Here is a 56,175-nt window from a genome sequence, read left to right on the forward strand (position 1 = left end):
GTTAGTACGTAGCAGCATAATTGAAGAAGATTCAATTATTATTGATGCGAAATCAGGAGTATCTGGAGCAGGCAAAACGCCAACAACGATGACTCACTTTCCTGAGTTATACGATAACTTGCGTATTTATAAAGTAAATGAGCATCAACACGTTCCTGAGATTGAGCAAATGCTTGCAGAGTGGAATAGGGAAACGAAGCCAATCACGTTTAGTACACATTTAATACCGATATCACGAGGGATTATGGTTACATTGTATGCGAAAGTAAAACGAGAAATGGAAATAGAACAACTTCAAAAGTTATATGAAGAAACGTATGAACAATCGGCTTTTATTCGAATTCGCACGCAAGGAGAATTTCCAAGTCCGAAAGAAGTGAGGGGCTCAAATTATTGTGATATGGGGATAGCTTACGATGAAAGAACAGGAAGAGTGACAGTCGTTTCTGTTATAGACAATATGATGAAAGGTGCGGCTGGGCAAGCGATTCAAAATGCAAATATAGTAGCGGGACTAGAAGAAACAACAGGTTTACAACATATGCCGCTTTATTTATAAGGGGGGACGTGATGATTAAAATAGCGTCTATTACAAAAGTAGAAAATGGTTCGATTGTAACGCCGAAAGGTTTCTCGGCCATCGGTACTGCAATTGGTCTGAAAAAGGAGAAAAAGGATTTAGGGGCAATCGTTTGTGATGTACCGGCATCATGTGCTGCTGTTTATACAACAAATCAAATACAAGCAGCCCCGTTGCAAGTAACAAAGGATAGTATAACGACTGAGGGGAAATTACAAGCTATTATCGTTAATAGTGGAAATGCAAATGCTTGTACAGGAATGAAAGGATTGCAAGATGCTTACGAGATGCGCGCATTAGGGGCGGAACATTTTGGAGTGAAAGAAAAGTATGTTGCAGTAGCTTCAACAGGTGTAATTGGTGTTCCTTTACCGATGGATATAATCCGAAAGGGAATTGTAACTCTTATTCCGGCGAAGGAAGAAAGGGAAGCTCATTCTTTTTCTGAAGCAATCTTAACGACGGATCTTATAACGAAAGAAACTTGCTATGAAATGATTATTGATGGGAAAAAAGTGACGATTGCTGGTGTTGCTAAAGGTTCAGGGATGATTCATCCGAATATGGCAACGATGCTGAGCTTTATTACGACAGACGCTCATATAGAGCATGACGTATTGCAAACAGCATTATCACAAATAACGAATCATACATTTAATCAAATTACGGTGGATGGAGATACTTCTACGAATGATATGGTCATCGTTATGGCAAGTGGATTATCAGAAACGAAACCAATCGATATGGAACATGCAGATTGGGAAACTTTCGTATTTGCTTTACAGAAGGTATGTGAAGATTTAGCCAAAAAAATTGCACAAGATGGTGAAGGCGCTACGAAGTTAATAGAAGTAAATGTGCTAGGAGCGAAAGCGAGTGAAGAGGCAAAGAAAATTGCAAAGCAAATAATTGGTTCAAGTCTTGTGAAAACCGCAATACACGGTGAAGACCCAAATTGGGGGCGAATTATTAGCAGCATTGGACAAAGTGAAGTAGCGATTAATCCAAATACAATTGATATTACTCTTCAATCTATCGTTGTGTTAAAAAATAGTGAACCTCAAATGTTTTCTGAAGAGGAAATGAAAAAGAGATTACAAGAACATGAAATTATGATTGATGTGTATTTACATTTAGGAGAAGAGACCGGATCAGCTTGGGGCTGTGACTTAAGCTATGAATATGTGAAAATAAACGCTTGTTATCGTACATAAGGAGAGGAAAGATGAGCGATTATATTGTAGTGAAATGCGGCGGTAGTATGTTGGAGCAATTAAATGATGTGTTTTTTGATTGTATAAAGAAATTGCAGCAGAAGTATAAAGTAGTGATTGTTCATGGTGGTGGCCCGGAAATTGATGCCAAATTAAAAGATTGTAATATCAACGTAGAAAAAAAAGATGGATTACGGGTAACACCAAAAGAAGTTATGGATGTTGTTCAAATGGTGCTATGCGGAAGTACGAATAAAAAACTCGTAATGAATTTACAAAAGCATAATTTACTTGCAGTAGGTTGTTCAGGATGTGACGGCAAATTAATTCAAGTTCAACCTGTCAGCGAGGAGATAGGATATGTGGGAGAAGTAAGCTATGTAGAAACAGCCTTATTAAAAGGGTTAATAAATATGAATTATATTCCTGTTATTGCTCCGGTCGGGATTCATGATAATGAGATTTATAACATAAATGCGGATACCGCTGCAGCTGGGATTGCGGCCGCACTATCCGCAAAAGAACTCATTTTTATTACGGATGTAGATGGGATATTACATGAAGGGAAATTGATAAAGAAAACAGATGAGTCTGAAATTGCAACTCTTATAGAAAAAGGAGTTATTACAGGCGGGATGATTCCGAAAGTACAGGCGGCACTAGCTTCATTAAAAATGGGAGTACAAAAGATAAGTATCGTAAATGGTACAAAAGATTTTACTGAAGATACAGGTGAGTGTATCGGAACGACGGTAACGAGGGGCGTGAGTATTGTATGACAAGTCATCTTTTTCAAACGTATGGAAGAAGAAATATTGAGTTTGTAAAGGGAAAGGGAACGAAAGTTATTGATAAAAATGGTAAGCAATATTTAGATTTTACATCGGGAATTGGCGTATGTAATTTAGGACATTGTCATCCTACTGTTATGAAAGCTATACAAGAGCAACTTAATGATATATGGCATATATCTAACCTATTTACGAACCGCTTACAAGAAGAAGTCGCTTCATTATTAATAGAAAATATAGCATTAGATTATGTGTTCTTCTGTAATAGCGGGGCAGAGGCGAATGAAGCAGCTTTGAAGCTAGCCCGTAAGCATACTGGAAAATCTCTCGTCGTAACATGTGAGCAGTCTTTTCACGGTAGAACATTCGGAACGATGAGTGCGACGGGGCAAAATAAAGTGAAAGAAGGATTTGGTCCGCTCCTTCCGTCTTTTTTACATACCCCATTTAACGATATAAAGGCGCTCAAGGAGGTAATGAATGAAGAAGTTGCGGCAGTAATGGTAGAAGTTGTTCAAGGAGAGGGAGGAGTCATACCTGCTGATCTATCTTTTTTGAAAGCGATTGAAACATTATGCAATAAGTTCGGTTCCTTATTTATTATAGACGAAGTACAAACAGGGATCGGAAGAACAGGGACATTATTTGCTTACGAACAAATGGGAATAAATCCTCATATCGTTACTACCGCTAAGGCGCTTGGAAATGGCATTCCAGTTGGAGCGATGATTGGTAGGAAAGAACTTGGAACATCGTTTACTGCAGGATCACACGGCTCAACGTTTGGCGGAAATTATGTTGCAATGGCTGCAGCGAAAGAAGTATTGCAAGTAAGTAAAAGACCATCGTTTTTAAAAGAAGTACAAGAAAAGGGCGAGTACGTATTACAGAAGTTGCAAGAGGAATTACAACATGTCGAATGTATTCAAAATATACGTGGTAAGGGGCTTATGATTGGAATTGAATGTACACATGAAGTTGCAAGTTTTATAGAACAACTAGAAAAAGAGGGACTTCTCGTATTACAAGCAGGGCTTAATGTTATAAGACTATTACCGCCACTCATTGTAACGAATGAAGAACTAGAACAGGCAGTATATATGATAAAAAAAGTAGTTTGTACAAAAAACGTATCAATCATATAAGGGGGAGATTTCATGTCAACTGTACAAGTACCAAAATTAAATACGAAAGACCTTTTAACTTTAGAAGAATTGACGCAAGAAGAAATCATTTCATTAATTGAGTTCGCCATATATTTAAAAAAGAATAAGCAGGAGCCTTTATTACAAGGCAAAATATTAGGGCTTATTTTTGATAAACATTCAACTCGTACTCGTGTATCTTTTGAAGCGGGAATGGTACAGCTCGGAGGACATGGTATGTTTTTAAGTGGGAAAGAGATGCAAATGGGAAGAGGAGAGACAGTTGCAGATACTGCGAAAGTATTATCGCAGTATATTGATGGGATTATGATACGTACATTCTCACATGCAGATGTAGAAGAGCTTGCAAAAGAATCGAGTATTCCTGTTATTAACGGTTTAACGGATGACCATCATCCTTGTCAAGCATTAGCAGACCTAATGACAATATATGAAGAAGTAAATACATTTAAAGGAATAAAATTGGCTTACGTAGGTGACGGAAATAATGTATGTCATTCATTGTTGTTAGCGAGTGCGAAAGTCGGAATGCATATGACTGTTGCAACGCCTGTAGGGTATGAACCGAACGAGGAGATTGTAAAAAAAGCGTTAGCGATTGCTGAAGAAACAGGAGCTGAAATTGAAATTTTGCATAATCCTGAATTAGCAGTGAGTGAAGCAGATTTCATTTATACTGACGTTTGGATGAGCATGGGGCAAGAGGGAGAAGAAGAGAAATATACTTTATTTCAACCATACCAAATTAATAAAGAACTTGTTAAGCATGCGAAGCAAACATATCGTTTCTTACACTGTTTACCTGCCCATCGTGAAGAAGAAGTAACAGGCGAAATTATAGATGGACCAAAGTCTATCGTATTTGAGCAAGCCGGTAATCGATTGCATGCGCAAAAAGCATTATTAGTAAGTTTATTTAAAAATGTAGAAGAGCTTTCCTAAATAATGTACACCTCCAGTTGTTAGACACGAATAACAATTGGAGGTGTATTTTTTATAGTGAAATGTCATATGTATATTTAGTTAACCATTTCGATATCATCTATAATAAAAGGGAAAATGAAATTTGTTTTTCGGAGTGTGTAAGGGCATACTAGGTATAAAAATATAGTTAAAGAGATGATGAGAGTGAAAACAACTAAGAAAACATGTTCGTTTTTTCAGCGGATGTGGAGAATATTAAAATTTCAATATTATAAGTTGCTTCGATCACCAGAAGGAGCAAAGAAAGTATCATTAGGTTTTGCGATTGGTTTTGGTTTAGAGATGTTGGTTATATATACGGCATCGCTCGTCTATTTAATATTTTATCCAATTGTTCGATTAGCAAAGGGATCTTTTCCTGCTGCGGTTATTGGCAATATTATTGGGAAGATATCATTTCTACCGGTATTTTTATTTCCGTTTGCTTATGCGCTAGGAAAAATGATATATCCATTTCATGTACAAAAAATACATCATGAACCATTTACGATATCGGACTTGTTTTCGAGTCATATTTTTACGATATTGAAGGGTTTATTGCAGAGTGAAGTGTATGTATTAATTGGAATGACGATTTTAGGAGTTGTGTTTGGTGTAGTTTCATATTTCGTTGTGCATTATTTGTATGAAAAGAACCGTAAGTTACGTTTGAAGAATAGAAAGAAACGAGTGAGAGAACCACTCATGCAAATATAAAGAGTGTCACATTCATTTTTTCCTTTGAATATGTTTAAGAAAAAGGGGGAGAGAATGAATGTATTATTATTACGTACCTCAAGTATATCCATATGTAAATCATTATCCGGTTTATGATACGAGTAGACAATACGAATTATATCGACAACAACAAGTACAGCAATTACCGCAAATACCATCACAACAACCTACGCAAGATCAAAAACCATATTTAACGACATGGCCATATTCAAATGTATATTATGGTAATTATTACGAATCATAAAGCTGCTTCTATTTAGAAGCAGCTTTATGCGTTGGTTTTCAAAATTAAATTTTGAATGGTTTGAAGAGAATGGATGAGCTTCTCACGCTCTTCCTCAGATAATGTTTGGAAATTTTCTTTTAGTTTGTCTAAAATGAATTGCTGATACTGATTTACTAACAATTTCCCTTCACCTGTTAGGGAAATTAAAATGACCCGTCGATCTTTTTCGCTATAATGACGCTCTATTAGTTCTTCTTGAATCAGTTTGTTTAATAGAGGTGTCATGTTAGGCCGTGAAATCGCTAGCCGCTTGCCGATTTCGGAAACTGCTAATGTGCCATTTTCATGCAGAAGCAGTAATACTTGTGTATGTGATGGCGGCATATGTCTTTGAGAAGAAAATTCTCCAGGAAGCATAAATTTGCGATAAAAAAGAGGCACTAGCGAAAGAAGATGATCAACAATACGTTCCCACTCGCGTGATTCCATATAAAGGCCCCCTTCCACTCTCATTGTAACAAAAAAGACATGTTATAAAAATAGAATTGTTTCATGGGAATTTTAATATTTGTAGGCCAACACTTTTTTTGTAAATGAATCGGCAATAATCGTATAGCCTTTATCATTTGGGTGTACTTGGTCAAAGAGTAATTCTTTTTTATCATTCGATATTAATTTACGAATGGGTAAAACGATAGATGGTTGATTTGCTTTTGAAATGGAATAAACGGATTCATTCCAGCCGTCTAAAAACATATCTGCATAACTTGCGATGGAGTCATCGAGTTGTAACGGGTTATAGAGTTCAGAAAGAATGAGTAAAGCATCCGGATTTTGATCTCTAACTGTCTTTACAATATTTTTTACATCCGCTTCAAAATGAGCTTTTTCCTTATTTAACATTTTAATACCATCTATAACACCGACATCACGATTTAAGCGAAATAAATTATTTCCCCCAATATTAATCGTAATGATATTTGCTGCTCTAATTTTTTGCTTTACATCTTCTGATTGAACTTTTTTAGCGAGACGATCTGTTGTAAGACCGTTTATACCAAGGTTTTCTACTGTAATTGGTTTATGAACTTGTGCTTCTATTTGTTTAGAAGCTAATTCAGCAAATCCCCCTTGTGTCGATCCATATCCTTTGGCGAGCGAATCACCTAGTACGAGATGATAAAAGGAACCGTTTGTTTGCTTATCAATCCAACTTGGAGTAGATGTTTTTTCTGTGTTTTTTTCTGGTTCATTTTGTTTTGTCTCATCGTTCTTTTCAAAGTAAGAATAAGAAATGATTAGAAGGAGGAGACAAACAATTGTTAAGATGACTTTTTTCATAAATTCATCCTCCTTGTAATTGGTAATTGTATCATATTCAGCAGTATTAACAATGTAAGGGCATATTATATGTTTATGAAAAGTTTACAATAACTTTACAGAAAATTTGTAGAAGTATGTCAAAAAATATTGACGATATGAAAGGACATTATATATGATAATGTCAGATAAGGTAAAATTCTACATAGTGGGAGCTTTATCTCCCGTTAATTGCTAGTCTTCATCAAATGATCGTTTAAGGGGACTACTCGTTAGCGTAGGGTGGAATGAAAATTGTGTATCTAATAGAAGAAAAAAGGTATGTGGTTAGAGACTCATAGAAATTCATTTCATTATTCTTTGGTAATTGTATAAGGGGGATTTTTTGTGAAAAAGTCAAAAAAAATGCTAGCTGGAGCAACTCTTGCTATAGGTGTGATAGCGCCGCAAGTATTGCCAACAACAGCTCATGCGGATGAGAAAGCTGGGGAGAGTACAGTTAATTTACGAATTCTAGAAACATCAGATATTCACGTTAACTTAATGAATTACGATTATTATCAAACGAAAACAGATAATAAAGTAGGTCTCGTGCAAACTGCAACACTTGTTAATAAAGCACGTGAAGAAGCGAAGAACTCTGTCCTATTTGATGATGGGGATGCATTACAAGGGACACCGCTTGGAGATTATGTAGCGAATAAAATAAATGATCCGAAGAAGCCTGTGGATCCTAGTTATACACATCCATTATATCGTTTAATGAATTTAATGAAGTATGACGTCATCTCTCTTGGGAATCATGAATTTAACTACGGTTTAGACTATTTAAACAAAGTAATTAGTAAAACAGAGTTCCCGGTTATTAACTCGAACGTCTATAAAGATGATAAAGATAATAATGAAGAGAACGACCAAAACTACTTTAAACCATATCATGTTTTTGAAAAAGAAGTAGAAGATGAATCAGGGCAAAAACAAAAAGTGAAAATTGGCGTAATGGGATTTGTTCCACCTCAAGTTATGAACTGGGATAAAGCAAATTTAGAAGGAAAAGTTAAAGCGAAAGATATAGTTGAAACAGCGAAGAAAATGGTGCCAAAAATGAAAGCAGAAGGTGCAGATGTTATCGTTGCACTAGCGCATTCCGGTGTTGATAAGAGTGGATACAACGTTGGCATGGAAAACGCGTCGTATTATTTAACAGAAGTTCCTGATGTAGATGCAGTATTAATGGGACATTCACATACTGAAGTGAAGGACGTATTTAATGGTGTTCCAGTTGTAATGCCTGGTGTCTTTGGAAGTAACTTAGGTATTATTGATATGCAATTGAAAAAGGTAAACGGAAAATGGGAAGTACAAAAAGAGCAATCGAAGCCGCAACTTCGTCCGATTGCTGATAGTAAAGGGAACCCATTAGTAAAATCTGATGAAAAATTAGTTAATGAAATTAAAGATGATCATCAAGCGACAATTGATTATGTGAATACAGCTGTAGGAAAAACGACAGCGCCAATTAATAGTTATTTTTCATTAGTACAAGATGATCCTTCTGTACAACTTGTAACAAATGCACAGAAATGGTATGTAGAAAAGCTATTTGCTGAAAATGGACAGTATAGCAAATATAAAGGAATTCCAGTTTTATCTGCAGGAGCACCATTTAAAGCAGGTGGCCGAAACGGTGCTACATATTATACGGATATTCCAGCTGGAACGTTAGCAATTAAAAATGTTGCAGATTTATACGTATATCCAAATACGTTATATGCTGTAAAAGTAAATGGGGCACAAGTGAAAGAATGGCTTGAAATGTCTGCAGGTCAGTTTAATCAAATCGATCCAAAGAAAACAGAAGAACAGCCATTAGTAAATATAGGCTATCCTACATATAACTTCGATATTTTAGATGGCTTAAAATACGAAATTGATGTAACACAACCGGCGAAATACGATAAAGATGGAAAAGTTGTAAATGCAAATACGAATCGTATTATAAATATGACATATGAAGGTAAGCCAGTAGCTGACAATCAAGAGTTCATCGTCGCTACAAATAACTATCGTGGAAGTAGCCAAACGTTCCCAGGTGTAAGTAAAGGAGAAGTTGTATACCAATCACAAGATGAAACACGTCAAATCATTGTGAAGTATATGCAAGAAACACCAGTTATTGATCCAGCAGCAGATAAAAATTGGACGTTTAAACCGATTGTTGCAGATAAATTAAATACAACGTTTGATTCTTCACCAAATGCACAAAAGTATATAAAGAAAGATGGGAACATATCATATGTTGGACCATCTGAAAATGAATTTGCTAAATATGCAATTGATATAACGAAGAAGAACGATGATAATAAGGAAACTGGTGGAGAGAACCCAACACCACCACCAACAGGTGAGGGCAGTAATGGAGGAAATCCAACGACACCACCAACAGGTGAGGGCAGTAATGGAGGAAATCCAACGACACCGCCAACAGATGAAGGTAATAATGGAAATAATGCAGGATCTGGACAAACAACAACGGATAATGAAAACGCAAAAGAAACAACAACTGTGAGTGAAAAGAAAGAAGAACGTGATTTACCGAAAACAGGTACAAGTGTTGTTTCTACAATTGGAGCAGGTTTGGCATTTGTTGGAGCGGGGTTACTTCTGTTATTTAGAAGAAAGAAAGCAAATAGATAGTCGAGAAATACAAAAAGGATTACCGATTAAGGTAATCCTTTTTAGTATATTATGAAATTGTTACTGCTTTTTCTTTCTTCCATGAAAGGCCAAATCCAGTGAAGCCAACAATAATTGTTAAGACTGGGCAAGCTAAACAGAAAATTGCGAATGGAAGGTAATCAAATGTCGGAACGCCAAGGACGTTTGTTAAGAATACGCCACTTACTCCCCATGGTACGAGCGGGTTAATAACTGTACCTGCATCTTCTAGTACTCGTGATAAATTACGACGTTCTAAACCAACTTCATCGTATTTATTAGCAAATGCTTGTCCTGTTAAAACGATGGATAAGTACTGCTCACCAAGTAAGAAGTTTACACCAATTGCAGTTGAAGCAGTAGAAATAATTAAGCGTGTGCTATTTTTTACGAAGCTAGAGATGATATTCATCAGCTGCGTGATAATACCCATTCCTTGTAATAATCCTCCCATACAAAGAGCTAGGAAAATAAGTGCAATCGACATCATCATACTTTGCAGGCCACCGCGAGATAGTAAGCTATCAATGTCTTTTATACCAGTTTTAGAAACGTAGCCGTCTTGCATAATTTTCATTAAATCAGCTAAAGAAGTGCTAGGTTTAAAAATAAAGAGAATAATAATTCCTACCACTATTCCTGCAAGCAATGTTGGAACTGCTGGAACCTTTTTAAATGCGAATAGGAACAGTAATAAAATTGGAATCAGTGTAACGATAGAAATCGTTGCATTTTTCTCTAACGTGCTAATAAAGTTTGTGAAGTCAACGTCTCCACTAGTTCCGTTTCCTAAAATGAAAAATGCGATAAAAGCAATAATGAAAGCTGGAACTGTTGTCCAAAGCATGTTACGAATATGCTCGAATAAATCTACACCCGTTACAGCAGGAGCTAAATTTGTTGTATCAGATAAAGGAGACATTTTATCTCCAAAGAATGCACCAGAAATAATTGCACCAGCGATTAGAGCCGGGTCGTATCCAAGAGCACTACCCATTCCCATAAAGGCAAGTCCTACAGTTGCGGCTGTTGTAAAGGCACTACCGATACTTGTTCCAACAATTGCACAAACAACAAAAACAGTAGGAACGAAAATTTTAGGAGATACAAGCTGGAAGCCGTATACCATTAAAGTTGGAATTGTTCCAGCAGCGATCCAAACACTAATTAATACGCCTACAAGTAAGAAAATAAAAATAGATGGAATACCAGCTGAAATACTACTGATCATCCCTTTTTCCATAGTAGACCAAGAGATTTTTTTCGTAAATCCAAATGCTAATAAAAGAACGATACCAAATAAAATTGGGATGTGTGGTGAAACTTCTAATTGAATAACACTAAAGCCAATACAGAAAAAGATAAATAATGTTAAAAGAACAGATTCAATTTTTGAAACCATTGTTTTTCCCTCCTAAGTAATCTAAAATAGCTCTTTTTTATATAAAATTCGCCAATATTGTTTATTTCCTTCTAAAATTTAGAATTTTGTGACAAATTACCGGTAATTGTCCATATCTCAATATGATGCGGAAATGATTGGATAAAAAAACGTCCCTGCATATAATTATGCAGGGACGAAGAAATCGCGGTACCACCCTAGCTTGTGAAATGAATGTATCACAAAATAAAGGGTCGTATGATATGCGTTAATAAAATAAAAACGCCCCTGCAATATATGCAGGGACGAAAAATTCGCGGTACCACCCTAAATTGTGAAACAGTTTCGTTTCACCACTCTTTAGACATAACGGTCTATAACCGTCTTTCACTACTCCTTACGTTTCGTAAAAGAAGCTCCAGGGGGTAATTCATAATTCGCTCTGTACTGGTTCGCACCGACCACCAGCTCTCTGAAATCAGAAATCGAAATACTACTAAATCCTATCAACGCCGATTCATATGATGTTAGTTAAATTTTTATCACATATTCATCATAAATGTCAATAAAAATGTGTGATATTTTTTTAGGGAAATAAAGGAAATAGGTTTTAACACTGAAAAATGTGCGTTATAATGAATTTGAAAGGGGAGGAAAGAGTGAAGAAAAAAATAATTCTTTTTACCACCTTACTAGTCATTGGCGGAAGTGCTGGAATTTACACAGCTTTTGCAGCTGAATCAGAGCAGGCGAAGCAAAAGCAAATACAGCAGTCAGAAGTGAAGAAAGCGAAAGAAGCTGAAGAGAAGAAGTCGATGGAAAAAGCAGCTGAGAAACTAGGAGTTTCTACGGAAGGGAAAACAAAAGAAGAGGTTACGAAAGAAGTAAATACCGCTAGATTTGAGAAGCGCCATGATCTATTGATTGAACATGCAAAGCAACTTGGCATTAATACAGAAGGAAAAAAAGATGAAGAGATTATTTTAGAAATTGGAAAGATACAACATGGAAAGTAGAACAACTTATCGTATGATAAGTTGTTCTTTTTTAAGAACTTCTTGATTTAAAAATAATTGACAGTCATTTAGATTTAATGTTAACTATATTTATAAACTAGTTAACATTAGGGGTGACAATTGTGACTTTTAGTAAGAGTACGACTGACAAACCATCTTATACATATGAAGAGTTATCGGAAAAAAATAAAGCCTATGTATGGCACCCATTTACACAAATGAAGGATTATTTAGAAGAAGATCCTGTCATTATTGAACGTGGAGAGGGAAGAAAGCTATACGATGTAAATGGAAATGAATATTGGGACGGTGTTTCGTCTATTTGGTTAAATGTTCATGGACATCAAGTACCGGAACTAGATGAGGCAATTCGTGAGCAATTAAATAAAATTGCCCATTCTACTATGTTAGGGCTTGCTAACGTTCCATCTATTTTATTAGCAGAAAAAATAATTGAAGTTGTACCAGAAGGTTTGAAAAAAGTATTCTATTCAGACTCCGGTTCTAGCGCTGTTGAAATTGCAATTAAGATGGCCTTTCAATATTGGCAGCATAAAGGAAAACCGAAGAAACAAAGATTTGTTACATTAAAAGAAGCGTATCATGGTGATACAATTGGAGCTGTTTCAGTAGGAGCAATAGACTTGTTTCACCAAGTGTATAGTTCACTTTTATTTGAGGCAATTAAAATGCCTTATCCATATACATATCGTTCTCCTTATGGAAATGATAAGGCGGAAATTGTAAAAAGACATTTAGAAGAAATGGAAGAGCTGCTGAAAGATAAACATGAAGAAATTGCGGCGATTATTGTAGAACCTTTAATGCAAGGTGCTGGCGGTATGATTACAATGCCAAAAGGATACTTAAGGGGGCTACGTAATTTATGTACAAAATATAATGTTTTATTTATTACAGATGAGGTAGCGACTGGGTTTGGGCGTACTGGGAAAATGTTTGCATGTGAACATGAAAATGTAACGCCGGATATTTTGACAGCCGGAAAAGGTTTAACGGGCGGATATTTACCAGTTGCAATCACCGTAACGACAGATGAAATTTATAATGCCTTTTTAGGAGGCTATGAAGAACAAAAAACGTTTTTCCACGGACATAGTTATACAGGAAATCCGTTAGGGTGTGCGGTAGCAATTGCGAATCTAGAACTATATGAGAAAACAAATTTAATAGAAGAAGTGGCACGTAAAACAGAATATGTGGCGACGCAATTAGAAGAGCTCTTTGCACTTAAACATGTAGGGGATATTCGTCAGTGTGGGTTAATGGTTGGAATTGAACTTGTGAAAAATAAGGAAACGAAAGAAGCGTTTGAATGGACAGAGAGAGCCGGTGTTCAAGTATGTAAACGCTCAAGAGAGCTGGGTATGATTTTGCGCCCGCTCGGCAACACGATTGTATTTATGCCTCCTCTTGCTTCTACAATTGAAGAGATTGACGATATGTTACGTATTTTATATAAAGCAATCTTGGATGTTACGGAGGGAGAATAATGAGCGGTTTTTTTATAACAGCAACGGATACTGAAGTGGGAAAAACTGTAGTTGCAGGTGCATTAGCAGGTGTATTTAGAGAACTTGGGTATAACGTAGGGGTATATAAACCGTTGCAAAGTGGACATGTTGCATCAAATCCAGAGGGAGATGCAGCAAGGCTAAAAGTATTATCAGGTGTATCGACAAAAGAAGATGAAATATGCCCTTATTCGATTGAAGAACCGCTTGCTCCGAGGCTTGCCATGAAAAGAGCTGGAAGGACAGTAACGTTAAAAGACATTATTCACCACTATAATGAACGATTGAAAGAGTTTAATAGCCTACTTGTAGAAGGTGCAGGTGGACTAGCTGTTCCATATACAGAAGACGCTTTAGTAATTGATTTCGCAAAAGAATTACAGCTTCCTCTTATTGTAGTAGCACGTCCTACATTAGGAACAGTAAATCATACAGTTTTAACGATTGCTTATGCAAAGGCACATGGCTTAACAGTAGCAGGTGTCATTTTATCTGGCTGCAAAGAATGCGAAATGGAAAGGATACAAGAAAATAAAGTAATGATTGAAGAGCTGAGCGGGGTACCGGTTTTAGGCTTATTACCGTTCTTTGAAGGTGAGTTTACAAAAGAAGAAGTCTTGGAATCTGCTAAAGAATATATAATGATTTCAAAATTAGAGGAGTTCATCTGAAATGAATCAACCGTGGCGCACACATCTTCAAACTAAATTACAACAATTAAATGAGCAAGGGCAGTATCGCAATTTGCATGTAACAGAACAAGCAGAAGAGACATGGCTTATTCGAGATGAGAAAAGGATGCTAAATTTAGCGTCAAATAATTATTTAGGGTTAGCCGGAGATGAAAGGTTAAAAGAAGCTGCTGTTGCATGCACAAGAAAATATGGAACTGGGGCGACAGCATCAAGGCTCGTGGTAGGGAACTATTCACTGTATGAAGAGGTTGAGAGAAGTATATGCGATTGGAAAGGCACTGAAAAAGCCTTAGTTGTAAATAGTGGATATACCGCAAATGTTGGAGTAATTTCTTCATTAGCCTGTCGTCACGATATTGTGTTTAGTGACAAATTAAATCACGCAAGCATCGTTGATGGAATTATATTAAGCGGGGCAGAGCATAAAAGATATCACCATAATGATTTGGATCATTTAGAGAAGCTGTTGCAAGTAGCACCGCCAAAAAAGAAGAAATTAATCGTAACCGATACTGTTTTTAGTATGGATGGTGATACTGCATATTTAAGAGAGTTAGTGCACATTAAAGAGAAATATGGGGCAATTATTATAGTTGATGAAGCACATGCGAGTGGAATATATGGAATCGGCGGAGCTGGGTTATCTCATATAGAAAAAGAACTGGCTCAAAAAATAGATATACATATGGGGACGTTTAGTAAGGCCCTAGGGTGTTATGGTGCGTATTTGACAGGCGATGCAATTTATATAGAGTATTTACAAAATATGATGAGAAGCTTTATTTTTACTACTGCTTTACCACCAGGAACGTTAGGAGCGGTACAAAAAGCAATTGAAATTGTGAAAGAAGATAATGAAAGAAGAGAGAGACTTATAGAGAATGGAGCATATTTCAGAAACCATTTACGAGAAGCTGGTTTTGATATTGGGAATAGTTCAACTCATATTGTACCGATTGTAGTCGGTTCAAATGAAACAGCTTTACGGTTTAGTAAAAGGTTGCAAGAGGTAGGAATTGCAGCAATTGCAATTCGTCCACCAACGGTTCCAGTTAATAGTTCAAGGGTCCGTTTTGCAGTTACGTCCCAACATACAATAGCTGATTTAAAATGGGCTATTCACCATATTATACGCATTGGTAAAGAAGAGGGGTTTTTCGTATGAAAGAGCTAAAGATTATTTTTATTCCTGGGTGGGGAATGGAAGAAGGTGTTTGGACTTTAGTTCTGCCGTATTTTAAAGGATATTCTGTTCAATGTATCAATTGGCGTAACGTGAAAGAACAAAGTGAATTTGCGGGTCGAATAATAGATGTAGCAAAGGATGAAAATGTAATTTTAGTTGGATGGTCACTAGGAGCGTTAGCGGCAGTTCAAGCTCATAAAAAGATTCAGGCAAAAGGTATTGTACTAATTGGTGGTACTGCCAAATTTACAAATACGAGCGACTATACGAGTGGATGGAATGCTTTGCATGTAGAACGGCTGAAAAAGAATGTGGCGAGAAAGAAAGAAGATACGCTCAAGCGGTTTTATGAAAATATGTTTACGAAAAATGAGCTGAAAGAGAATAAAAGGTTTGAAGATATGATAAAACGTTTTAAAGGTGATTCTATTCAGTCTTTACAATTAGGTTTGGATTATTTAATAGAAACAGATATGAGAGAAGAATTGAAAGAAAGTAACGTCCCTATACTACTTATTCACGGAGAACAGGATGTAATATGCCCATTGTCTGCGGCACGTAGTATGGCTGAGAATGAGACTACCACGCTCAAGGTAGTAAGTGAGGCTGGACACGCATTATGCGTAACGGATTTTGAATATTGCGCAAATGAGATAATTCAATTTGTAGAGGGGATACGACATGATCAACAAAACGTTACTACAAAAACGGTTTAACGTGGCAGCTGTATCCTACGATCAATATGCAAATGTACAAAAAAAGATGGCACATTCATTACTTTCTACATTAAATCGACGATATAGTGCAAATTCATCGATACGTATTTTAGAGCTTGGATGCGGGACAGGATATGTTACAGAGCAATTATCCAACTTATTTCCGAAAGCGCATATTACAGCTATTGATTTTGCTGAAAGTATGATTGCAGTTGCTAAAACTAGACAAAATGTGAAAAATGTAATGTTTTACTGTGAGGATATCGAAAGGTTACGTCTAGAGGAAACATATGATGTCATTATTTCGAATGCCACATTTCAATGGTTAAATGATTTAAAACAAGTGATAAGAAATTTATTTCATCATTTGTCTATAGATGGGATACTACTCTTTTCAACGTTTGGACAGGAAACATTTCAAGAATTGCATGCTTCGTTCCAGCGAGCGAAAGAAGAAAAAAATATACAAAATGAAACATCGATTGGGCAACGTTTTTATTCGAAAAATCAGTTGCGCCATATATGTGAGATAGAAACAGGGGATGTGCATGTTTCTGAAACATGTTACATAGAGAGATTTACAGAAGTTAAGGAGTTTCTACATTCTATTCGAAAAGTAGGAGCGACCAATAGTAATGAAGAATCATATTGTCAAAGTCCCTCACTCTTTCGTACGATGCTTCGCATATACGAAAGAGACTTCACGGAAAATGAAGGGATAATGGCGACATATCACGCTTTATTTATGCATATAACAAAAGAGGGGAAGAGATGAAATGAAACAAGTACAAACAAAAAGGGATTGGAAAAAAATTGCATATGACGTAGTAGAAGAGAAAATGATTACGAAAAAGGATGCAATAGCGATATTAGAAGCTGATGATACAGAAGTTTTAGAAATTATGAATGCTGCTTACATTATTCGCCATCATTACTTTGGTAAGAAAGTAAAATTAAATATGATTATTAATACGAAATCTGGCTTATGTCCTGAAGATTGCGGATATTGTTCACAGTCGATTATTTCAGAAGCACCAATCGATAAATATGCATGGCTAACGCAGGAAAAGATTGTAGAAGGAGCACACGAAGCAATACGCCGTAAAGCTGGTACATATTGTATTGTAGCATCTGGTCGTCGCCCGACGGATAAAGAGGTGAATCACGTAATTGGAGCAGTTAAGGAGATTCGTGAAACGACAGATTTGAAGATTTGTTGTTGTTTAGGTTTCTTAAACGAAGATCAAGCAGGACGTTTAGCTGAAGCTGGTGTACATCGTTATAACCACAACTTAAATACACATGTGAATAATTACGAAAGCATTTGCTCCACTCATACGTATGATGATCGTGTTGATACAGTTCAAAAAGCGAAACAAGCGGGTATTTCACCATGTTCTGGGGCAATCTTTGGAATGGGAGAGACAATAGAAGAGCGCGCTGAAATTGCATTCGAATTACAACGTATAGATGCAGATTCAATTCCATGTAATTTCCTTGTTGCTGTAAAGGGTACGCCGCTTGAAGGACAAAAGGAGTTAACGCCAGTAGAATGTTTAAAAGTGCTGGCAATGATGCGCTTTGTAAACCCAACGAAAGAAATTCGTATTTCAGGAGGGCGTGAAATCAATTTACGTTCTGTACAGCCAATCGGTTTATTTGCAGCAAACTCTATTTTTGTTGGAGACTACTTAACGACAGCTGGACAAGAACCGACTGCAGACTGGGGTATGATTGAAGATTTAGGATTTGAGATTGAAGAATGTGCACTTTAAGATAGAAAAAAGCAAACTTGTAAAAGAGTTTGCTTTTTTTGTAAATAAAATGTAATAAATAGTTGTGAACGCTTGATACTAGTGGCTTTTGAGCGAAAAAAAGAATTTTGGTGGACGAATTTTCCAACTACCAATTGTACATAGTAAATATGTAATTTATATTGGGTTGGAGGATTTTACATGCACAAATATATATTAGCGATTATGACTTGTCTCATTTTACTAAAAGCAATAAGTGCTGATCCAGTTAAGGCCGCCGAAAATCCTGAACAAAAAGAGATGCAACAACGAATTGAACAACATTTTCGAACGAAAGCTGAACATTTTGGATTGAAAACAGAAGGGAAAGATTTAAAGGAAGTACGAAAAGAAATTACTATTATAGAAGAAGCGAAGAAAAGAGAGAATGTATGGAGAACAGCACAGACGCTTCGTATACAAACAGAAGGAAAAACAATGGATGAATTAATAAAAGATGTACGGAAAAAAGTGAAGAAATAAAAAAAGAGGCTGCAGCCTCTTTTTTTATGCCCATTGTTTTGATAAGTGAGCCATTTCAATCGCAGCAACGGCGGATTCATAGCCTTTATTACCAGCTTTCGTGCCCGCGCGTTCAATCGCTTGCTCGATCGTTTCTGTCGTCAATACACCGAAAATAACTGGGATGTCTGTTTGTAGTGATAAAGATGCAACACCTTTTGCTACTTCATTACAAACGTAATCGTAATGTGTTGTAGCACCGCGAATTACAGTACCTAACGTAATAACAGCATCATACTTCCCGCTATTAGCCATCTTTTTAGCGATTAAAGGAATTTCAAATGCGCCAGGAACCCAAGCAACATCGATATCAGTTTCTTCTACACCGTGACGCTTTAATCCGTCTAAAGCGCCGCCAAGTAATTTACTTGTAATAAATTCATTAAAACGTCCAACAACAACCCCAACTTTTAATCCTGTACCAACTAAATGACCTTCGAATACCATAATAAATCTCTCCCTTAATTATAAGTTTAATAAATGTCCTAATTTGTTTACTTTCGTTTGTAAATACGTTTTATTCTCTTCTTTTGCTGGCATTTGCAACGGTACACGCTCGATTACTTCTAAAGCGTAACCTTGTAAGCCAGCAATTTTTCGCGGGTTATTCGTTAATAATCGTAAATGTTGTAAACCTAAATCTTTTAATATTTGAGCACCGATACCGTAATCACGAAGATCAGCAGGGAAGCCAAGCTTTTCATTTGCTTCTACAGTATCGAAGCCTTCTTCTTGTAACTTATAAGCGCGAAGTTTATTAAGAAGGCCAATGCCTCGTCCTTCTTGTCTCATATAAAGAAGAACGCCTTTTCCTTCACGCTCAATTTGAGCAAGTGCAGCATGGAGTTGTGGTCCGCAATCACAGCGGCACGAGCCAAATACATCTCCTGTTAAGCACTCTGAATGAACGCGTACAAGTACAGGCTCACCTGTTGAAATATCACCTTTTATGAGTGCAATATGTTCTTTCGTATCTAATGTGTTAGAATAGCCAATTGCTTGAAAAGTACCGAAATCTGTAGGTAATGTAATTTCCACTTCTCTCGTCACAAGTGTTTCATGATGGCGGCGATAAGCAATTAAATCTTCTATTGTAATCATTTTTATATCAAATTGTTTTGCGCACTGTATTAAATCAGGTACACGTGCCATCGTACCGTCCTCATTAATAATTTCGCAAATGACGCCAGCTGGTTCTGCCCCGCAGAGCTGTGCTAAATCGACAGCAGCTTCTGTATGACCAGCACGACGCAGGACACCGCCTTCTTTCGCAATTAATGGAAAGATATGTCCAGGACGATTGAAATCAGTACCTTTTGATGCAGGGTTTAACAATTCTTGTATCGTAGTTGCACGTTCGTGAGCGCTAATCCCTGTTGTTGTAGAAACATGATCAATGCTCACTGTAAATGCGGTATGATGCGAATCTGTATTATGAGATACCATTGGTTCTAATTGTAGACGTTCTGCGTATCCTTCGGTAATCGGTACACAAACGAGACCACGCCCATGTGTAATCATAAAGTTAATTGTTTCTGGCGTAATATACTCTGCTAAAGCGATAAAATCGCCTTCGTTTTCACGGTTTTCATCGTCACATACGATAACGACTTTTCCTTGTTTTAAATCTTCTAGAGCTTCTTCAATACGATGAAACATCATGCTTCCCCCTTATAGAAATCCGTTTTCTTGTAAAAAGCTTTCGGTCATTGAACCTGTGCGTTTTACAGGTTTAGAAATAAAGCGTTCGATATATTTACCAATCATGTCACACTCAATGTTTACGATGTCACCGGCATTCTTTTCTCCGATAACAGATTCACTTACTGTGTGCGGGATGAGTGAGATTGTAATGGAAGATTCGTCTATATCAAATATTGTTAAACTCGTTCCATCAACAGCAACGGACCCTTTATGCAAACAATAGCGTAGCAATTCATCAGCGATAGCTATTTTGTAATAGACGGCATTATAGTGCTGTTTTTTGTTTAATATCGTTCCGATTCCATCAATATGTCCTGAAACGAAATGTCCACCGAATCGTCCGTTTGCAGCCATTGCACGCTCTAAATTTACTTTACAGTGCGGTTTAAGCACGCGGAGTGATGTTGATTGCATTGTTTCGGGCATTGCATCCACTGTGAATGAAGTTGTTGTGAAACTCGTTACAGTTAAGCAAATACCGTTAACCGCGATGCTATCACCTAAGTGAACATCTGATAAAATTTTATTGGCATGAATCGTTAACTTCATCGCTTCGCCGCTTTGTTGCATGTTTGCAATCGTTCCTAATTCTTCTACAATTCCTGTAAACATTCCGTCACCTCGTTTCGGGCATTCGCAACGATTTTTATATCATCGCCAATTTGTTTCATCTCTTGAATTTCCAAGGAAAGTGCATCTTGTAATGTTGAAAAACCATTTCCGCCAAATAAAGTAGGGGCATTACTTCCACCAATTAATTTGGGGCTTATATAAGTTACAATTTCATTGAAATACTTTGTTTGTAAGAAGCTTGCATGAACTGTTTGCCCCCCTTCAACGAAAAGAGAAAGAATTTGTTTTTCGCCGAGTAGGTGTAAAACATTCTGTATTTCAATCTGCTTCGTTTTCATTTGGAATATAGTTATATTTTTAGATTCATAAAAAGCTATTTTCTCTGGATTTACATCCTTACTAACTATAATCCATGTCGGTGCTAAACCATCTGTTATGACATGAGAAGATGGTGGCGTTCGTAAATGGGTATCTAAAATAACGCGTATAGGATTTTGCCCCCCGTTAGGAATTCTTGTTGTCAAATGTGGGTTGTCAGCTATAACTGTATTTACTCCAACAAGAATCGCATCATGCGTATGGCGATATTGATGAACGTCAGCTCGTGCATTTTTACCTGTAATCCACTTACTTTCACCAGTTACGGTTGCTGTTTTTCCATCTAAGCTCATCGCGGTCTTTATTGTTACAAATGGACGTTTCGTTTTCATGTAGTGAAAAAAGTAGCGATTTAATAAAATTGCTTCTGCTTCAAGAACACCGGTAGTTACTTCAATTCCAGCTTCCTCTAATTTTCTTTTTCCATTACCAGAAACGAGCGGATTGCAATCGAGAGTAGCAATTACAACACGCTTAACTCCTTTTTCGATGAGCAATTCACAACAAGGTGGTGTTTTTCCAAAATGGCTACATGGTTCAAGTGTTACATACACGGTAGCTCCTTTTGCTTTTTCACCAGCCATATGAAGAGCATGAACTTCTGCGTGTTCTTCACCAGCACGTAAGTGAGCTCCCATACCGACGATGTTTCCACCTTTTACAACAACAGCACCAACCATAGGATTTGGACTTGTTTGTCCGGATGTTCCTTCTGCTAGCCGCAGGGCAATCCTCATATATTCTTGATCTGTCATTCTCTTCACCTCTCCTGAAAAAAATCAAAAAACCCCAAGGATTTTATATCCTTGGGGTTTGGGAGACGTGATTTCTAGAAATATAGTTCGAATACGAAAGTATAGGAAAGAAACCTAACGATGATTGATATTTTTGCATAAGGAAAAAGCCTAGCAAAATATCGAATTTTTCAAACGCTAGTCGTATCTTTTTATTCCAGTATAGAAACATAAGTATACAAAATAAAACATATATAAAGATTCAAAATGAAACTTTAAAAATATGCATACTGAAATAAAAGTGTATTCGCTATATAAAATTACTAGAAAACATATCCTTCTCCCATCCAGACTATACTGTCGGCCCTAGAGTTTCACTAGATCCACCGTTTTCGAGTTGAAAACGGGTCACGGACTTAGAAGATTGCACTTCATCACCGCCGGTTGGGAATTTCACCCGACCCCGAAGGATGTTGTTTGCTCAAATTATAGCACAAAAAAAATAAAAGGCTAGAAAAAAATATTCGAATGTGAAGAATTGTGTGAAAATATATGTAGGCTGGAATGGAGACAAAAGTATTAGAAATGTTGTAAGGAGAAGTGATATAACGGAGTTGCTAAAAAGAAAAAACATGCACAAAAAAATGTGCATGTCACATGTAAAATTATTCTGCCTCTGGTGCTCTAACAACAGATTCGAATTTACCTTTATGCGAAGCATCGCAATAAGGCATATTTTTTGATAAACCACAACGACATAAAGAAAATGCCGGTTTTGCCGGGAATACATTCCCTTGAGAATCAACTAATTCCACGTCCCCTGTAACGCGAAAAGAGCCATTATCATTTACTTTAATTTGTACTTTAGCCAACGCTATCCCTCCTTCCCAAACGCTTACTTTCATCATATAATCAAGAGAAGTACTTGACAATATAAAAAGAGCACTTTCTTTGGGAGAGAAGAGAGTGTTATAATGTTTTTTATAACTGACTAGAGTAAGGTGACGAAAGATGGATAAACAATTACGTACATTACGAAATATTGCAAATGAGCGCACGTGGGCATCATTTTTGAATGATAATCATCCATATAGTTTGTTACACTGGTCCATTGCTGGTGTGGGACAAGAATCGAAGGATGTTTGGTTACTGCAAGATGAGGTAACATTTCAAACGACAGAATTTCCAACGTTAGATGATGCAATGCAATGGATTTCTGAAAATATGGAACAAGTTACAGATGTTTTAGCGCAATAAAAAAACAGGCTTATGCAAGCCTGTTTTTTGTTTCTTTTACATATGAGTTTAAAAATTGATCAACGGCTGCTTCATACTCTTCTTTATTTTCGTTATAAGAGCAAGCGTGTGCGCCGTGTTCTGCAATATAAAGTTGTTTATTGTTTTCCTTCGCTTCATAGAGTGCTTTCGTCATATCAGCTAAAATATAATCATCATCTTTACTATGAATAAAGAGGACGGGATTGTTAATGTTTTTTATACAATCGATTGGTGAAACTTCACGAATCGTATAACCGTCACGCACTTTTAAGAAAGCATTTGCTAAAGGTAATAAAGGCCATTTAGGTAAATGGAATTCAACCTTTAAACGGTGTTGTAATTGTCCGTAGAAATCAGAAAAAGGACAATCTGCAATATAGAAATCAGCACCATCTTCTACAAGTCCGGCGTACTGAAGAAGTGTTGCAGCTCCCATAGATTCACCATGAATACCGAGTGTTATATTTGTTCCAAAACGATTTTTTAACCAGTCAACTACAGATTTTAAATCATGTTTTTCATAGTATCCATAGCTTGTTGTTTTTCCGCCAGTTTTACCATGACGACGATGATCGTAAATAACGACATTATATCCTCTGTTTAAAAATAACCTTGCATATTTTACAGAGTTCATTTTATTTACAGTTACGCCGTGACAAAAAATCATAAACTTATTGGAATGACCAGCTGGAATGTAATATCCGTGAAGATCATATCCGAATTGCGAAGGAATATGAATTTCTTCTTTATGAAGAGCATCAAAATCCTCTATACGAAAATGTTTTTTCGTTTCTCTTTCGAGTACTTCTTCCTCTGTTTTTTTCTTTAAGTACATCACTTTATTTGTAAAGAAAATCCCAAGGGCAGTTATCGCACCTAGTATAGTAAACAATGCTGCAAAAAAACGTTTCATACTTTACCTCATCCTCCAAATACCGTTACATGTGATACACTTATATTGTATCACAATGATAGAAAAGGGGAGAAATAGGAAATGGTGCATATACAAAAAATTACGCCAGCGATGAAAGAAACAATCCGAATGTTCATGTGTGAGAACTGGGGGAGTTCATTGATGGTTTCACGTGGTAAGGGGCATCAATTAGAAGAGTTGCCAGGATTTATTGCCCTCTCAGAAGACAGAATAATCGGAATTATAACGTATGAAGTGATCAGAAAAACGTGTGAAATTGTATCGTTAGATAGCTTTGAAGAAAGAAAAGGAATAGGGACAAAACTTGTGGATTGTGTATTACAAGTTGCAGAAGAAGAACAGTGCAAGCAGGTTTGGCTTATAACAACAAATGATAATACGAATGCGTTACGTTTTTATCAAAAACGTAATTTTGTGATGACGAATTTATATGTGAATGCGTTGGAAGAGGCACGAAAAATAAAGAAAGAAATTCCGCACATTGGGTATGATAATATCCCAATTTTACATGAGATTCAGTTAGAGTATCGTTTAATGAAATGATGTAACAATTTTCGGAAATATAAGTTATTAACCTTGACGAATATTGTAATTTGGGTTACCGTGAAATTGTAATCTATTACCATATTAAGGGGTGACGATGTGGCAACTATACGTGATGTTGCAAAATTGGCAGGTGTTTCAGTCGCAACCGTTTCACGAGTTATGAATGAAAAAGGATACGTTCATGAGGACACAGTAAAACAAGTAAAGGAAGCAATTGAAGAATTACGTTATAGGCCGAATAGTACAGCAAAGCCATTGTTTAAACAAAATTCAACGATAATTGCATTACTTGTAGATAACTTATATGATCCATCAAACATCACTTTGCTGCATTGTATTGAGGAAATAGCATACAAAGAAGGATATCAAATCGTTGTTTGTAATATAGAGAATAAAGATAGATACATACATATGTTGAAAGAAAATAATGTTGCAGGTGCTATTTTGACAAGGTCCGTTTTTAAAAATATAGGAGAAATTTCACTTCCGTTTGTTGTGATTGATGAAAAAAAATCGCATGTAAATTATTATGAAAGTGGACAAAGAGCAGTTTCTTTATTAAAAGAAAAAGGTTGTCATTTCCTTGCTTATTTCGACGAGGGAGAAAATAGTGAAGAAATGGAAAATCACATATCAGGATTTTTAGACGCTGTTTGGGAGGAAGGAATCTCTTATCGAGAAGTATGTGTACAAGGGTATACGAATAAACAGTTTATTACATTATTGCAAACTTATCCGTATATAGATGGAATTGTAACTGCAAGTGATAAGGTTACTTTTGAGTTAATTCGAGCAGCGAAAAAGTTAAATATCCGTATACCGGATAAATTGAAAATTATTGGACTGAACGGGAGTATAGGCAGTGAATGGATAGGCCCGTCACTCATGAAAATTGAAAGTTGTGTCGAAGAAAATGGGAAAATAGCTTTGCAACAATTAAAAGGAAAAATAAAAAAGTAAAAGGTGCGTATAAAACGCACCTTTTATAATGTAATTGCGGCAATAAAGCCGAAGATAAGTAACGGTATATTATAATGCAGAAAAGTTGGTACACACGTATCCCATATATGATGGTGTTGACCATCAGCATTTAAGCCGGATGTTGGTCCAAGGGTACTATCTGATGCTGGAGATCCTGCATCGCCTAGCGCTCCGGCTGTACCGATAATTGCAATTGTAGCCATTGGACTAAACCCAAGCTGAATGCAAAGAGGAACAAAAATTGTTGTTAAGATAGGGATAGTTGAAAAGGACGAACCAATCCCCATCGTAACAAGAAGTCCAATCACAAGCATAAGAAATGCAGCGAGTGGTTTATTATTTCCGATTATATGTGCACTCGTTTGCACAAGGGATTCAACATGTCCTGTTTTTCGAAGAACAGCGCCAAATCCAGCGGCAGCGATCATAACAAAACCGATAAAGGACATCATGCGCATTCCGCTTGTTAATATTGCATCTGCTTCTTTAAGAGGTAGACTACCACTTATTGATAAGACGATAATCCCCGCCAAAGCACCGAAAATCATTGATTCTGTTGCTAATTGAACAGTCAATGTAGCTAAGATAGATACTAGCCCGAAAGTAATGCTTCGTTTTGTATAGGGAACGATTTCATTTTCGGTAGTATGAATTTGTTCAGTTTCATACGTACGAGGTTTTCGGTACGTAATGAATACCGCTACACATAATCCAATAATCATACCGATTGCTGGAATAGTCATTGCTTTTGGAATAAGTGCGACATCAAATGTAAGACCGCTTTGCGCAGCATTTGTTTGCAGTACGTCATGATAAATTTTTCCGAACCCTGCTGGAATCCACATATAAGGAGTAATCAATCCGAATGTAATAATACATGTAACAAGCCTTCGATCTACTTTCAGCTCATTTAATACTTTTAAAAGTGCTGGAATTAAGATGGGGATGAAAGCGATATGAACAGGAATCACATTTTGTGAGAAACAAGCCATCGTTAAAATGATGAATAAAATAAGTATTTTAGAATACACTTGTTTTTTCGTGTCTTGTTCATTGCCGATCCATTTTAATGCAGTTTGAATCATGGCATCTGGAAGTCCTGTTTTGGAAAGGGAAATAGCGAAACCGCCAAGCATTGCATAACTTAAAGCAATTGGAGCGCTGTTTCCAAGACCAGTTGTAAAAGTGTTAATCGTTTCTGAAATACCGAGTCCGCCGATAATTCCGCCTGTTAAAGCTCCAACAATGATGGCGACAATGACCTGGACACGTAACAAACTAAGCAATAACATAACTGCTACTGCGACGAGTACAGCATTCATAATAAATGTAATCTCCCTAAATTTTTATTGTGTTAAGGCAAGTAAATATGAAGCACTTTGCTATATTTATACATAGTTGCGACATATTATTATAAATTGTTTTCTATGAAATGTAAAAGAGCCTTTTGTTACTAATGTTGACAAGCTAGCTCTTGTTTAATTGATTGTAAAGAATTTGCGAATAATTCGGGTTCTTCTAAATCAGGAGAATGTGCTGAATTTGGAAACCAAATCATCTTTTTTACGGGTGCTTCCAAAACATCAAAATATTGCTGAACGAGTGCATAAGGAGTTTGATAATCATAGCGACCAGAACAAAAATAAACCGGAATAGATAAACTTGAGATAGATGAAAAGAAATCGATTGTCAGCATTTCTTCCCATAAAACGCCAGATTTTAAATTTCCTGCGAGAAACTTGAACCAATCTAATAGCGTATATTCAGGAGAAAAGAAGCCTTTTCGTATGAAAGAAAAGGAAGATCCATTTTGGATTGCTCCTCCGAATGTGCCAAGCCACTTTCTTTGAATAATGAGACGTCTCGTATCTAAAAATGGTGGTTTACCTAATTTTAACAGGGAAGCTAACGCTTTTTTATGATCATGCTTTTTGGCAGAAAGAATTAAATGCTGATATAGCAATTCTTCGTTTTGTTTCATATGTACAATCTGCCCAATACCAATGTAAGCTTCGATATATTGTGGATATTGATGTGCTATGTTAAGCCCAATAATGCTTCCCCAAGAATGACCAGCGAGAAATAGTTTCTGTTTATTGAACTTTTTAAGTACATATTGAATAACCTCTTGTGCATCGGAAACGAATTGTTCAATTGTAAAATTTGCCCCGAAATCTTTCAGTGAAAAGGATTTACCTGCCCCGCGTTGATCCCAATTAATAACGATAAAGTGTTTTTCCAATTCTTTTTGAAAATGACGAATAAATCCGATTTGTGCCATGCCCGGTCCGCCATGACAGCATAATAAAATAGGTTGCTCTAAGTTTTGCCCGCGCATCAGGAGAGTTTGTTTTCGATTATTAATCATAACGCTTTCCATCGTAGCGATACTATTAGGAATGAGTTGTTTATTTTCATTATAGAACTGCGGGGTATAGCTACGAAAAAGCATATTGAAAACCTCCTTTCCTGAAATCATATGAATCGCACAGGCTATTTGTTTTGCATATACTGTTAGAAAATCATTGTAACATACCATACTAGTGTCATTTCAACACGGGAGGAGGGAAATTGTGACGATTGGAGAAATTATAGATTGTTTAAATAGACGTGAATCCATCGCTATCATAGCAAAACGTCTTGAAGTAAGCCCGTATACATTATCAAAGAAATTAAGATTGATTGGATACGAATATGATGGAGAACAGAAGAAACGTATTTTTGTAGGAGATGGAGAAGAACCTCGTCACTTACAACTCCAAGAAGCGACAGCCCTTCAATATGCAAAAACGGATTATCAATTATTAATTTATGAACAATTACAAAGTATTTATGAATTATTAAGCAAGAGAGAAGAAGTAATCTCGCCAATTATGAGTATAAGTACAGAAAAAAAGAAACGTACTTTTTCTATTAATAAAGAAATATTAGCAAAACTAGACGCTATATCAGAATCGAAAGGAATTCAGAAATCTAAACTTGTAGAAGAGGCGTTACAACAATTTTTACAACAATATGATTTTAACAAAACAGCTCATTTTGATAACTAAAGAAAAGGATACTATGTTCATTGTAAGAACGAGTATCCTTTTCTTTGTTTCCTGTATATTACGGATAATATATAGGATAAGTGCATATCCTTTTCAGTGAAAAAATAGGATTGTTTATTAGGAAAATACTTAATTTACTTTTTGAATTCTTCCATCAATAACTGGCTGAATTGGTTCTTTTAATTGTTTTACGTAATCGACTAGCGCTTCAAAGTCGTTTGGACCAGTTTCTGCATTTTTCCCATTTTTAAATGATACGAATCCATCACCGCCAGAAGCTAAGAAGGCATTTGCAACTACGCTATACGTTTTAGATGGAGATAATTCTTCTCCATTTGTTAAACGTATATTTGTAACTTTTTCACCGTTTGGTTTATTTGCATCCCACGTGTATTGAATACCTGAGATTTGAAGCATTCTCGTCGTTCCTTTTTGCCATTGTTGATTTAAAATGTCGCGAATATCTTGGCCTGTTAAATCTACTTTAATTAATTGGTTTCCAAAAGGCTGAATGCCGTATAATTCGCCCCATGTAATATCGCCTGCATCTAAGTCATTACGAATGCCACCAGGATTCATAAGTGCGATTTGGGATTGCATCGTTTGACGCTGTGCGTCGGCAATTACATTCCCAAGAGTAGATTCACCAGCATCATTTTGTTTACGGTCGATAGGTGCTGTAGATTTTCCTACAACTTCATTTACAAGTGGTGCAATTTTTTCTTTATATTGATCTAGTTTTTGTTTTACTTGTTTATCAGGTTCGACACCTTCATGATATGTTGTAATGACTTCAGCTTTTTTCTTTACAATATCTTTTGTTTTACGATCAATTGTTACATCTACATCTGAGAAAGCTGTTCCGTAAGAGTTCGCTTGGACGATTAGTTTATTATTTACAGTACCATTTACATACGTGTGACTATGCCCACCGAAAATAACATCAACTTCTGGATCTGTTTCATTTGCAATTCGAGTAAGGTCGCCATTTGTCACGCCAGACTCATCAGTTGTTCCGCCGACATGAGCAAGGACGACGATGGAGTTAACACCGAGACGCTTTAATTGTTGCGTTGATTTATTAATTGCTTCTACTTCGTCAGTGATCTGTACATTTTTAAGCATAGTAGGCATCACGACATTTGGTGTATCAGTTGTAACAACGCCAATGAATCCTACAGGCACACCATCTACCATTTTTACAGTAAATGGTGGTAAAAATAATCGGCCAGTTGATTTATTATAGAAGTTTGCAGCGACATAAGGGAAGTTTGCGCCTTTGAAATTGCCTGTTTTCTCATGGTAACCACCATAAATAAGTCGGCGCATTTCATCAATACCTTCATCAAATTCATGGTTTCCGATTGTACCAACATCGAATTTTAAGTCATTTAAAAATTCAATCGTTGGTTCGTCTTGTAACAACGCTGAAACTGGTGGACTAGCTCCGACAATATCGCCAGCATGTACGAGAAGTGTATTCGGGTTTTGCTTTTTACGTTCTTTTAAATAAGTAGCTAAGTAATCAGCGCCACCAGCTTCTTTGTTATTGATTTTTTTTACAGTATCTAGTTGTCCATGAAAATCATTAATACCAAGCATTTGTACGTCTATGTAGCGGTTTTGTTCAGCTGGAGTCTGAGATGGGGGAGCGGCAAATACGCTTGAAAAAGTAATGGTGCTTAAAACGGCAACAGCAGGAATAATTTTTTTCCACATAATATAATTCTCCTTTTTTTATAATCTGACATCATACGACATAATTTTAATAGATTCATAGGATTATATCTATATAAAAATTTAGTTTTTTCGAAAAATTAACATATTTACAAAAGGTGAATAATAGAGTAACGTCCCTTTTTTGTTGTCGATTTCATGGTGTATCTACTATAATGGAGAAAAAAGTAAAAGGTGAGCAGCATGAAGAAAAAGAAACAAAGACAAATGCAAAGACAATCGCAAGTGAATCAACCAAAGAAAGAATCTCTTACATTAGGTGATCAATTAAATGATTCACTTATGCAGCAATTAAAGAATAAGAAGAAAGAGTTGCAAGTGAGAGAAGAGAAAAAAGAGGCAGCAGAACTGGAAAGAAAGCGTCAAGAACAAAAAGAACGTGAAAAGAATAAATCATTTGAAGAACTGTTAAGTGAAAGTAACCTTACTTGGAAAGACTTTAAATAATAACAAAAATGATCAGTGAAATAACGCTGATCATTTTTTTGACGAGCTTGTAAGAAAAGGGGAGTTAGAATGAGAAAAATTGTAGTTGTTCCGCATGAAAATCATTGGGGTGAAAAATTTCAAATAGAGGCTGAAAGATTAAAAGCAGCGATGCCAGAAACGGTGAAAATTCATCATATTGGAAGTACGTCAGTGCCAGGACTGGCAGCTAAACCAATTATAGATATGATTATGGAAGTAGAGAGTATCGATAGAGTAGATAGGTGGAATGAACGATTTATAGAGCTTGGTTACATCGTAAAAGGAGAAAATGGTATTTCAAGACGCCGTTATTTTATTCATGGAACGGAGGAAAAACGTTCGTATCACTTACACGTGTTTGAAAAAGGAAATCCTGAGATAGTAAGGCATTTAGCATTTCGTGATTATATGATGGCTCATTGTGAAGAAGCTGAGGCATATGCAACTTTAAAGAAAGAATTAGCCGAAAAGTATACATATGATGGTGCGTTATATTCGGAAGGGAAAACTGAGTTTGTACGTAATGTTAATGAAAAAGCGAAGAAATGGACAGAAAATAATGTGAATGAATGAGTTCGCATTATTTTTGAATGTGTATAAATTTATTATGTAAACTGTACATATGTTTTGACTTTTTTGTTGAATCTTGTTCAAATAAAGTGGTGGCTTATAAAAAATGTAATAATGAAAGGGAGACGACTGTGCACATTCCAACAACTACACTTCATAATGGCGTAAAAATGCCGATGATTGGTTTAGGCGTATATAAAGCGAAAGAAGGCGACGAAGTAAAACAAGCAGTAAAAACAGCGTTAGAAGTTGGATACCGTTCGATTGATACAGCAACTGTATATGGAAATGAAAGCGGTGTCGGAGAAGCGGTTCGTGAATCAGGGATTCCAAGAGAAGACATCTTTATTACAACAAAAGTTTGGAACGACGATCAAGGATACGAGGAAACACTTGAGGCGTTTGAGAAAAGCTTAAAAAAATTACAAATGGACTATGTAGATTTATATTTAATACATTGGCCAATAAGAGGGAAGTATGTTGATACGTACCGAGCGTTAGAAAAACTATATGAAGAAGGTAAAGTACGCGCGATTGGTGTTTCTAATTTCCATAAACATCATTTAGAACTGCTATTACCAAATTGCAAAGTAAAGCCGATGGTAAATCAAGTGGAACTGCATCCAATGTTAACACAATTTGAATTGCGTAATTTCTGTCAAGGTGAGCAAATTCAAATGGAAGCATGGAGTCCATTGATGAGAGGCGGAGAAGTATTTCAGCACCCGGTTATTCAGGCTATTGCTACTAAATATGAAAAAACACCTGCGCAAGTTATATTAAGATGGGATATTCAAAGCGGGGTTGTGACGATTCCTAAATCTGTTACACCATCTCGCATTCAGGAGAATTTTTCTATCTTTGACTTTTCACTAACGGAAGAAGAGATGACTCAAATTAATACGTTAAATCGTAATTTACATGTAGGAACGAATCCTGATAAATATGATACGTTATAAAAAGACGCTACCAGTATGGTAGCGTCTTTTTAACGGTGTGATGGGTACGTATCACATTTCGCAATTTGCTGAAGCTGTGTATATTCTGCTGTTGTTAACTGTGTTTGTTTACTAGCTTGTACATTTTTTCGTAATTGATGAATAGAGCTTGCACCAGGTATAACAGCTGCAACAGTTTCGTTATGTAAGCAATATTGAATAGCTGTTCCTGTTAACGATCTTTCTCCGATTATTTCTTTTACACTCGCGAGTGTCGCCTGTAATTCATCGTAAGAATAAGAAAGGTAATCCTTTTCTTTTACTCTTTCTATCTTTCTTGCATTCTTGTCAGTTAGAATGCCTTTTGCAAGTGGTCCACGAGCAATAATGCTAATTTGCTGTTCATGAAGAAGCGGGAACCATTCTTCAGGGCGACGATTTAACAGGCTATATTCCATTAGTACACTAACGATATTTGAACGTTTTGCATATTCACGGATGACATTTGGACGTATAGAAGAAATACCGTAATGGCGAATGATACCTTCTTTTTTTAATTCTTCAAAGGCTTCAATTGTTTCATCTATAGGATCTTCAATCGTTCCGCCGTGAAGTTGATAAAGATCAATATAATCAGTTTGAAGTCTATGTAAACTTTCTTTCACTTCACCCTTTATGTAATTTTTAGAAGGATCCCAAGACCAGCCGTTTTTTTCTTCTGTCCATCGATTTCCAACCTTCGTTGTAAGAACAATTTGGTCTCGTTTTCCTTTTAAGGCTTTTCCAACAAATTCTTCGTTTAATCCATAATCATATAAATCTGCAGTATCAAAAAAATTGATTCCTAAATCGATTGCTTCATTGATAATACGCAGGGCTTCTGTTTCAGATGTACCGAGAGACATACAGCCAAGTCCCATTTCTGTAACAAACAAATCTGAGTTTCCTAATTGACGTTTTTTCATAGGTCAACCTCCTTACCTTTATTGTACGAAAGGGAAAAGAGGTTGACAAACGTTTCCTTTCTAGCTCGCTTTAACGGGCAGTAAGACTCCCTTAAAAAAATCGGCTCATACGAGGAAGTTAGGCCGAAGATTAACTGCCCGTAAAAGCCCGATTGGTTCAACTAATAATCAGAGGGGATCTCCCGTTGATTAAAGTTTCACTTTAGTTGCTGTAATCCATTCTTGTACAGTTGTATACTCTTTGCCATATTGTTTTAGTTTATGGCGAATCTGCCATGCTTTTCCGACTAAAGTGACGCGATTTGGTAAAATATAAACTTTCATTTCTATCACGCTCCTTTCAATGTGGTAAAATGTATGAGGAAAGAATAGGAAATAGAACAGGGAGATGAAGTAGTATGAGTAATCTTGCAGAGAGAACAGTAAAAACTGAGCCGATTTTTGATGGTAGAGTTATAAAAGTTCGTGTTGATGATGTAGTATTACCAAATGGAGCAATGAGTAAACGTGAAATTGTAAATCACCCTGGTGCAGTTGCTATTATTGCTATTACTGATGAGGGGAAAATTGTGCTTGTTGAGCAGTATCGTAAAGCACTTGAAAAGGCGATTATAGAAATTCCGGCCGGCAAGTTAGAACCTGGTGAAAAACCTGAGGTGACAGCAGTTCGTGAATTAGAAGAGGAAACAGGTTATGTATGTGAAAATATGGAGCTTATTACTTCTTTCTATACATCTCCAGGATTTGCAGATGAAATTTTATATGTATATAAAGCGACAGGTTTGACGAAAAAAGAAAATAAAGCCGCGTTAGATGAAGATGAGTTTGTGGAATTGATGGAAGTATCATTAGAAGAAGCGACTACTCTTATGAAAGATCTTCGTATTCATGATGCGAAGACGATGTTTGCAGTACAATATTTACAACTACAAAAATAAACACTCGCCAAAGGCGAGTGTTTTTTAATTGATTTTTGCGTATACGCGTGCATCACGTAAGCTACCATCTGGTGCTATGAAATCATTTTCCATTGTACCTTCTAGAATAAATTCTAAACGTTCTGCTAGGTTACATGCATTTGTATTTGTTGCATCAATACGAATTTCAATTCTTCTAGCACTTAGCTTATCAAAGGCAAATTGAATGGCGCCTTTAACAGCTTCAGTCATATAACCTTGTTTTGTATAAGCGCTATGGAGCCAGAAGTGAAGTGAAAACTTTGGAATATCCCAGTTTTCAGGCTTGAGCGTTATAGCTCCGATGAATGTACCAGATACTTTATCGTATAAGTGAAAATCAAGTGTTTCACGAAGTAAAAACTGTCCGTGAGCGTTACGAACGATTTCTTCAGCACTTTCTTCTGTTTCAGCGTTAATTGGCATCCACGGTACTAAGTCTTCTAGAGAAGCTTGGATTGCTTCATACACCTCTGCACCATCACCTGGAAATGGCTTACGAACTTGTAAGCGTTCAGTTTGAAATAATGTTGGAAAATCTAATAATAATGGTTTCAAGAGAAATCCCTCCTATTCTCTACTTTTTAGTTTAGCAAAGTAGAGCGGAATTTCAATGTTAATTCGTCATACTTTTTTCTTTCTTTCATACATTTTTAGTAAGAGTGTGAACGGAGGGAAGAAAAATGTGGCGAAAAACTTGGCAAGACCGTGTAATGTCTCACATACAGGAAAACTCTTCATTATATATATTTAACGCTGTTTTATTATTAATGGGAGTAATATTTGGAGCGATTCTTGTAAATAGTTTACAATTAAATCAAAAACAAGATTTATCATTTTATTTACAACGTTTTTTTGGACAAGTTTCTAAAGGAGAATTTGCTATTGCAAGCGAAATGTTTCGAGAAAGTTACTTTTCGCAATTAAAATACATTGGATTTATTTGGATTTTGGGGATTTCAATTATTGGATTGCCACTTATTTTTATTTTATTATTTGTAAAAGGAGTAGTTGTCGGATTTACAGTAGGTTTTTTAGTAAGTCAGCATGGATGGAATGGATTATTATTAGCATTCGTTTCTGTATTGCCACAAAACCTCATTATTATTCCAGTATTTCTCGTTATGACAACAATTGCCGCAAGCTTTTCCTTACGCATGATTAGGCATCAATTTATCCGGAAAATAACTGAGCCGCTATTACCATTATTAATTCGTTATACATGCTTCTTTCTTATAATTGGAGCAGTGTTAGCTCTTGCTTCTAGTGTAGAAGCTTATGCATCACCCGTTTTAATGAAAGAAGTCGTTGAGGCTATTACTAAACAATAAATACTTTATGAGAATAATTATCAATTTGTTTTTATTGTTTTTCTTTTGACAGAAGCCCTTCTTCTGATATAATGGTGTAAGAGTGGCGAGGAGGGAGTAGTACCGAATGGAAGAAAGAATTGAACGAATTAAGAAGCAATTACATGCAGCGAGCTACAAATTAACACCGCAACGTGAAGCAACAGTTCGTGTGCTGCTAGAGAATGAAGAAGATCATTTAAGCGCAGAAGATGTTTACCTCCTTGTAAAAGAAAAGTCGCCAGAGATCGGATTAGCAACCGTCTATCGAACTTTAGAACTATTATCTGAGTTAAAAGTTGTCGATAAGATTAACTTCGGGGACGGTGTTTCACGCTATGACTTACGCCAAGAAGGTGCGCAGCGTTTTCACCATCATTTGATTTGTACACAATGTGGTGCTGTACAAGAAATACAAGAAGATTTACTTGGTGAAGTGGAAAGGAAAGTAGAACATGACTGGAGCTTTAAGGTGAAGGATCATCGTTTAACATTCCATGGGATTTGTAAAAATTGTCAAGAAAATGAAACGGATGAAAAATAACCTTTTCCTATTTAACTAGGAAGAGGTTTTTTATTTGAATAAGGTATAAATTGGTGAAAGCTTGGCATATGTTGTAATAACTTATATTTTGGAGGAATTTACAATGCGCCGAGTTTTAAAATTAACTTTTGATGGGATAAAAGTATTTTTATTATTTACAAGTTGTACGATTTTGTTTTATTTCGCTATACTATGGATAAATGAAGAATATGAAAGCTATCATCGTTATGAAAAGCCAAAAGAAGAGACTGTAGAAAAAGTATCAGGGAATGAAGAGCCGGCAAAGGATGCTTTCGTAAATAGAATGATGTTTTTCTATGAAAATGGGGAGTAGTGTAGATTGGAAGATCAATTAAAAGATTTTATTCATTATATGGTTGTCGAAAAAGGGCTAGCGAAAAATACAGTGGTATCTTATGAACGTGATTTGAAAAGTTATGTAAAGTATTTGCAAAATGTAGAACAAGCGAAAAGCTTTCACGAAGTGACACGCTTGCACATTGTTAATTTTCTGCAGCACTTAAAAGAAAACGGAAAATCTTCGAAAACATTAGCACGTCATATTGCATCGATTCGTTCGTTTCACCAATTTTTACTTCGTGAACGAGCAGTAGAGCACGATCCATCCGTACATATCGAAACGCCGCAAGGAGAACGGAAATTACCGAAAGTATTGTCAGTTGATGAAGTAGAGGCGTTACTTCAGACACCAAAAATGACGAGTGCTTTTGGGGTTCGTGATAAAGCGATGCTAGAGTTATTGTATGCAACAGGACTTCGTGTTTCGGAATTAATTGCCTTAAATTTAGAAGATGTACATTTAACGATGGGATTTGTTCGTTGCATAGGGAAAGGGAATAAAGAAAGAATTATTCCACTAGGAAGTTTAGCGACGGAAGCGATTCAAAAGTATATTGAAAAGGGAAGAAGAGAACTGATGGGTAAAAAAGTAGTAGATGCACTCTTTTTAAACCATCATGGGAATCGACTATCAAGACAAGGGTTTTGGAAAATTTTAAAACGATTAGCGAAAGAAGCAAATATTGAAAAAGAGCTTACACCTCATACGTTGCGCCATTCTTTTGCTACACATTTATTAGAAAATGGAGCAGACTTGCGTGCTGTGCAAGAAATGCTTGGACATGCAGATATTTCAACGACACAAATTTATACGCATGTTTCAAAAACTAGATTAAAAGATGTATATAAACAGTTTCATCCAAGAGCATAGTTACTATGCTCTTTTTTCATAGATTCAAAAGGCTATAGTACTTCACAGAAACTTCACAAACATTTCGTACATTGTTTTCAGCAGAAGACTAGAATATTACAATGTATTTCCTCTATACTAAATAAAGTATGAAGGAGGAAATGATGATGAAAAAACTTATTATGACTTTATTTATCGCGATGCTAGCATTGGCTGGCTGTAATACAAACAAAGAAGAACCGAAAAAAGAACAGAAACTGGAAGCTGTAAAAGTAGCAGTTCAAACAAATCCGAAAGAAATTAAACCTGGTGAAAAAACAGAAGTACAAGCACTTGTTACACAAGGAAAAGAAAAAGTAACAGATGCTGATGATGTAAAGTTTGAAATTTGGAAAGCCGGTGACGAAAAGCACGAGATGTTAGATGGTAAGCATAAAGGAAAAGGTGTTTATGCTGTAGAGAAAACGTTCGAGACGGATGGAGTATACCATATTATCGCTCACACAAATGCGCGTGAAATGCATGTTATGCCAGAAGTAAAAGTGGCTGTGGGAAATGCGAAAGTAGAAGATGCGAAAAAAGAAAATAGTGATCACGGTGCAGGACATGGCGATCATAAAAGCGATACAATGATCCACCTTATGGCTGGTGACATAAAAGCAAATGCTGAATCAACAATGAAAGTTCATTTAAAACAAAAAGAAGAAGCGTTAACTGGTGCTGAAGTACAACTTGAGATTTGGAAAGATGGTGTTGAAAAACACGAATTTATTCCAGCAAAAGAAGGAAATAAAGGGGAGTATGAAACGAAACATACTTTCAAAGAAAACGGTTCTTACAAAGTGAAAGTTCATGTTAAAAAAGGCGAATTGCATGAACATAAAGAAGAAACAGTAGAAGTAAAATAAAAAGTAGCTCTTTAGAGCTACTTTTTATTTTTATCCCGCTTTAATGGGCAGTAAGACCCCCACCTCAAAATGCAGCGAAAGCAAAGAAGTTAGGTGGGGATCAACTGCCCCTAAAAGTCCGATTGGTTCAACTAATAATCAGTGGGGATGAAGAAAACCCCACTGATTAAAGTTTCACTTTATCTCGTTATTTGCGGGGAGATTAAAAGTTCATTTTATACGAATAAATAAATCACAAAATTATTAGCACTTCTTTGCATAATGGATTACAATAGAAGTGTGAAGAAAATGAGAAATTCTACGAAAATGTATTAAAAAGAAAGCGTAAACATGTTATGATATCAGTATCAGATGTCTGACATCTGACTTAGAAAAAACTAGAAATGTTTTTGAGGCGTTTCAAAGTAAACGAAATAGGTTAGAGAATGATTTAAAGAAGTACTGTTTGACAGTGAGAATGAAAGATAATTCTTATGGAGAACAGTTTCACTTTATAGCGTTTTGAACATACTACAAGAAGTAGAACTGAACTTATAGGAGGTCGCAGTTATGAATAAATATAAACGTATATTCCTAGTCGTAATGGACTCTGTTGGAATCGGTGAAGCACCAGATGCTGAACAATTTGGTGATTTAGGATCTGACACAATTGGTCACATTGCTGAACATATGAATGGGTTACAAATGCCTAATATGGTGAAATTAGGTCTTGGTAACATTCGTGAAATGAAAGGTATCTCTAAAGTAGAAAAACCACTTGGATATTATACAAAAATGCAAGAGAAATCTACTGGTAAAGATACAATGACAGGACACTGGGAAATAATGGGTCTTTACATTGATACACCATTCCAAGTATTCCCTGAAGGATTCCCGAAAGAATTACTTGATGAATTAGAAGAAAAAACAGGCCGTAAAATCATCGGTAATAAACCAGCTTCTGGAACTGAGATTCTTGATGAACTTGGTCAAGAACAAATGGAAACAGGCTCTTTAATCGTTTACACTTCTGCTGATAGCGTATTACAAATCGCAGCACACGAAGAAGTAGTGCCGCTTGATGAGTTATATAAAATTTGTAAAATTGCACGTGAATTAACGCTAGATGAGAAGTACATGGTAGGTCGCGTTATCGCTCGTCCATTCGTTGGTGAGCCTGGAAACTTTACACGTACACCGAACCGTCATGACTATGCATTAAAACCATTCGGCCGTACGGTAATGAATGAATTAAAAGATAGTGATTATGATGTGATTGCTATCGGTAAAATCTCTGACATCTATGATGGTGAAGGGGTAACTGAATCGCTTCGTACGAAGTCTAACATGGATGGAATGGATAAACTTGTAGATACATTAAATATGGACTTTACAGGTCTTAGCTTCCTAAACTTAGTTGACTTTGATGCACTATTCGGTCACCGTCGTGACCCACAAGGATACGGAGAAGCTCTGCAAGAATATGATGCACGTCTTCCAGAAGTATTCGAAAAACTAAAAGAAGATGATTTATTATTAATTACAGCAGACCACGGTAATGACCCAGTTCACCACGGAACTGATCATACACGTGAATATGTACCGTTATTAGCATATAGCCCAAGCATGAAAGAAGGCGGACAAGAGTTACCACTTCGTCAAACATTTGCTGATATTGGTGCAACTGTAGCAGAAAACTTCGGTGTGAAAATGCCAGAATACGGAACAAGCTTCTTAAACGAGCTAAAAAAATAGGGGGATAAACAAATGAATCGTGAACTTATTACAAAATCAGCTTCATACTTAAAAGAGAAATTTCAAGAGACACCACAAGTAGGACTAATCCTTGGATCAGGACTAGGTGTATTAGCAGACGAAATCGAGAACGCAGTAACAGTACCTTACAGTGAAATCCCTGAATTCCCAGTTTCAACTGTAGAAGGTCATGCAGGCCAACTAGTATTCGGTACACTTCAAGGTGTAACAGTAGTAGCAATGCAAGGACGTTTCCACTTCTATGAAGGATACGACATGCAAAAAGTAACATTCCCAGTTCGTGTTATGAAAGAACTAGGTGTAGAAACAGTTGTTGTAACAAATGCAGCTGGTGGTGTAAATACATCATTCGAACCAGGCGATCTTATGTTAATTTCAGATCACATTAACTTCATGGGTACAAATCCATTAATCGGACCAAATGATTCTGAAATGGGTGTACGTTTCCCTGATATGTCTACATCATATACAGTAGAGCTTCGCGAAATGGCGAAACAAGTTGCAGCAGACTTAAATATTAAAGTACAAGAAGGTGTATACGTTGGAATGACAGGTCCTGTATATGAAACACCTGCTGAAATTCGTATGCTTCGTACACTTGGCGGAGATGCAGTTGGTATGTCAACAGTACCTGAAGTAATTGTAGCGCGTCATGCTGGTATGAAAGTACTTGGTATTTCTTGTATTTCAAATATGGCAGCTGGTATTTTAGATCAGCCACTTCACCACGATGAAGTAATCGAAACGACAGAACGTGTTAAAGCTAACTTCTTAGCATTAGTAAAAGCAATCGTAAAACAAATGAAGGGGTGACCTCACAATGAGAATGGTGGACCTAATTGCAAAAAAACGTGACGGACATGCATTAACGACAGAAGAAATTAACTTTATTGTTGAAGGATATACGAATGGTGATATTCCTGATTATCAAGTAAGTTCACTTGCAATGGCAATTTTCTTCCAAGATATGAACGATCAAGAACGTGCTGATTTAACGATGGCAATGGTAAATAGCGGTGATACAATCGACTTATCGGCTATTGAAGGGGTAAAAGTAGATAAGCACTCAACAGGTGGTGTTGGTGATACAACAACACTTGTATTAGGTCCATTAGTAGCCGCTTTAGGTGTACCGGTTGCAAAAATGTCTGGACGTGGTCTAGGACATACTGGCGGTACAATTGATAAATTAGAAGCAGTTCCAGGATTCCATGTTGAAATCGAAAATGATGAATTCATGCGTCTTGTAAATGAAAACAAAATCGCAGTTATTGGTCAAAGTGGAAACTTAACACCTGCGGATAAAAAGTTGTATGCACTTCGTGATGTAACGGCAACAGTAAACTCGATTCCGCTTATTGCAAGCTCGATTATGAGTAAAAAAATTGCTGCTGGTGCAGATGCAATTGTTCTTGATGTAAAAACTGGAGCAGGTGCATTTATGAAAACTGATGAAGATGCAAAACGTTTAGCAGAAGCAATGGTGCGCATTGGTAATAACGTTGGTCGTAATACGATGGCTGTTATTTCTGATATGAGTCAACCACTTGGTGAGGCTATTGGTAACGCACTTGAAGTACAAGAAGCAATTGATACATTACAAGGTAAAGGACCGAAAGATTTAGAAGAGTTATGTTTAACACTTGGAAGTCAAATGGTATACCTTGCTGGACAAGCTTCATCTTTAGAAGATGCGCGTGAGAAATTAATTGAAGTAATGAATAACGGTAAAGCGCTAGAATCATTTAAAACGTTCTTATCAGCGCAAGGCGGCGATGCATCTGTTGTTGATGATCCTTCTAAATTACCACAAGCACAGTTTAAAATTGAAGTGGAAGCGAAGGAAGACGGTTATGTATCAGAAATCGTTGCAGATGAAATCGGAACAGCAGCAATGCTTTTAGGAGCAGGACGTGCGACGAAGGAATCTGAAATTGATTTAGCAGTTGGCTTAATGCTTCGCAAAAAAGTAGGGGATAGCGTGAAAAAAGGTGAATCCCTTGTTACCATTTACGCAAACCGTGAAAATGTAGAAGATGTAAAAGCAAAAATTTATGAGAACATGAAGATCTCTAAAGAGCATGTAGATGCACCAACATTAGTGCACGGCATCGTTACTGAATAATAAAGAAGGGCCAGGGAGTATTTCTCCTTGGCTTTTTTTACTATTTTTTGTTTATAATAATAATGGGTGAAATTATGATTAGAATTTGTGCAATAACAAAAACAGATGAAGTATTATATGATGTTTCGCTAGAAGAAACAACGAAAGACCATATTGTATGGTATTGGCTAGATTTATATAAGCCAACGAAAGAAGAGTATACATACATTTTGCAAGATCATTTTAAGTTCCATCCCCTTGCAATTGAAGACTGTATAGAATATGTACAGAGGCCAAAAGTTGATTTTTATGATGGATATAACTTTTTAGTTCTTCATGCATTTGGTGAGGAGGGATTAGAACCTCACGAAATCGATTTATTTATTAGTGATCGTTATATTGTTTCTTTCCACTTTTCTCATAACAATGCAATCGAAAGAGTATGGAAAACACTTGGAGAAAAGAAGCGTATTAAGAATAGTCCTTTACACGTAGCGCATACAATTATCGATCAAATTGTAGATGACTATTTTGCGCCTGTATATTACATTGAGGATCATTTAAATGCAATTGATGATAATTTAACGGGTGAGACAGCAGGAAGTGTACTAGAAGAGGTATTTGATATACGTGCAGATTTATCGAAGCTAAGGCGTACAATCATTCCGATGCGTGATTTATTGTATCGTATTTTAAATTCGACTCGTTTTTACGGTATAAGTGATCATGAAATTTACTTTAAAGATATACATGATCATTTGCTTAAACTGACAGAAATGATTGAAGCAAGCCGAGAGTTAACGGCAGATATTCGAGATAGCTATTTTTCATTAAACTCACATCATATGAATAACATTATGAAAACATTAACTGTATTCTCGACTATTTTCATGCCATTAACGTTTATTGCGGGAGTGTACGGAATGAACTTTACGCATATGCCAGAGCTTGGTGGACAATATAGTTATTTTATTTGTCTACTTCTAATGGCGTTAATTGGCGGTGGCATGATGGCTTGGTTTTATAAAAAAGGATGGTTTAAGTAAAAAAACACCGAGGAAAATTCCTCGGTGTTTTTACTTAACCAATAGCATGTAATACGAACATGGCTAAAAATAAGCATGTAATGATATACATAGACGGTGCGACTTCTTTACGCTTTCCAAGAGCAACTTTTAAGATAGGATAAGCAATAAATCCGAACGCAATGCCATCAGCGATACTATATGTGAGCGGGATCATGACGATAATTAAGAACGCTGGAAATCCTTCTGAAAAATCGTTCAGAGGAATTTGTTGAATGCTTGTAATCATCAGGCCGCCAATAATAATTAAGATTGGTGCAATGGCACTATCAGGAATTAGTTTGACAAACGGAAGTGCAAATAGTGATGCAAAGAATAACAACCCTGTAACGATAGACGTCAGACCTGTCTTTCCGCCTGCAGTAATACCTGCGGCACTCTCTACTGTCGATACGGTAGGGCTTGTGCCAAATAGACCACATGTCATTGCTGAAATTGCATTGGCTTGGTAAGCACGTGGGAATTTACGGTCATCTTCTAATAAACCGTGCAGAAGTCCCATGTTCTCAAAAATAAGCACCATGCTTAAGGAGAATGTTGCAATCCAAAACGGTAAGGAAGAAAGTTTGCCAAATGACATAGCTCCAAACACATCGCCGTAATTAGCGAATGAGAATGAACTATTTCCAATTTGACTTGTATCAACAAGACCAAATAGCCATGCGATACCAGTTCCTATTGCAATCGTCCATAAAAAGTTTCCACGTACGTTACGAATAAATAGTACAAGTGCAACGATAAGAGTAAGTAGTGTCGCAAGAACGACAGGGTTACTTAATTTACCCATTGCAACAGCAGTATTTGGATTCGAAACGACTAAACCACCTTTTTGCAATCCGATAAATGCTAAAAATAATCCGATGCCGACAGTAATAGCTTCCTTTAATGATTTTGGAATCGATACTGAGAGCACGCGAGCGATTGGTGTAAACGCAGCAATTGCAAAAATAATACCAGAGATGAAGACAGCTGCTAATGCTTCCTGCCAAGCTAATCCGAGCGTATGCACAGCAGTGTACGTGAAGAATGCATTTACACCCATACCAGGGACAAGAATAGCAGGTGCATTTGCCCAAAATGCCATGAGCAGACATCCGACAAATGAACTGAAAACAGTTGCTAAAATTCCAGCTTCAAGAGGAATGCCAGCATCTGATAAAATTGACGCATTTACAATCATAATATATACGATCGTGAAAAATGACGTAACTCCAGCTAAAACTTCTTGTTTTGGTGATGTTTCGTGTAAACCTAATTTAAATGTACTTTCAAGTATTCCTTTCATGTTAAACCTTCTTTTTCATATCCCTCTCCCACCCGTGATATCTCTTCTGTAAGAGCTCACCGTCCTTTATTATATCAGAACATCATGTTTTTACAACAAGGAAAATGATAACGTTTACTTATAAATGAAATTATTTATAAATACGTAAAAATTGCCCGTATTGTAGAAATGATCTCTAATTCTCCCGATTGAATGGGAGGAGCTGCCTGTGCATGTAAAGTAGCATAGGACGCCACTTCCCGTGGCAATTGGGCAGATTCTTCAACGAATGAGAGTGGAACAGGATTAATGTTTAAATTGTATGTACTCGCAATAGCACGAGCTTTTTCTACCGCTTGTTGCAGAGCTTGAATAAGAGCTTGCTCATAATATTTATTTGGATGAGATATTCGAAAACGTAAACCTTTTGCTAAGTTTGCTCCATTTGAAACGGCTATATCATATACTTCCCCTGCTTTTTGTACATTTAAAACGGTAATTTCATACAAATGTTCCACACGGTATCCTTGTAGTAACGCTTTATCATTTACATACTCGTATTGAGGAGTGATCGTATAAGAAATCGTTTCTATATCTTTATCAGCAATACCAAGCTGTTTAAGTGCATCCAGCAATTGTTTTGATTGTACTGCATTTTCTTCTTGCGCTTGTTTCACATTTTTACTATCAGTTCGAATGCCAAGTGTTAATATAACAACATTTGGTTTCGCTTTGACAACACCTTCACCTTGTACAGTAATAGTCGCTTCTTTACCAGTATTGGCTGTGCGTACATTGTGTAAATAAGGATTCATTCCACCCTGCATTTTCCATCACCATCCTTTTTATATGTATATGTGTGAACAAAAAAGAAATTTATATGAAAAAAGTTACATAAATGAGAATGTTGAGGAAAGAAAGCATATACAACATAGGTATTTATAGATTATAATATGTGTAAATATGATAAAAAAGGGACGAGGCTAGTGAACGAAAAAAGAGAAACACTGATTTTAGAATTATCCGGATCATTTAGAAAGATGATACGTTTATTACAAAATGATATTAATACACGTTTTGCAGAACATATGCCATATAATGAATTTTCTGTATTACGTGCGTTATTTTTAAACAGTCCACAGATGGCTTCGCAAATTGCGAGTGAAGTAAACGTAACCTCCAGTCATATTACAGCTGTTACTGATCGTCTCGTACGAAAAGGGTTTGTAGAACGAAAGCGTTCAAATTCAGACCGTCGTATTGTGTACTTAGAAATTACAGAACACGGAAGAGAAGTAACTGAAAAACTTGAAGCTGTGCGTAAAGAATATTATAAAGATAGATTTAAAGGTTGGAGCGACCAAGAAATCGAAATGGTGTTAGAGCTATTTGGCCGCGTATTATAATAAATGAGGATAGGAAGCGAAAGCTTTCCTATCCTTTTTCTTTTGAATAAAAACATTTTGAAACTCCAATACTTTAATTAAAAAGAATCGGAGTGAAAAATTATGAAACGTATTTGTACGCTTTTCATTATGATTGGAAGTTTTTTCTGTTTTCATCAATTCGTGGATGCCGCAACGCCTCTTCAAGTCGTTCAGAAAGAATTACAACATATTTCAAATAAGCAACCTGTTTTATATTCAAAACTATGGATTCGCTCTATGCAGAATGCTATTTTATTTCATCATAGTGATAACATTCGGCATGAAGATACGATAAGCAATGTAACAAAGTCTTCTCTTGTAAAAGTAAAACAACTTCCACTTCAGAAAGCGTCACAGTATATCCCGAGATTATCACAATATATTTCTAAGTTTGAGGCTGAGAATGTGCAAGTGTATTATGTTGCAGCTCGTTATGAAGTGAAAAAAGAGAACCCATACCAACTAAATGGAATGAATTATTTTATGCAAGTGTTTATTCAACAAGGGGGAGAATGGAGGATTGCTGAAAGTATAGTTGCTCCAACAGATCAAATTGTGGCAAATGGTGACGGGTTTGGAACGAAGCAAGAAAAAGAGTATGGGAAAAGAAGAGAGAATGTGAAATAACCTCCTTTTGAAGGAGGTTATTTCGTGCGAAGTAAAAATTTTTTATTTATGAAATAGTTAAGTATTACATAGCTAAATACTCCTATTATTATGAATCCAGCGTAATAACTTAATATCGGATCATTTTTTTCACCTGTTAACCGGCCTCCTAATAGCGCAAAACATATTGTGACACACAGTATAAATAGGCGATGTAGTTTAGTGAATAATAATATTTTACCGTTGTTTTCATTTTTGGTCCGATTATAGAAAAATATTCCTAATGGTAAAAGAATAAGAATATACAGAATCGGAGTGGTAAGTTTCCAGATGGGCTGGAATTGGTGGTGTTCCTTAACGGATTCTTTTAGATTATTAATGTTTACTTCTTTTACTTCTGGATTAAATGAATAAGATATATAAGTATTATTAGTAGGTGCAAAAACTTCAATGTTCTCTACATATGATGTGTAATCCGCTTTCTTAAGGAAAAATTCAGTTGTAGATATATTTGTGTGAACCCAAGTAAAATGAAACAGTAACACGCTTAGTCCATACGGTAATATAATAAAAACTAAACTTAAAATACTATGCGAAATGACATTACCAGCAATTGTTCCAATAAAAAGGGCTATTGTAAAAATTGCAATCCATGTAATGGTAACATAACATAATAATGTAAGTATTGGTCCGAAAGATTGATATTGGTTAAATAGATTAATCTTTAAGATAAAATACATTAAGATGATATTAAGGCTCATTATGAATATAATTGCAATTGTCCCGAACAGCCATTTAGAAAGAAAAAGTTCTTTTTTCGTGAATGGCATTGCGAATAACAAATAATCTGTTTGATTTTGTCTTTCCCAACTTATTAATGAACAGGCAAGTAATATGAAAGTTGGAATGAAGGGGATGATAAGAGTATCCCCATTTAAACTATAGCTGAAATAGTTATCTTGGTTTGCTGAAAGACTTGTTAGTTGAATCTGTAAATCATTAAAATAGCTAATAGGTAAAAACCAAAAACTACTACAAGCAAAGAGTAAAAGAATGTACTTACTTTGCTTGTAATGATGTAACCATAAAGCCTTATAAAACATGTTATCCCTCCAATACCAAAAATGCGATCATGTTGAATTTAGTTAATATTCCAAACAAACTTCCATTTCAATAGTTTGGATAGAAGAACATAGCTAATTATACTTGCTCCCAAAAAACCAATGTAAAAGCTGGGCAATGAATGGGCGCCACTTAACATTAAACCTCCAGCAATTCCACCAAAGAAAATCGCACAAGCCAAAACTACTTTTTGTAGTTTCGGATATAATAAGTAGTTACCATTTCGCTCATTGACTGAACGGGCATATAAATATATACCGAGTGGTAATAAGACAATGATATGTGCGATAGGGCCAATCATTGTTTTTGCTGGTGGAATCTTTGTAAAGTTTGGTTCGTTATGACGTACTCCATTTTGATCAGTATAAGCGCTTTGTGGATCATAATTAAAGTAAATATGAAAATCTTCTGCTGGACTAGAAATACGTATGTTTTCCATAATATCATGTATACTGCCATTGTTCTCATGAAAGTCGGCATTCGAGTGAACAGCAATGACGCCTGAAATAAGTGCTGGAAGTAATACTGGGAACACGAATAGAGCTGCAGTGAGAAATCCTTGTGATATAACATTCCCAGCGATTGTTCCTATACATAAGGCAAGTGTATAAATAGCGATTAATACAATTAACATGTATATAAAATAACTATGAAAGGGGGAGAATACTTGATATTTATTATGAAAAGTTAACTTTTTCATAATAGCAAATAGCCCCCAGTTTAAAACGACAACAGCAACAATATTACAGATTCCAAACAACCACTTTGTTATATAGAGATGTGAACGTTTAAAGGGCATAGACCATAACAAGTCGCTAGCGTTATTTTGTCTTTCCCATCCAATTAACGTACAAGCTAGCAGGATAAGCACACTACCTAATAGCATGACGGGATTTATGAGTGTTAAATCAAAATTGTAATGATATACATAGTTCCATTTTTTATTGTCATTTAGAAATTGCTGCTGTTGAATAGAAGTCATATAGTAGTAATATGACAAAGTATAGAAGCTGACGAGCCAAAATAACCAAACAACATATTTACTTTGGTGATACGTTCTTAGCCACAGTGCTTTTTGAAACATAGGATCTCTCCTTTAAAAAACTTTATAATTTGTTAGGCGTGATAATACAACATAAGTAATAATTCCAGCGAAAAACAAAGCGATATAGTAGTTAAGTAAGAAATGAAATTGATTTAGTTTATAGCCACCTAGTAATGCAAAGTAAATGGTTGTCCCCCATATCCATATTCGTAAATGTTTTTGGAAAATAAATATCTTCTGACTGTTTTCATTTGGCGATCGTGTATATAAATATGTTCCAAGTAGTAAGTAAACAATTGTATAAAAAATAGGGACTAACATTGATTTGGCTGAATAATATGTATGAGATGCTGGATTTCTTAAAGTAGTTGAATCGTCATCTTGCTTACGGTATTCTGGATGATAGTTATAATGGATAGAAAAGCGATAAATTGGTGCAACTATATTTGTTTTTTGATTGATTTCATAAAGTCGTTCATAGTGCTTATAATTTTTAGTATCGGTAGCTTCTAAATGATTTATAGTAAAAGTGTACACTAGTGGAATAAATGTAAGTCCCATTAGTAGCCACGGAATACAAAAAACAACCTGCGAAACAACGCTTCCAGTAAAAGTACCGATACATAAAGCAGCTGTATAGACTGCGACATAAGAAACAATTGCATAAAGAAAGTATCGGTGAAATGGACTAAATGATTGATAATCAAAATGAATAGTTGTTCTATAAATAACATACATAAGAATCCAATTTACAAGTAACGAGCCTATAATACAAAATGAACCGAAAGTCCATTTAGATAAGAAAATATCTTTTCTTTTAAATGGCATTGTCATAAGTAGTGTATTAGATTGGTTGCTACGTTCCCATCCTATCAATAAGCAGGCTAAAGCAATAATAAGAACAGTTAACCAAAAACTATTACTTTCTCCTGAAGAAAAGGCATAAAAATAATAATACTGTTTCCCTTTTTCTTGTAATTCGTAATACGCATCAAGTTGTTGCTGAGCACTTCTATAGTAGCCAAAAGGTAACAAGTAAAGCGAACTAAAGAAGAATAGTAACACAGCATATTTCCCGCGCTTCCAATTCCACATCCACAACGCCTTATGAAACATACCCATCCTCCTCCAGTGTCGTAACGAAGACCTCTTCAAGTGACATTGTTAATTCTTCAATGAGTATAGGTTGTTCTTTATAAAACTTCTCCAGTGTTGTAGCCACATTTCCCTCAATTAAGATTGTATATACTTTTCCTGTTTGATTTAATATTTTAATATTGCTTAAGTTTTCTAGTTTTTGAGGTAATGAACGTTCGTAAGCAACTTGGATTTTTGCAAATTGTGATTTTGCATCGTCTAGTGATGTAATAGAAGAGATAGTATGGCCTTTTAATATAATGATTGTATCTGCAATTTGTTCCACTTCATCTAAATGGTGAGTTGAGATGAAAATGGTAATCTCTTTTTCTGCAACTTCTCCAACGAGAAACTGTAAAATCTGCCTTTTCACGATAGGGTCAAGTCCGTTTGTCGGTTCGTCTAGAATGATATATTCTGCTTTTGTAGAAATAGCTAAAATGATGGCAAGCAGTGCTTTCATTCCTTTTGAATAGCTACGAATTCTTTTGTTTGGTAAGTTAAAACGTTCTAACAGTTCATAGAAATGTGTTTCATCAAATGCGGCATAAACTGCTTTATAAAACTTTACAATTTCTTTTATCGTATAGCCGTTCAGTATGTTAGTAGAATCCGGAACATATACGATTTTTTGCTTTATTTCAGGACACTGATGAATGTTTGTATCTTCATATGTAACAGTCCCTGCATCAGGGTCTAAAATGCCGACCATCGTTCGTAATAAAGTTGTTTTCCCCGCACCGTTTCTTCCGAGTAATCCGATGATACTTCCTCTTTGTAATATGAAAGAAACATCATCTAAAATCGTTTGATTATCAATTGTTTTCTTCAAGTTCGTTACTTTCAGCATCCGCATTTCCTCCAATCTCTTTATAGTATGAATCTATCCAATCATGAATTTTATCTTTCGTAACACCAAGATAAGAGGCTTCTAATAGTAATTGATGAAATTGCTTTTCAACCATAGCGATTTTCCTTTCGTCTAATGTTGGGGTAATCGATTGAGATACGAATGTTCCTTTTCCTCGTAATGTTTCAATAATCCCTTGTCGCTCTAACTCTTGGTACGCTTTACTCACTGTATTTGGATTGATAACGAGTAAAGAAGCGAGTTCGCGTACAGAAGGTAGTTTGTCACTTGGAGCTAACATGTTCTTTAATACGAGTTCTTTTATATTTTGAACAATTTGTTCCCATATCGGAGTGTTGCTTCTTGGATCAAGTTGAATATGCAAGAGCAATGTCTCCTTTCTGACTTGTATTAAGTGTACTACTGTGTGTAATACACTTAATACAATATAGGTGATGAATGTATTTGTCAACTGAAAACATTAGAAAAATATGGTATTAAAAAATAAAAAATTGGAAAAAATAGGTCTGATATAGAATGGAGGGTTAGTCATGAAGCGAGTTTTTGGAATACTTGTTTGTTTCATGTTATTGCTTTCTGGTACTTCAGTTAGTTTCGCACAATCTGAGAAGACGAAGCAGGAGAAAACAGAAGAAACAACGCCGAAGTTAGCGGAACAAGCGTCGTCAGCAATTGTAATTGAACAAGATACAGGTAAAGTTTTGTTTGATAAAAATCCAAATGGGAAGTTACCACCTGCTAGTATGACGAAGATTATGACAATGCTATTAATTATGGAACAAGTTGAAAAAGGAAAACTAAAACTGACCGATAAAGTGAGAGCGAGTGAGCATGCAGCTTCAATGGGTGGATCACAAATCTTTTTAGAGCCTGGAGAAGAGATGACTGTAAATGAAATGCTAAAGGGTATTGCCATTGCATCTGGAAACGATGCGTCTGTTGCAGTAGCGGAGCATATCGCTGGTTCAGAAGAAGGTTTTGTAAATATGATGAACAAAAAAGCGAAAGATTTAGGACTGAAAAATACTCATTTTCAAAATCCGACAGGTCTTCCGGCTAAAGACCATTATTCCACAGCAAATGATATGGCTATAATGGCAAAAGAATTGATGAAGTATCCACTTATCCGCAAATACACAGGTAAATACGAAGACTATTTACGTGAAGATACGGATAAGAAGTTTTGGCTTGTGAATACGAATAAGTTAGTACGTTTTTATCCTGGAGTAGATGGTGTGAAAACGGGTTTTACGACAGAAGCAAAATATTGTTTAACAGCATCGGCTGAAAAGAATGGGATGCGTGTTATTTCAGTTGTTATGGGAGCACCTACATCGAAAGAACGGAACAATCAAGTAACGAAGCTTCTTGACTACGCATTTGGTCAATATATGACAAAGAAATTGTATACACGAGGCGAAAAAATTAAGACTGTCCAAGTAGGAAAAGGGAAAAAAGAAAAAGTAGATTTAGTTGCGTCAGACAATGTGTCTCTTCTTATGAAGAAGGGCGAAAATATGGACAAAGTAAAGCAAGAAGTAATTGCTGAAAAGAAAGTGAAAGCGCCGATTAAAAAGGGCGACGCACTTGGCACACTTGTTATTAAGAAAGATAAAGATGTTTTATTAAAACAAACAATTGTAGCAAAAGAAGATGTTGCAGCAGCGAGCTGGTGGGAGTTATTTAAAAGAAGTTTTGGGATGTTTTCAACATCAAAATAGCGGCAAATATTTTGCTGCTTTTCTATTCGTATGCAAGTAAATAATTGCTGAATGTTTTCACTTTATGGCGAAATAGTTCTTCTTTTGTCAGTAGGAAGGATTCTTATGTTGTATCACGAAAATCTTTATGTATGTAAATGAGTAAAGTTTGAGCATAAGGAGGAAATCGTGTGAGTCTTTCCATGCAATTAGAAGTAAAACGTGACGTCCTATGTGTGAGACTAGCGGGTGAATTAGATCATCATACTGCTGAAGAGTTGCGAACGAAAGTAACAGATATGATTGAGACACGTGGTGTTCATCATATTGTTTTGAGCCTAGAGAACTTATCATTTATGGATAGTTCTGGTTTAGGTGTTATATTAGGCCGATATAAGCATGTAAAGGGATTAGGTGGAGAAATGGTTGTTTGTGCAATTTCACCGCCTGTTAAGCGTTTATTTGAAATGTCGGGCTTATTTAAAATTGTTCGCTTAGAAGAAAGTGAAGCGCATGCGCTCGCGACGTTGGGGGTGGCATAAATGAGAAATGAAATGAACCTTCAATTTTCAGCATTAAGTCAAAATGAATCATTCGCTCGCGTTACAGTAGCTGCTTTCATCGCGCAACTAGATCCAACGATGGAAGAACTTACGGAGATTAAAACAGTTGTGTCAGAAGCAGTTACAAATGCAATTATTCATGGATACGAAGGAAATGCAGAAGGTATTGTTTATATTTCTGTAATTTTGGAAGAAGCAATGGTGAAACTCACGATTCGAGATGAAGGGATTGGCATCTTTGATTTAGATGAAGCGAGACAACCCCTTTTTACAACTAAACCTGAATTAGAGCGTTCCGGAATGGGATTTACTATCATGGAAAATTTTATGGATGAAGTAGAAGTTATTTCAAACGAATCTTTCGGGACAACAATCCATTTGACAAAATACTTATCAAATAGTAACGCTCTATGCAATTAAGGAGAATAGCCTATGGACATAGAGGTCAAAAATGAGAAGAAGAAACCTCAGTTAAAGGACCACGAGCTAAAAGCGTTAATTCAAAAAAGTCAAGATGGAGATCAACAAGCGAGAGATACAATTGTTCAAAGTAATATGCGTCTCGTATGGTCGGTTGTGCAGCGTTTTCTTAATCGAGGATACGAACCAGACGATTTATTTCAAATTGGATGTATTGGGCTCTTAAAATCGGTAGATAAATTTGATTTATCTTTCGACGTGAAATTTTCAACATATGCAGTTCCAATGATTATTGGCGAAATACAGCGATTTTTACGTGATGATGGATCAGTGAAAGTAAGTAGATCTTTAAAAGAAACAGGAAATAAAATACGAAAGATGAGAGACGAGCTTTCGAAAGAATTTGGAAGGGCTCCAACGATTAATGAAGTAGCTGAAGCGTTAGAACTAACGCCGGAGGAAGTGGTTCTAGCACAAGAAGCGAGTCGTGCTCCTTCATCCATACATGAAACGGTGTATGAAAACGATGGGGATCCGATCACTATTTTAGATCAAATTGCAGATCAGTCTGAAACGAAATGGTTTGATAAAATTGCTTTAAAAGAAGCAATTAGAGAATTAGATGAGCGAGAACGTTTAATCGTGTATTTACGCTATTATAAAGACCAAACCCAATCAGAAGTAGCAGAACGAATAGGTATTTCGCAAGTACAAGTTTCAAGACTTGAAAAGAAAATATTAAAACAGATGAAAGATCGAATAGATGAATAACTATCTATTCGATCTTTTTTATGACTTTAATAGGAGGAGATTGTAAACTTCCGTAAAAAATAACAGAATTTATTGATAATTTAGTAAATTTAAAATATAATCCAATTATGAACTTGTCACAAAGGGGGAAGGAAATATGGAAACGAGGCAACAATGGGGAACGAGGGCTGGATTTATTTTCGCAGCGGTCGGCTCTGCCGTTGGATTAGGAAACATATGGCGTTTTCCTTATACAGCGTATGAAAATGGGGGAGGCGCATTCTTTTTACCGTACTTATTCGCATTATTAACGACTGGTATTTCATTATTGGCGTTTGAATTTGCTCTTGGGCATCGTCACCGTGGTTCAGCGCCACTTACGTTCTTCCGTATTCATCCGCGTGCTGAATTTATCGGATGGTGGCAAATGTGTGTAACGTTTATCGTTTCAACATATTATGCAGTAATTATTGCTTGGTCTATTTCGTATACGTACTTTGCAATTACTGGAGCATGGGGGAAAGACACGCAATCATTTTTATTTAAAGAGTACTTACATGTTGCAGATAAGCCAGGGCAATTTGGGGGGCTTGTGCCGGAAGTATTAATTCCATTAGCTCTCGTTTGGATTATTGTGCTTGGTGTAGCATTTAAAGGAGTTAAAAAAGGAATCGAAGTTGTTAACCGCATTTTCATTCCTTTACTAGTTGTTATGTTCCTTATTATCGTAGTTCGTGCAGTGACGATGGAAGGTGCGATGCAAGGATTAGATGCATTCTTTAAACCAGATTGGAGTCGTATTTTTGACGGGAAAGTATGGCTTGCTGCTTATGGTCAAATTTTCTTTAGCTTATCTTTAGCATTTGGAATTATGATTACGTATTCTAGTTATTTACCGAAAAACTCAGATACAACAAATAATGCCTTTATTACTGGGTTTGCAAACTCAGGATTTGAATTATTAGCAGGGATTGGGGTCTTTGCAGCTCTTGGATTTATGGCAAACAATATGGGAGTACCGGTTGATAAAGTAGCAAGTGCTGGTGTAGGGCTTGCGTTCGTAGTATTCCCGCAAATTATTAATGAATTACCGATGTCACCGTTATTTGGCGTATTATTCTTCTTATCGTTAACAGTAGCCGGGATTACCTCCCTCATTTCGCTTGCGGAAGTATGTTTTGCTGCCGTATCCGAAAAGTTCAGCTTAAGCCGCCAAAAAACAATTGGAATTATGGGGACGCTTCTCGTACTAGTTTCTCTTGTTTTTGCGACACGTGGCGGTCTTATGTTCCTAGATGTTGTGGATTACTTCGCTAATAACTTCGGATTAATTACGATTGCATTAGCGGAAGTAGTTACGATAGGGCTCATTCTACGCCGTTTACCAGTGTATCAAAATCACGCAAACTTTGTATCCGATATTAAGTTAGGGACGTTTTGGAGAGTGAGTTTACTCGTTATTACTCCGCTTATGCTAGGGTACATGTTAATTGATGGTACAATCCAAAATATTAAAAAGAACTACGAAGATTATCCAACGGAGTTTGTCGTAACATATGGTTGGTCAATTGCAGCAGCGTTCCTTATCGTTGCGCTAATCATTAGTTTAAAGAAATGGAATGCACAAATACATTCAGATTCTGCTAAGCTTGAAAAAGAATGGAAAGATCGGGGTGTTTCATAATGAGTGGATCAGCGATTATGATGATGGTTATTGGTATAGTAGTCATTTGGGGAGGACTCGCATTAAGTATTGCAAATTTATTTAAGAAAAAGGCATAAACTAAAAAACATCTGTACCGAAATGGTACAGATGTTTTTTTATGAAAAAATTGTATTAGAAAAAAATTCAATAACCATACTACAACTACGAGGAAGAGTGAAGAGGTGAATGGAAATTGGAACAAACAATTTATATTAAAATGCGTAATCGATTAAAAGTTTCT

At 36.1% G+C, this 56,175-nt stretch carries 64 protein-coding genes, 1 riboswitch and 1 other annotated feature (2 of these 66 only partly in view); of the genes, 42 read left to right on the forward strand and 22 right to left on the reverse strand.

Annotated elements, in window-relative coordinates; all coding sequences use genetic code 11:
* The 7 genes from argC to CO726_RS01400 form a co-directional block, all read left to right on the forward strand.
* On the forward strand, positions 1 to 559 hold the 3' portion of the coding sequence (gene argC / locus CO726_RS01370; protein WP_099683074.1) for an N-acetyl-gamma-glutamyl-phosphate reductase. It extends 479 nt beyond the left edge of the window; the window shows 559 of its 1,038 coding nt (coding positions 480-1,038); the start codon falls outside the window, past its left edge; its stop codon occupies positions 557 to 559.
* A gap of 11 nt (positions 560 to 570) precedes the next feature.
* Complete coding sequence (gene argJ, locus CO726_RS01375) at positions 571 to 1,794, forward strand: bifunctional glutamate N-acetyltransferase/amino-acid acetyltransferase ArgJ (RefSeq protein WP_136699314.1); 1,224 nt, start codon at positions 571 to 573, stop codon at positions 1,792 to 1,794.
* 11 nt (positions 1,795 to 1,805) lie between these two features.
* Complete coding sequence (gene argB / locus CO726_RS01380; RefSeq protein ID WP_099683076.1) at positions 1,806 to 2,573, forward strand: acetylglutamate kinase; 768 nt, start codon at positions 1,806 to 1,808, stop codon at positions 2,571 to 2,573.
* Complete coding sequence (argD, locus tag CO726_RS01385; protein WP_099683077.1) at positions 2,570 to 3,730, forward strand: acetylornithine transaminase; 1,161 nt, start codon at positions 2,570 to 2,572, stop codon at positions 3,728 to 3,730. The genes argB and argD overlap by 4 nt, the downstream gene beginning before the upstream one ends.
* Before the next feature lie 12 nt (positions 3,731 to 3,742).
* Entirely contained in the window at positions 3,743 to 4,693 is a 951-nt protein-coding gene (gene argF / locus CO726_RS01390) for an ornithine carbamoyltransferase (protein WP_099683078.1), read from the forward strand.
* 177 nt (positions 4,694 to 4,870) lie between these two features.
* Positions 4,871 to 5,431, forward strand: a complete 561-nt coding sequence (locus tag CO726_RS01395) for a DUF2062 domain-containing protein (RefSeq protein ID WP_098758529.1) — start codon at positions 4,871 to 4,873, stop codon at positions 5,429 to 5,431.
* A 58-nt stretch (positions 5,432 to 5,489) separates the two neighbouring features.
* Positions 5,490 to 5,696 (forward strand): hypothetical protein, encoded by a 207-nt coding sequence (locus CO726_RS01400; protein WP_099683079.1) that lies wholly within the window; start codon positions 5,490 to 5,492, stop codon positions 5,694 to 5,696.
* Between the two features lie 24 nt (positions 5,697 to 5,720).
* On the opposite strand, the gene CO726_RS01405 is transcribed toward CO726_RS01400, so the two are convergent.
* Together CO726_RS01405 and CO726_RS01410 are read right to left on the reverse strand one after the other, a co-directional pair.
* Positions 5,721 to 6,167 carry a MarR family winged helix-turn-helix transcriptional regulator gene (locus CO726_RS01405; protein ID WP_088231029.1) on the reverse strand — a complete coding sequence of 149 codons (447 nt, stop codon included), beginning with the start codon at positions 6,165 to 6,167 and terminating at the stop codon, positions 5,721 to 5,723.
* Positions 6,168 to 6,239: 72 nt separating this feature from the next.
* Positions 6,240 to 7,019 carry a GDSL-type esterase/lipase family protein gene (locus CO726_RS01410; RefSeq protein ID WP_099683080.1) on the reverse strand — a complete coding sequence of 260 codons (780 nt, stop codon included), beginning with the start codon at positions 7,017 to 7,019 and terminating at the stop codon, positions 6,240 to 6,242.
* A gap of 366 nt (positions 7,020 to 7,385) precedes the next feature.
* On the opposite strand from CO726_RS01410, the gene cpdB reads away from it, so the two are divergent.
* Complete coding sequence (gene cpdB, locus CO726_RS01415) at positions 7,386 to 9,695, forward strand: bifunctional 2',3'-cyclic-nucleotide 2'-phosphodiesterase/3'-nucleotidase (RefSeq protein WP_099683081.1); 2,310 nt, start codon at positions 7,386 to 7,388, stop codon at positions 9,693 to 9,695.
* Positions 9,696 to 9,744: 49 nt separating this feature from the next.
* Here cpdB and nhaC read toward each other — a convergent pair whose 3' ends face one another.
* The gene (nhaC, locus tag CO726_RS01420) at positions 9,745 to 11,118 is read right to left on the reverse strand and encodes a Na+/H+ antiporter NhaC (RefSeq protein WP_099683082.1); all 1,374 of its coding nucleotides are present in this window, start codon (positions 11,116 to 11,118) and stop codon (positions 9,745 to 9,747) included.
* 277 nt (positions 11,119 to 11,395) lie between these two features.
* Positions 11,396 to 11,616: a binding site (T-box leader), on the reverse strand.
* A 140-nt stretch (positions 11,617 to 11,756) separates the two neighbouring features.
* Here nhaC and CO726_RS01430 point away from each other — a divergent pair.
* From CO726_RS01430 to CO726_RS01465, 8 genes are all read left to right on the forward strand, one after another.
* Positions 11,757 to 12,113: a hypothetical protein gene (locus tag CO726_RS01430; RefSeq protein ID WP_136699316.1), complete on the forward strand. Its 357-nt coding sequence runs from the start codon at positions 11,757 to 11,759 to the stop codon at positions 12,111 to 12,113.
* 122 nt (positions 12,114 to 12,235) lie between these two features.
* Positions 12,236 to 13,624, forward strand: a complete 1,389-nt coding sequence (gene bioA, locus CO726_RS01435) for an adenosylmethionine--8-amino-7-oxononanoate transaminase (RefSeq protein ID WP_099683083.1) — start codon at positions 12,236 to 12,238, stop codon at positions 13,622 to 13,624.
* The gene (gene bioD / locus CO726_RS01440; protein WP_099683084.1) at positions 13,624 to 14,316 is read left to right on the forward strand and encodes an ATP-dependent dethiobiotin synthetase BioD; all 693 of its coding nucleotides are present in this window, start codon (positions 13,624 to 13,626) and stop codon (positions 14,314 to 14,316) included. Before bioA ends, bioD begins: the two co-directional genes overlap by 1 nt.
* A 1-nt stretch (position 14,317) precedes the next feature.
* Positions 14,318 to 15,505 (forward strand): 8-amino-7-oxononanoate synthase, encoded by a 1,188-nt coding sequence (gene bioF / locus CO726_RS01445; RefSeq protein ID WP_099683085.1) that lies wholly within the window; start codon positions 14,318 to 14,320, stop codon positions 15,503 to 15,505.
* A complete protein-coding gene (locus tag CO726_RS01450; RefSeq protein ID WP_099683086.1) occupies positions 15,502 to 16,242 on the forward strand; it encodes an alpha/beta fold hydrolase in 741 nt (246 codons plus the stop codon). The genes bioF and CO726_RS01450 overlap by 4 nt, the downstream gene beginning before the upstream one ends.
* Positions 16,208 to 17,017, forward strand: coding sequence for a malonyl-ACP O-methyltransferase BioC (gene bioC / locus CO726_RS01455; protein WP_099683087.1), 810 nt, complete (start codon positions 16,208 to 16,210; stop codon positions 17,015 to 17,017). The genes CO726_RS01450 and bioC overlap by 35 nt, the downstream gene beginning before the upstream one ends.
* 1 nt (position 17,018) lies before the next feature.
* The gene (bioB, locus tag CO726_RS01460; protein WP_099683088.1) at positions 17,019 to 18,017 is read left to right on the forward strand and encodes a biotin synthase; all 999 of its coding nucleotides are present in this window, start codon (positions 17,019 to 17,021) and stop codon (positions 18,015 to 18,017) included.
* Between the two features lie 180 nt (positions 18,018 to 18,197).
* Positions 18,198 to 18,518: a hypothetical protein gene (locus tag CO726_RS01465; RefSeq protein WP_000549778.1), complete on the forward strand. Its 321-nt coding sequence runs from the start codon at positions 18,198 to 18,200 to the stop codon at positions 18,516 to 18,518.
* Positions 18,519 to 18,542: 24 nt separating this feature from the next.
* On the opposite strand, the gene ribH is transcribed toward CO726_RS01465, so the two are convergent.
* The 5 genes from ribH to CO726_RS31390 form a co-directional block, all read right to left on the reverse strand.
* Positions 18,543 to 19,004, reverse strand: coding sequence for a 6,7-dimethyl-8-ribityllumazine synthase (gene ribH / locus CO726_RS01470; protein ID WP_000230900.1), 462 nt, complete (start codon positions 19,002 to 19,004; stop codon positions 18,543 to 18,545).
* A gap of 18 nt (positions 19,005 to 19,022) precedes the next feature.
* Positions 19,023 to 20,216 (reverse strand): bifunctional 3,4-dihydroxy-2-butanone 4-phosphate synthase/GTP cyclohydrolase II, encoded by a 1,194-nt coding sequence (ribBA, locus tag CO726_RS01475; RefSeq protein ID WP_099683089.1) that lies wholly within the window; start codon positions 20,214 to 20,216, stop codon positions 19,023 to 19,025.
* Positions 20,217 to 20,228: 12 nt separating this feature from the next.
* A complete protein-coding gene (gene ribE / locus CO726_RS01480) occupies positions 20,229 to 20,873 on the reverse strand; it encodes a riboflavin synthase subunit alpha (RefSeq protein WP_099683090.1) in 645 nt (214 codons plus the stop codon).
* Complete coding sequence (gene ribD / locus CO726_RS01485; RefSeq protein WP_099683091.1) at positions 20,855 to 21,967, reverse strand: bifunctional diaminohydroxyphosphoribosylaminopyrimidine deaminase/5-amino-6-(5-phosphoribosylamino)uracil reductase RibD; 1,113 nt, start codon at positions 21,965 to 21,967, stop codon at positions 20,855 to 20,857. The genes ribE and ribD overlap by 19 nt, the downstream gene beginning before the upstream one ends.
* 310 nt (positions 21,968 to 22,277) lie before the next feature.
* Positions 22,278 to 22,421: riboswitch (FMN riboswitch) on the reverse strand.
* A gap of 190 nt (positions 22,422 to 22,611) precedes the next feature.
* Entirely contained in the window at positions 22,612 to 22,818 is a 207-nt protein-coding gene (locus tag CO726_RS31390; protein ID WP_001151582.1) for a CDGSH iron-sulfur domain-containing protein, read from the reverse strand.
* 139 nt (positions 22,819 to 22,957) lie between these two features.
* On the opposite strand from CO726_RS31390, the gene CO726_RS01495 reads away from it, so the two are divergent.
* Positions 22,958 to 23,203: a DUF2552 family protein gene (locus CO726_RS01495; RefSeq protein ID WP_000360810.1), complete on the forward strand. Its 246-nt coding sequence runs from the start codon at positions 22,958 to 22,960 to the stop codon at positions 23,201 to 23,203.
* Between the two features lie 10 nt (positions 23,204 to 23,213).
* Here CO726_RS01495 and CO726_RS01500 read toward each other — a convergent pair whose 3' ends face one another.
* Complete coding sequence (locus CO726_RS01500) at positions 23,214 to 24,137, reverse strand: alpha/beta hydrolase (protein WP_001995507.1); 924 nt, start codon at positions 24,135 to 24,137, stop codon at positions 23,214 to 23,216.
* An 81-nt stretch (positions 24,138 to 24,218) separates the two neighbouring features.
* Here CO726_RS01500 and CO726_RS01505 point away from each other — a divergent pair, with 81 nt between their 5' ends.
* Together CO726_RS01505 and CO726_RS01510 are read left to right on the forward strand one after the other, a co-directional pair.
* Positions 24,219 to 24,701: a GNAT family N-acetyltransferase gene (locus CO726_RS01505; RefSeq protein ID WP_099683093.1), complete on the forward strand. Its 483-nt coding sequence runs from the start codon at positions 24,219 to 24,221 to the stop codon at positions 24,699 to 24,701.
* Between the two features lie 99 nt (positions 24,702 to 24,800).
* On the forward strand, positions 24,801 to 25,664 hold the full coding sequence (locus tag CO726_RS01510; RefSeq protein WP_099683094.1) for a LacI family DNA-binding transcriptional regulator: 864 nt from the start codon (positions 24,801 to 24,803) through the stop codon (positions 25,662 to 25,664).
* A gap of 23 nt (positions 25,665 to 25,687) precedes the next feature.
* Here the strand turns inward: CO726_RS01510 and CO726_RS01515 are convergent, their stop codons facing one another.
* Together CO726_RS01515 and CO726_RS01520 are read right to left on the reverse strand one after the other, a co-directional pair.
* The gene (locus CO726_RS01515; RefSeq protein WP_099683095.1) at positions 25,688 to 27,007 is read right to left on the reverse strand and encodes a Na+/H+ antiporter family protein; all 1,320 of its coding nucleotides are present in this window, start codon (positions 27,005 to 27,007) and stop codon (positions 25,688 to 25,690) included.
* Between the two features lie 131 nt (positions 27,008 to 27,138).
* A complete protein-coding gene (locus tag CO726_RS01520; protein ID WP_099683096.1) occupies positions 27,139 to 28,137 on the reverse strand; it encodes an alpha/beta fold hydrolase in 999 nt (332 codons plus the stop codon).
* Between the two features lie 121 nt (positions 28,138 to 28,258).
* On the opposite strand from CO726_RS01520, the gene CO726_RS01525 reads away from it, so the two are divergent.
* Positions 28,259 to 28,735 (forward strand): ribbon-helix-helix domain-containing protein, encoded by a 477-nt coding sequence (locus tag CO726_RS01525; RefSeq protein WP_099683097.1) that lies wholly within the window; start codon positions 28,259 to 28,261, stop codon positions 28,733 to 28,735.
* A gap of 129 nt (positions 28,736 to 28,864) precedes the next feature.
* Here the strand turns inward: CO726_RS01525 and CO726_RS01530 are convergent, their stop codons facing one another.
* Entirely contained in the window at positions 28,865 to 30,454 is a 1,590-nt protein-coding gene (locus CO726_RS01530) for a bifunctional metallophosphatase/5'-nucleotidase (RefSeq protein ID WP_099683098.1), read from the reverse strand.
* A gap of 201 nt (positions 30,455 to 30,655) precedes the next feature.
* Here CO726_RS01530 and CO726_RS01535 point away from each other — a divergent pair, with 201 nt between their 5' ends.
* From CO726_RS01535 to CO726_RS01545, 3 genes are all read left to right on the forward strand, one after another.
* On the forward strand, positions 30,656 to 30,919 hold the full coding sequence (locus CO726_RS01535) for a YqkE family protein (RefSeq protein ID WP_001976363.1): 264 nt from the start codon (positions 30,656 to 30,658) through the stop codon (positions 30,917 to 30,919).
* Between the two features lie 69 nt (positions 30,920 to 30,988).
* Positions 30,989 to 31,513, forward strand: a complete 525-nt coding sequence (locus CO726_RS01540; RefSeq protein ID WP_099683099.1) for a GrpB family protein — start codon at positions 30,989 to 30,991, stop codon at positions 31,511 to 31,513.
* A gap of 128 nt (positions 31,514 to 31,641) precedes the next feature.
* Positions 31,642 to 32,469, forward strand: coding sequence for an aldo/keto reductase (locus CO726_RS01545; RefSeq protein ID WP_099683100.1), 828 nt, complete (start codon positions 31,642 to 31,644; stop codon positions 32,467 to 32,469).
* A gap of 29 nt (positions 32,470 to 32,498) precedes the next feature.
* Here the strand turns inward: CO726_RS01545 and CO726_RS01550 are convergent, their stop codons facing one another.
* Positions 32,499 to 33,413 (reverse strand): aldo/keto reductase, encoded by a 915-nt coding sequence (locus tag CO726_RS01550; RefSeq protein ID WP_099683101.1) that lies wholly within the window; start codon positions 33,411 to 33,413, stop codon positions 32,499 to 32,501.
* A gap of 189 nt (positions 33,414 to 33,602) precedes the next feature.
* Positions 33,603 to 33,737 carry a Z-ring formation inhibitor MciZ gene (gene mciZ, locus CO726_RS01555; protein WP_000870300.1) on the reverse strand — a complete coding sequence of 45 codons (135 nt, stop codon included), beginning with the start codon at positions 33,735 to 33,737 and terminating at the stop codon, positions 33,603 to 33,605.
* A gap of 74 nt (positions 33,738 to 33,811) precedes the next feature.
* Between mciZ and CO726_RS01560 the strand changes: the two genes are divergently transcribed.
* Positions 33,812 to 34,351, forward strand: a complete 540-nt coding sequence (locus CO726_RS01560) for an NUDIX hydrolase (protein WP_000067038.1) — start codon at positions 33,812 to 33,814, stop codon at positions 34,349 to 34,351.
* 24 nt (positions 34,352 to 34,375) lie between these two features.
* Here the strand turns inward: CO726_RS01560 and CO726_RS01565 are convergent, their stop codons facing one another.
* A complete protein-coding gene (locus CO726_RS01565; RefSeq protein ID WP_000803491.1) occupies positions 34,376 to 34,927 on the reverse strand; it encodes a GNAT family N-acetyltransferase in 552 nt (183 codons plus the stop codon).
* A gap of 155 nt (positions 34,928 to 35,082) precedes the next feature.
* Here CO726_RS01565 and spoIIM point away from each other — a divergent pair, with 155 nt between their 5' ends.
* The 9 genes from spoIIM (at position 35,083) to corA (ending at position 43,285) form a co-directional block, all read left to right on the forward strand.
* On the forward strand, positions 35,083 to 35,700 hold the full coding sequence (gene spoIIM, locus CO726_RS01570) for a stage II sporulation protein M (RefSeq protein ID WP_245916521.1): 618 nt from the start codon (positions 35,083 to 35,085) through the stop codon (positions 35,698 to 35,700).
* Positions 35,701 to 35,806: 106 nt separating this feature from the next.
* Positions 35,807 to 36,262, forward strand: coding sequence for a ferric iron uptake transcriptional regulator (gene fur / locus CO726_RS01575; protein ID WP_000392655.1), 456 nt, complete (start codon positions 35,807 to 35,809; stop codon positions 36,260 to 36,262).
* A 103-nt stretch (positions 36,263 to 36,365) separates the two neighbouring features.
* A complete protein-coding gene (locus tag CO726_RS01580; protein WP_001255255.1) occupies positions 36,366 to 36,596 on the forward strand; it encodes a YqzK family protein in 231 nt (76 codons plus the stop codon).
* 6 nt (positions 36,597 to 36,602) lie between these two features.
* The gene (gene xerD / locus CO726_RS01585; protein WP_000390084.1) at positions 36,603 to 37,493 is read left to right on the forward strand and encodes a site-specific tyrosine recombinase XerD; all 891 of its coding nucleotides are present in this window, start codon (positions 36,603 to 36,605) and stop codon (positions 37,491 to 37,493) included.
* Between the two features lie 143 nt (positions 37,494 to 37,636).
* A complete protein-coding gene (locus CO726_RS01590) occupies positions 37,637 to 38,380 on the forward strand; it encodes a FixH family protein (RefSeq protein ID WP_002107764.1) in 744 nt (247 codons plus the stop codon).
* Positions 38,381 to 38,929: 549 nt separating this feature from the next.
* Positions 38,930 to 40,114: a phosphopentomutase gene (deoB, locus tag CO726_RS01595; RefSeq protein WP_001046083.1), complete on the forward strand. Its 1,185-nt coding sequence runs from the start codon at positions 38,930 to 38,932 to the stop codon at positions 40,112 to 40,114.
* 12 nt (positions 40,115 to 40,126) lie between these two features.
* Positions 40,127 to 40,948 carry a purine-nucleoside phosphorylase gene (locus tag CO726_RS01600; RefSeq protein ID WP_001078446.1) on the forward strand — a complete coding sequence of 274 codons (822 nt, stop codon included), beginning with the start codon at positions 40,127 to 40,129 and terminating at the stop codon, positions 40,946 to 40,948.
* 7 nt (positions 40,949 to 40,955) lie between these two features.
* On the forward strand, positions 40,956 to 42,260 hold the full coding sequence (locus CO726_RS01605) for a pyrimidine-nucleoside phosphorylase (protein ID WP_001243079.1): 1,305 nt from the start codon (positions 40,956 to 40,958) through the stop codon (positions 42,258 to 42,260).
* Positions 42,261 to 42,322: 62 nt separating this feature from the next.
* Entirely contained in the window at positions 42,323 to 43,285 is a 963-nt protein-coding gene (corA, locus tag CO726_RS01610; RefSeq protein ID WP_136699330.1) for a magnesium/cobalt transporter CorA, read from the forward strand.
* Positions 43,286 to 43,319: 34 nt separating this feature from the next.
* Here the strand turns inward: corA and CO726_RS01615 are convergent, their stop codons facing one another.
* Together CO726_RS01615 and CO726_RS01620 are read right to left on the reverse strand one after the other, a co-directional pair.
* A complete protein-coding gene (locus CO726_RS01615; protein ID WP_099683104.1) occupies positions 43,320 to 44,609 on the reverse strand; it encodes an NCS2 family permease in 1,290 nt (429 codons plus the stop codon).
* Positions 44,610 to 44,743: 134 nt separating this feature from the next.
* The gene (locus tag CO726_RS01620; RefSeq protein ID WP_099683105.1) at positions 44,744 to 45,415 is read right to left on the reverse strand and encodes an SIMPL domain-containing protein; all 672 of its coding nucleotides are present in this window, start codon (positions 45,413 to 45,415) and stop codon (positions 44,744 to 44,746) included.
* Between the two features lie 159 nt (positions 45,416 to 45,574).
* Here CO726_RS01620 and CO726_RS01625 point away from each other — a divergent pair, with 159 nt between their 5' ends.
* Together CO726_RS01625 and CO726_RS01635 are read left to right on the forward strand one after the other, a co-directional pair.
* Positions 45,575 to 45,994, forward strand: coding sequence for a MarR family winged helix-turn-helix transcriptional regulator (locus tag CO726_RS01625; protein ID WP_061679124.1), 420 nt, complete (start codon positions 45,575 to 45,577; stop codon positions 45,992 to 45,994).
* Between the two features lie 102 nt (positions 45,995 to 46,096).
* Complete coding sequence (locus CO726_RS01635; protein ID WP_000820921.1) at positions 46,097 to 46,642, forward strand: hypothetical protein; 546 nt, start codon at positions 46,097 to 46,099, stop codon at positions 46,640 to 46,642.
* Positions 46,643 to 46,659: 17 nt separating this feature from the next.
* Here CO726_RS01635 and CO726_RS01640 read toward each other — a convergent pair whose 3' ends face one another.
* From CO726_RS01640 to CO726_RS01660, 5 genes are read right to left on the reverse strand one after another with little or no spacing between them, the layout of a single operon-like run.
* Positions 46,660 to 47,724, reverse strand: a complete 1,065-nt coding sequence (locus CO726_RS01640; protein WP_099683106.1) for an ABC transporter permease — start codon at positions 47,722 to 47,724, stop codon at positions 46,660 to 46,662.
* A gap of 38 nt (positions 47,725 to 47,762) precedes the next feature.
* On the reverse strand, positions 47,763 to 48,827 hold the full coding sequence (locus tag CO726_RS01645; RefSeq protein WP_099683107.1) for an ABC transporter permease subunit: 1,065 nt from the start codon (positions 48,825 to 48,827) through the stop codon (positions 47,763 to 47,765).
* A gap of 12 nt (positions 48,828 to 48,839) precedes the next feature.
* Positions 48,840 to 49,904, reverse strand: coding sequence for an ABC transporter permease (locus CO726_RS01650; RefSeq protein ID WP_099683108.1), 1,065 nt, complete (start codon positions 49,902 to 49,904; stop codon positions 48,840 to 48,842).
* Positions 49,894 to 50,775, reverse strand: coding sequence for an ABC transporter ATP-binding protein (locus tag CO726_RS01655; protein ID WP_099683109.1), 882 nt, complete (start codon positions 50,773 to 50,775; stop codon positions 49,894 to 49,896). Before CO726_RS01655 ends, CO726_RS01650 begins: the two co-directional genes overlap by 11 nt.
* Entirely contained in the window at positions 50,741 to 51,160 is a 420-nt protein-coding gene (locus CO726_RS01660) for a GntR family transcriptional regulator (protein WP_060488358.1), read from the reverse strand. The genes CO726_RS01655 and CO726_RS01660 overlap by 35 nt, the downstream gene beginning before the upstream one ends.
* A gap of 166 nt (positions 51,161 to 51,326) precedes the next feature.
* On the opposite strand from CO726_RS01660, the gene dacF reads away from it, so the two are divergent.
* The 7 genes from dacF to spoVAA form a co-directional block, all read left to right on the forward strand.
* Complete coding sequence (gene dacF / locus CO726_RS01670) at positions 51,327 to 52,517, forward strand: serine-type D-Ala-D-Ala carboxypeptidase DacF (protein WP_099683110.1); 1,191 nt, start codon at positions 51,327 to 51,329, stop codon at positions 52,515 to 52,517.
* A 170-nt stretch (positions 52,518 to 52,687) separates the two neighbouring features.
* Positions 52,688 to 53,038: an anti-sigma F factor antagonist gene (gene spoIIAA / locus CO726_RS01675; RefSeq protein WP_048530890.1), complete on the forward strand. Its 351-nt coding sequence runs from the start codon at positions 52,688 to 52,690 to the stop codon at positions 53,036 to 53,038.
* Complete coding sequence (gene spoIIAB / locus CO726_RS01680; RefSeq protein WP_001243397.1) at positions 53,039 to 53,479, forward strand: anti-sigma F factor; 441 nt, start codon at positions 53,039 to 53,041, stop codon at positions 53,477 to 53,479.
* A 12-nt stretch (positions 53,480 to 53,491) separates the two neighbouring features.
* Entirely contained in the window at positions 53,492 to 54,250 is a 759-nt protein-coding gene (sigF, locus tag CO726_RS01685; protein WP_000350729.1) for an RNA polymerase sporulation sigma factor SigF, read from the forward strand.
* A gap of 136 nt (positions 54,251 to 54,386) precedes the next feature.
* Positions 54,387 to 55,913, forward strand: coding sequence for a sodium-dependent transporter (locus CO726_RS01690; protein WP_099683111.1), 1,527 nt, complete (start codon positions 54,387 to 54,389; stop codon positions 55,911 to 55,913).
* The gene (locus tag CO726_RS01695; RefSeq protein WP_000016826.1) at positions 55,913 to 56,011 is read left to right on the forward strand and encodes a methionine/alanine import family NSS transporter small subunit; all 99 of its coding nucleotides are present in this window, start codon (positions 55,913 to 55,915) and stop codon (positions 56,009 to 56,011) included. The genes CO726_RS01690 and CO726_RS01695 overlap by 1 nt, the downstream gene beginning before the upstream one ends.
* Positions 56,012 to 56,127: 116 nt before the next feature.
* A protein-coding gene (spoVAA, locus tag CO726_RS01700; protein WP_099683112.1) for a stage V sporulation protein SpoVAA crosses the window boundary here: on the forward strand, positions 56,128 to 56,175 show its beginning. 573 nt of this gene lie beyond the right edge of the window; only the first 48 of its 621 coding nucleotides appear in the window; its start codon is at positions 56,128 to 56,130; the stop codon falls past the right edge of the window.

It is taken from the genome of Bacillus fungorum (assembly GCF_002746455.1).
GTDB classification, from domain to species: Bacteria; Bacillota; Bacilli; order Bacillales; family Bacillaceae_G; genus Bacillus_A; species Bacillus_A fungorum.

What these genes read in the sequence shown, in the direction of transcription:
- CO726_RS01410 (WP_099683080.1), bottom strand. Translation starts at nt 7,019, where the DNA reads ATGAAAAAAGTCATCTTAACAATTGTTTGTCTCCTCCTTCTAATCATT.
- argJ (WP_136699314.1), top strand. Translation starts at nt 571, where the DNA reads ATGATTAAAATAGCGTCTATTACAAAAGTAGAAAATGGTTCGATTGTA.
- ribE (WP_099683090.1), bottom strand. Translation starts at nt 20,873, where the DNA reads ATGTTTACAGGAATTGTAGAAGAATTAGGAACGATTGCAAACATGCAA.
- CO726_RS01405 (WP_088231029.1), bottom strand. Translation starts at nt 6,167, where the DNA reads ATGGAATCACGCGAGTGGGAACGTATTGTTGATCATCTTCTTTCGCTA.
- CO726_RS01600 (WP_001078446.1), top strand. Translation starts at nt 40,127, where the DNA reads ATGAATCGTGAACTTATTACAAAATCAGCTTCATACTTAAAAGAGAAA.
- CO726_RS01620 (WP_099683105.1), bottom strand. Translation starts at nt 45,415, where the DNA reads ATGCAGGGTGGAATGAATCCTTATTTACACAATGTACGCACAGCCAAT.
- CO726_RS01590 (WP_002107764.1), top strand. Translation starts at nt 37,637, where the DNA reads ATGATGAAAAAACTTATTATGACTTTATTTATCGCGATGCTAGCATTG.
- deoB (WP_001046083.1), top strand. Translation starts at nt 38,930, where the DNA reads ATGAATAAATATAAACGTATATTCCTAGTCGTAATGGACTCTGTTGGA.
- CO726_RS01655 (WP_099683109.1), bottom strand. Translation starts at nt 50,775, where the DNA reads ATGCTGAAAGTAACGAACTTGAAGAAAACAATTGATAATCAAACGATT.
- CO726_RS01695 (WP_000016826.1), top strand. Translation starts at nt 55,913, where the DNA reads ATGAGTGGATCAGCGATTATGATGATGGTTATTGGTATAGTAGTCATT.
- ribD (WP_099683091.1), bottom strand. Translation starts at nt 21,967, where the DNA reads ATGACAGATCAAGAATATATGAGGATTGCCCTGCGGCTAGCAGAAGGA.
- bioF (WP_099683085.1), top strand. Translation starts at nt 14,318, where the DNA reads ATGAATCAACCGTGGCGCACACATCTTCAAACTAAATTACAACAATTA.
- CO726_RS01520 (WP_099683096.1), bottom strand. Translation starts at nt 28,137, where the DNA reads ATGCTTTTTCGTAGCTATACCCCGCAGTTCTATAATGAAAATAAACAA.
- argB (WP_099683076.1), top strand. Translation starts at nt 1,806, where the DNA reads ATGAGCGATTATATTGTAGTGAAATGCGGCGGTAGTATGTTGGAGCAA.
- CO726_RS01535 (WP_001976363.1), top strand. Translation starts at nt 30,656, where the DNA reads ATGAAGAAAAAGAAACAAAGACAAATGCAAAGACAATCGCAAGTGAAT.
- CO726_RS01640 (WP_099683106.1), bottom strand. Translation starts at nt 47,724, where the DNA reads ATGTTTTATAAGGCTTTATGGTTACATCATTACAAGCAAAGTAAGTAC.
- dacF (WP_099683110.1), top strand. Translation starts at nt 51,327, where the DNA reads ATGAAGCGAGTTTTTGGAATACTTGTTTGTTTCATGTTATTGCTTTCT.
- CO726_RS01400 (WP_099683079.1), top strand. Translation starts at nt 5,490, where the DNA reads ATGTATTATTATTACGTACCTCAAGTATATCCATATGTAAATCATTAT.
- ribBA (WP_099683089.1), bottom strand. Translation starts at nt 20,216, where the DNA reads ATGTTTCATCGTATTGAAGAAGCTCTAGAAGATTTAAAACAAGGAAAA.
- CO726_RS01605 (WP_001243079.1), top strand. Translation starts at nt 40,956, where the DNA reads ATGAGAATGGTGGACCTAATTGCAAAAAAACGTGACGGACATGCATTA.
- CO726_RS01580 (WP_001255255.1), top strand. Translation starts at nt 36,366, where the DNA reads ATGCGCCGAGTTTTAAAATTAACTTTTGATGGGATAAAAGTATTTTTA.
- nhaC (WP_099683082.1), bottom strand. Translation starts at nt 11,118, where the DNA reads ATGGTTTCAAAAATTGAATCTGTTCTTTTAACATTATTTATCTTTTTC.
- CO726_RS01540 (WP_099683099.1), top strand. Translation starts at nt 30,989, where the DNA reads ATGAGAAAAATTGTAGTTGTTCCGCATGAAAATCATTGGGGTGAAAAA.
- CO726_RS01550 (WP_099683101.1), bottom strand. Translation starts at nt 33,413, where the DNA reads ATGAAAAAACGTCAATTAGGAAACTCAGATTTGTTTGTTACAGAAATG.
- sigF (WP_000350729.1), top strand. Translation starts at nt 53,492, where the DNA reads ATGGACATAGAGGTCAAAAATGAGAAGAAGAAACCTCAGTTAAAGGAC.
- CO726_RS01450 (WP_099683086.1), top strand. Translation starts at nt 15,502, where the DNA reads ATGAAAGAGCTAAAGATTATTTTTATTCCTGGGTGGGGAATGGAAGAA.
- CO726_RS01690 (WP_099683111.1), top strand. Translation starts at nt 54,387, where the DNA reads ATGGAAACGAGGCAACAATGGGGAACGAGGGCTGGATTTATTTTCGCA.
- CO726_RS01635 (WP_000820921.1), top strand. Translation starts at nt 46,097, where the DNA reads ATGAAACGTATTTGTACGCTTTTCATTATGATTGGAAGTTTTTTCTGT.
- bioD (WP_099683084.1), top strand. Translation starts at nt 13,624, where the DNA reads ATGAGCGGTTTTTTTATAACAGCAACGGATACTGAAGTGGGAAAAACT.
- CO726_RS01500 (WP_001995507.1), bottom strand. Translation starts at nt 24,137, where the DNA reads ATGAAACGTTTTTTTGCAGCATTGTTTACTATACTAGGTGCGATAACT.
- spoIIM (WP_245916521.1), top strand. Translation starts at nt 35,083, where the DNA reads ATGTCTCACATACAGGAAAACTCTTCATTATATATATTTAACGCTGTT.
- CO726_RS01650 (WP_099683108.1), bottom strand. Translation starts at nt 49,904, where the DNA reads ATGTTTCATAAGGCGTTGTGGATGTGGAATTGGAAGCGCGGGAAATAT.
- CO726_RS01395 (WP_098758529.1), top strand. Translation starts at nt 4,871, where the DNA reads ATGATGAGAGTGAAAACAACTAAGAAAACATGTTCGTTTTTTCAGCGG.
- CO726_RS01465 (WP_000549778.1), top strand. Translation starts at nt 18,198, where the DNA reads ATGCACAAATATATATTAGCGATTATGACTTGTCTCATTTTACTAAAA.
- corA (WP_136699330.1), top strand. Translation starts at nt 42,323, where the DNA reads ATGGGTGAAATTATGATTAGAATTTGTGCAATAACAAAAACAGATGAA.
- CO726_RS01505 (WP_099683093.1), top strand. Translation starts at nt 24,219, where the DNA reads ATGGTGCATATACAAAAAATTACGCCAGCGATGAAAGAAACAATCCGA.
- CO726_RS01615 (WP_099683104.1), bottom strand. Translation starts at nt 44,609, where the DNA reads ATGAAAGGAATACTTGAAAGTACATTTAAATTAGGTTTACACGAAACA.
- fur (WP_000392655.1), top strand. Translation starts at nt 35,807, where the DNA reads ATGGAAGAAAGAATTGAACGAATTAAGAAGCAATTACATGCAGCGAGC.
- CO726_RS01530 (WP_099683098.1), bottom strand. Translation starts at nt 30,454, where the DNA reads ATGTGGAAAAAAATTATTCCTGCTGTTGCCGTTTTAAGCACCATTACT.
- CO726_RS01645 (WP_099683107.1), bottom strand. Translation starts at nt 48,827, where the DNA reads ATGTTTCAAAAAGCACTGTGGCTAAGAACGTATCACCAAAGTAAATAT.
- CO726_RS01560 (WP_000067038.1), top strand. Translation starts at nt 33,812, where the DNA reads ATGAGTAATCTTGCAGAGAGAACAGTAAAAACTGAGCCGATTTTTGAT.
- argD (WP_099683077.1), top strand. Translation starts at nt 2,570, where the DNA reads ATGACAAGTCATCTTTTTCAAACGTATGGAAGAAGAAATATTGAGTTT.
- CO726_RS01515 (WP_099683095.1), bottom strand. Translation starts at nt 27,007, where the DNA reads ATGAATGCTGTACTCGTCGCAGTAGCAGTTATGTTATTGCTTAGTTTG.
- bioC (WP_099683087.1), top strand. Translation starts at nt 16,208, where the DNA reads ATGATCAACAAAACGTTACTACAAAAACGGTTTAACGTGGCAGCTGTA.
- CO726_RS01495 (WP_000360810.1), top strand. Translation starts at nt 22,958, where the DNA reads ATGGATAAACAATTACGTACATTACGAAATATTGCAAATGAGCGCACG.
- argF (WP_099683078.1), top strand. Translation starts at nt 3,743, where the DNA reads ATGTCAACTGTACAAGTACCAAAATTAAATACGAAAGACCTTTTAACT.
- spoIIAB (WP_001243397.1), top strand. Translation starts at nt 53,039, where the DNA reads ATGAGAAATGAAATGAACCTTCAATTTTCAGCATTAAGTCAAAATGAA.
- mciZ (WP_000870300.1), bottom strand. Translation starts at nt 33,737, where the DNA reads ATGAAAGTTTATATTTTACCAAATCGCGTCACTTTAGTCGGAAAAGCA.
- bioB (WP_099683088.1), top strand. Translation starts at nt 17,019, where the DNA reads ATGAAACAAGTACAAACAAAAAGGGATTGGAAAAAAATTGCATATGAC.
- ribH (WP_000230900.1), bottom strand. Translation starts at nt 19,004, where the DNA reads ATGGTATTCGAAGGTCATTTAGTTGGTACAGGATTAAAAGTTGGGGTT.